49 protein-coding genes and 1 riboswitch (1 of these 50 running past the window's edge) are annotated in these 57,671 nt (G+C 69.7%); of the genes, 29 read left to right on the top strand and 20 right to left on the bottom strand.

Translation table 11 applies throughout. The features are described from left to right. The 4 genes from RIC31_RS09865 to map form a co-directional block, all read left to right on the top strand. Positions 1-1,622 carry the 3' portion of a methyl-accepting chemotaxis protein gene (locus RIC31_RS09865; RefSeq protein WP_350105937.1) on the top strand. The gene continues 517 nt to the left of window position 1, outside the view, so only the last 1,622 of its 2,139 coding nucleotides appear in the window; the start codon falls outside the window, past its left edge; its stop codon occupies positions 1,620-1,622. Positions 1,623-1,886: 264 nt separating this feature from the next. Beyond that, complete coding sequence (gene sfsA, locus RIC31_RS09860; RefSeq protein ID WP_350105934.1) at positions 1,887-2,597, top strand: DNA/RNA nuclease SfsA; 711 nt, start codon at positions 1,887-1,889, stop codon at positions 2,595-2,597. 10 nt (positions 2,598-2,607) lie between these two features. Further along, positions 2,608-3,912, top strand: a complete 1,305-nt coding sequence (locus RIC31_RS09855; RefSeq protein ID WP_350105932.1) for an NAD(P)/FAD-dependent oxidoreductase — start codon at positions 2,608-2,610, stop codon at positions 3,910-3,912. A gap of 259 nt (positions 3,913-4,171) precedes the next feature. Next, the gene (gene map / locus RIC31_RS09850) at positions 4,172-4,981 is read left to right on the top strand and encodes a type I methionyl aminopeptidase (RefSeq protein ID WP_350105929.1); all 810 of its coding nucleotides are present in this window, start codon (positions 4,172-4,174) and stop codon (positions 4,979-4,981) included. Between the two features lie 18 nt (positions 4,982-4,999). Here map and RIC31_RS09845 read toward each other — a convergent pair whose 3' ends face one another. From RIC31_RS09845 to RIC31_RS09830, 4 genes are all read right to left on the bottom strand, one after another. Next, positions 5,000-5,689: a cytochrome b/b6 domain-containing protein gene (locus RIC31_RS09845; RefSeq protein ID WP_350105926.1), complete on the bottom strand. Its 690-nt coding sequence runs from the start codon at positions 5,687-5,689 to the stop codon at positions 5,000-5,002. A 4-nt stretch (positions 5,690-5,693) separates the two neighbouring features. Further along, positions 5,694-6,440 carry a creatininase family protein gene (locus RIC31_RS09840; protein WP_350105923.1) on the bottom strand — a complete coding sequence of 249 codons (747 nt, stop codon included), beginning with the start codon at positions 6,438-6,440 and terminating at the stop codon, positions 5,694-5,696. Positions 6,441-6,627: 187 nt separating this feature from the next. Then, positions 6,628-7,908, bottom strand: coding sequence for an amidase (locus tag RIC31_RS09835; protein ID WP_350105920.1), 1,281 nt, complete (start codon positions 7,906-7,908; stop codon positions 6,628-6,630). A 1-nt stretch (position 7,909) separates the two neighbouring features. Further along, positions 7,910-8,302, bottom strand: coding sequence for a secondary thiamine-phosphate synthase enzyme YjbQ (locus RIC31_RS09830; RefSeq protein WP_502990116.1), 393 nt, complete (start codon positions 8,300-8,302; stop codon positions 7,910-7,912). A gap of 181 nt (positions 8,303-8,483) precedes the next feature. Between RIC31_RS09830 and RIC31_RS09825 the strand changes: the two genes are divergently transcribed. The 5 genes from RIC31_RS09825 (at position 8,484) to RIC31_RS09805 (ending at position 18,224) form a co-directional block, all read left to right on the top strand. Continuing rightward, positions 8,484-9,050, top strand: coding sequence for a response regulator (locus RIC31_RS09825; RefSeq protein ID WP_350105914.1), 567 nt, complete (start codon positions 8,484-8,486; stop codon positions 9,048-9,050). A gap of 6 nt (positions 9,051-9,056) precedes the next feature. Next, complete coding sequence (locus RIC31_RS09820; protein ID WP_350105911.1) at positions 9,057-11,540, top strand: hybrid sensor histidine kinase/response regulator; 2,484 nt, start codon at positions 9,057-9,059, stop codon at positions 11,538-11,540. Between the two features lie 194 nt (positions 11,541-11,734). Beyond that, complete coding sequence (locus RIC31_RS09815; RefSeq protein ID WP_350105908.1) at positions 11,735-12,754, top strand: TauD/TfdA dioxygenase family protein; 1,020 nt, start codon at positions 11,735-11,737, stop codon at positions 12,752-12,754. Between the two features lie 392 nt (positions 12,755-13,146). Further along, positions 13,147-17,457 (top strand): DUF4347 domain-containing protein, encoded by a 4,311-nt coding sequence (locus tag RIC31_RS09810; RefSeq protein WP_350105905.1) that lies wholly within the window; start codon positions 13,147-13,149, stop codon positions 17,455-17,457. Positions 17,458-17,555: 98 nt separating this feature from the next. Further along, complete coding sequence (locus tag RIC31_RS09805; RefSeq protein WP_350105902.1) at positions 17,556-18,224, top strand: TauD/TfdA family dioxygenase; 669 nt, start codon at positions 17,556-17,558, stop codon at positions 18,222-18,224. A 67-nt stretch (positions 18,225-18,291) separates the two neighbouring features. Here the strand turns inward: RIC31_RS09805 and ppk2 are convergent, their stop codons facing one another. The 5 genes from ppk2 to RIC31_RS09780 all read right to left on the bottom strand — a co-directional run bounded on the left by ppk2 (position 18,292) and on the right by RIC31_RS09780 (position 24,259). Beyond that, positions 18,292-19,224 carry a polyphosphate kinase 2 gene (gene ppk2 / locus RIC31_RS09800; RefSeq protein WP_350105898.1) on the bottom strand — a complete coding sequence of 311 codons (933 nt, stop codon included), beginning with the start codon at positions 19,222-19,224 and terminating at the stop codon, positions 18,292-18,294. 263 nt (positions 19,225-19,487) lie between these two features. Then, positions 19,488-21,185, bottom strand: a complete 1,698-nt coding sequence (locus tag RIC31_RS09795) for a thiamine pyrophosphate-requiring protein (protein WP_350105895.1) — start codon at positions 21,183-21,185, stop codon at positions 19,488-19,490. A gap of 157 nt (positions 21,186-21,342) precedes the next feature. Next, complete coding sequence (locus tag RIC31_RS09790; RefSeq protein WP_350105892.1) at positions 21,343-22,701, bottom strand: TRAP transporter large permease; 1,359 nt, start codon at positions 22,699-22,701, stop codon at positions 21,343-21,345. Beyond that, positions 22,698-23,219 (bottom strand): TRAP transporter small permease, encoded by a 522-nt coding sequence (locus RIC31_RS09785; RefSeq protein WP_350105889.1) that lies wholly within the window; start codon positions 23,217-23,219, stop codon positions 22,698-22,700. The genes RIC31_RS09790 and RIC31_RS09785 overlap by 4 nt, the downstream gene beginning before the upstream one ends. Further along, a complete protein-coding gene (locus tag RIC31_RS09780) occupies positions 23,216-24,259 on the bottom strand; it encodes a TRAP transporter substrate-binding protein (RefSeq protein ID WP_350105886.1) in 1,044 nt (347 codons plus the stop codon). The genes RIC31_RS09785 and RIC31_RS09780 overlap by 4 nt, the downstream gene beginning before the upstream one ends. Positions 24,260-24,550: 291 nt before the next feature. Between RIC31_RS09780 and RIC31_RS09775 the strand changes: the two genes are divergently transcribed. The 4 genes from RIC31_RS09775 (at position 24,551) to RIC31_RS09760 (ending at position 29,732) form a co-directional block, all read left to right on the top strand. Then, a complete protein-coding gene (locus RIC31_RS09775; RefSeq protein ID WP_350105883.1) occupies positions 24,551-25,396 on the top strand; it encodes a polysaccharide deacetylase family protein in 846 nt (281 codons plus the stop codon). Then, positions 25,393-26,076, top strand: a complete 684-nt coding sequence (locus RIC31_RS09770) for a DNA-3-methyladenine glycosylase family protein (RefSeq protein WP_350105880.1) — start codon at positions 25,393-25,395, stop codon at positions 26,074-26,076. Before RIC31_RS09775 ends, RIC31_RS09770 begins: the two co-directional genes overlap by 4 nt. 128 nt (positions 26,077-26,204) lie before the next feature. After that, positions 26,205-28,694 (top strand): sensor domain-containing protein, encoded by a 2,490-nt coding sequence (locus RIC31_RS09765; protein WP_350105877.1) that lies wholly within the window; start codon positions 26,205-26,207, stop codon positions 28,692-28,694. Between the two features lie 12 nt (positions 28,695-28,706). Continuing rightward, positions 28,707-29,732, top strand: coding sequence for a hypothetical protein (locus tag RIC31_RS09760; protein ID WP_350105874.1), 1,026 nt, complete (start codon positions 28,707-28,709; stop codon positions 29,730-29,732). Between the two features lie 80 nt (positions 29,733-29,812). Here RIC31_RS09760 and RIC31_RS09755 read toward each other — a convergent pair whose 3' ends face one another. The 3 genes from RIC31_RS09755 to RIC31_RS09745 all read right to left on the bottom strand — a co-directional run bounded on the left by RIC31_RS09755 (position 29,813) and on the right by RIC31_RS09745 (position 32,575). Beyond that, positions 29,813-30,865 carry a ketopantoate reductase family protein gene (locus RIC31_RS09755; protein ID WP_350105871.1) on the bottom strand — a complete coding sequence of 351 codons (1,053 nt, stop codon included), beginning with the start codon at positions 30,863-30,865 and terminating at the stop codon, positions 29,813-29,815. 17 nt (positions 30,866-30,882) lie between these two features. Then, entirely contained in the window at positions 30,883-31,737 is an 855-nt protein-coding gene (locus tag RIC31_RS09750) for a TauD/TfdA dioxygenase family protein (RefSeq protein WP_350105868.1), read from the bottom strand. A gap of 109 nt (positions 31,738-31,846) precedes the next feature. Beyond that, positions 31,847-32,575: an SOS response-associated peptidase gene (locus RIC31_RS09745; protein ID WP_350105865.1), complete on the bottom strand. Its 729-nt coding sequence runs from the start codon at positions 32,573-32,575 to the stop codon at positions 31,847-31,849. A gap of 107 nt (positions 32,576-32,682) precedes the next feature. Here RIC31_RS09745 and RIC31_RS09740 point away from each other — a divergent pair, with 107 nt between their 5' ends. From RIC31_RS09740 to RIC31_RS09725, 4 genes are all read left to right on the top strand, one after another. Beyond that, positions 32,683-35,016 carry a xanthine dehydrogenase family protein molybdopterin-binding subunit gene (locus tag RIC31_RS09740; RefSeq protein WP_350105862.1) on the top strand — a complete coding sequence of 778 codons (2,334 nt, stop codon included), beginning with the start codon at positions 32,683-32,685 and terminating at the stop codon, positions 35,014-35,016. 16 nt (positions 35,017-35,032) lie between these two features. Further along, positions 35,033-35,803, top strand: a complete 771-nt coding sequence (cysQ, locus tag RIC31_RS09735) for a 3'(2'),5'-bisphosphate nucleotidase CysQ (RefSeq protein ID WP_350105859.1) — start codon at positions 35,033-35,035, stop codon at positions 35,801-35,803. 3 nt (positions 35,804-35,806) lie between these two features. Then, positions 35,807-36,241, top strand: coding sequence for a hypothetical protein (locus tag RIC31_RS09730; protein ID WP_350105856.1), 435 nt, complete (start codon positions 35,807-35,809; stop codon positions 36,239-36,241). A 67-nt stretch (positions 36,242-36,308) separates the two neighbouring features. Further along, entirely contained in the window at positions 36,309-37,172 is an 864-nt protein-coding gene (locus RIC31_RS09725; protein ID WP_350105853.1) for an NAD-dependent epimerase/dehydratase family protein, read from the top strand. 8 nt (positions 37,173-37,180) lie between these two features. Here RIC31_RS09725 and RIC31_RS09720 read toward each other — a convergent pair whose 3' ends face one another. Both RIC31_RS09720 and RIC31_RS09715 read right to left on the bottom strand, forming a co-directional pair. Then, positions 37,181-37,759, bottom strand: coding sequence for a thiamine pyrophosphate-dependent enzyme (locus RIC31_RS09720; protein WP_350105850.1), 579 nt, complete (start codon positions 37,757-37,759; stop codon positions 37,181-37,183). 23 nt (positions 37,760-37,782) lie between these two features. Further along, the gene (locus RIC31_RS09715) at positions 37,783-38,307 is read right to left on the bottom strand and encodes a phosphonopyruvate decarboxylase (protein ID WP_350105847.1); all 525 of its coding nucleotides are present in this window, start codon (positions 38,305-38,307) and stop codon (positions 37,783-37,785) included. Between the two features lie 113 nt (positions 38,308-38,420). Further along, positions 38,421-38,514: riboswitch (TPP riboswitch) on the top strand. Positions 38,515-38,560: 46 nt separating this feature from the next. Between RIC31_RS09715 and thiM the strand changes: the two genes are divergently transcribed. Next, positions 38,561-39,412 (top strand): hydroxyethylthiazole kinase, encoded by an 852-nt coding sequence (gene thiM / locus RIC31_RS09710; RefSeq protein ID WP_350105844.1) that lies wholly within the window; start codon positions 38,561-38,563, stop codon positions 39,410-39,412. Next, a complete protein-coding gene (gene thiE / locus RIC31_RS09705; protein WP_350105841.1) occupies positions 39,409-40,038 on the top strand; it encodes a thiamine phosphate synthase in 630 nt (209 codons plus the stop codon). Before thiM ends, thiE begins: the two co-directional genes overlap by 4 nt. On the opposite strand, the gene parA is transcribed toward thiE, so the two are convergent. Then, positions 40,035-40,691 (bottom strand): ParA family partition ATPase, encoded by a 657-nt coding sequence (parA, locus tag RIC31_RS09700; RefSeq protein WP_350105838.1) that lies wholly within the window; start codon positions 40,689-40,691, stop codon positions 40,035-40,037. The two genes, thiE and parA, sit on opposite strands and share 4 nt — an antisense overlap. Before the next feature lie 129 nt (positions 40,692-40,820). On the opposite strand from parA, the gene RIC31_RS09695 reads away from it, so the two are divergent. The 6 genes from RIC31_RS09695 (at position 40,821) to goxB (ending at position 49,445) form a co-directional block, all read left to right on the top strand. After that, positions 40,821-41,792 carry an L-threonylcarbamoyladenylate synthase gene (locus RIC31_RS09695; protein WP_350105835.1) on the top strand — a complete coding sequence of 324 codons (972 nt, stop codon included), beginning with the start codon at positions 40,821-40,823 and terminating at the stop codon, positions 41,790-41,792. 112 nt (positions 41,793-41,904) lie between these two features. Then, positions 41,905-43,350, top strand: a complete 1,446-nt coding sequence (locus tag RIC31_RS09690; RefSeq protein WP_350105832.1) for an FAD-binding oxidoreductase — start codon at positions 41,905-41,907, stop codon at positions 43,348-43,350. Positions 43,351-43,456: 106 nt separating this feature from the next. Next, positions 43,457-44,251, top strand: a complete 795-nt coding sequence (locus tag RIC31_RS09685; protein ID WP_350105830.1) for a hypothetical protein — start codon at positions 43,457-43,459, stop codon at positions 44,249-44,251. Between the two features lie 153 nt (positions 44,252-44,404). Next, positions 44,405-46,198 (top strand): acyl-CoA dehydrogenase, encoded by a 1,794-nt coding sequence (locus RIC31_RS09680; RefSeq protein ID WP_350105828.1) that lies wholly within the window; start codon positions 44,405-44,407, stop codon positions 46,196-46,198. A 104-nt stretch (positions 46,199-46,302) separates the two neighbouring features. Then, positions 46,303-48,342 carry a CTQ-dependent glycine oxidase GoxA gene (goxA, locus tag RIC31_RS09675; protein ID WP_350105825.1) on the top strand — a complete coding sequence of 680 codons (2,040 nt, stop codon included), beginning with the start codon at positions 46,303-46,305 and terminating at the stop codon, positions 48,340-48,342. Further along, positions 48,339-49,445 carry a glycine oxidase maturase GoxB gene (gene goxB, locus RIC31_RS09670; RefSeq protein ID WP_350105822.1) on the top strand — a complete coding sequence of 369 codons (1,107 nt, stop codon included), beginning with the start codon at positions 48,339-48,341 and terminating at the stop codon, positions 49,443-49,445. Before goxA ends, goxB begins: the two co-directional genes overlap by 4 nt. 3 nt (positions 49,446-49,448) lie before the next feature. Here the strand turns inward: goxB and RIC31_RS09665 are convergent, their stop codons facing one another. After that, positions 49,449-50,051 (bottom strand): hypothetical protein, encoded by a 603-nt coding sequence (locus RIC31_RS09665; protein WP_350105819.1) that lies wholly within the window; start codon positions 50,049-50,051, stop codon positions 49,449-49,451. Between the two features lie 146 nt (positions 50,052-50,197). On the opposite strand from RIC31_RS09665, the gene RIC31_RS09660 reads away from it, so the two are divergent. Both RIC31_RS09660 and RIC31_RS09655 read left to right on the top strand, forming a co-directional pair. Further along, entirely contained in the window at positions 50,198-50,740 is a 543-nt protein-coding gene (locus RIC31_RS09660; protein ID WP_350105816.1) for a DUF924 family protein, read from the top strand. A gap of 16 nt (positions 50,741-50,756) precedes the next feature. Beyond that, positions 50,757-51,698 carry a 2-hydroxyacid dehydrogenase gene (locus tag RIC31_RS09655; RefSeq protein ID WP_350105814.1) on the top strand — a complete coding sequence of 314 codons (942 nt, stop codon included), beginning with the start codon at positions 50,757-50,759 and terminating at the stop codon, positions 51,696-51,698. A gap of 438 nt (positions 51,699-52,136) precedes the next feature. Here the strand turns inward: RIC31_RS09655 and RIC31_RS09650 are convergent, their stop codons facing one another. Then, positions 52,137-54,689 carry a sensor histidine kinase gene (locus tag RIC31_RS09650; RefSeq protein ID WP_350105811.1) on the bottom strand — a complete coding sequence of 851 codons (2,553 nt, stop codon included), beginning with the start codon at positions 54,687-54,689 and terminating at the stop codon, positions 52,137-52,139. Between the two features lie 40 nt (positions 54,690-54,729). Continuing rightward, positions 54,730-54,981, bottom strand: a complete 252-nt coding sequence (locus RIC31_RS09645; protein WP_350105808.1) for a hypothetical protein — start codon at positions 54,979-54,981, stop codon at positions 54,730-54,732. 508 nt (positions 54,982-55,489) lie between these two features. Here RIC31_RS09645 and RIC31_RS09640 point away from each other — a divergent pair. Beyond that, a complete protein-coding gene (locus RIC31_RS09640) occupies positions 55,490-56,194 on the top strand; it encodes a MarR family winged helix-turn-helix transcriptional regulator (protein ID WP_350105806.1) in 705 nt (234 codons plus the stop codon). 98 nt (positions 56,195-56,292) lie between these two features. Here RIC31_RS09640 and RIC31_RS09635 read toward each other — a convergent pair whose 3' ends face one another. Further along, positions 56,293-56,547: a helix-turn-helix domain-containing protein gene (locus RIC31_RS09635; protein WP_350105803.1), complete on the bottom strand. Its 255-nt coding sequence runs from the start codon at positions 56,545-56,547 to the stop codon at positions 56,293-56,295. 154 nt (positions 56,548-56,701) lie between these two features. On the opposite strand from RIC31_RS09635, the gene RIC31_RS09630 reads away from it, so the two are divergent. Further along, a complete protein-coding gene (locus tag RIC31_RS09630) occupies positions 56,702-56,953 on the top strand; it encodes a hypothetical protein (RefSeq protein WP_350105800.1) in 252 nt (83 codons plus the stop codon). A gap of 6 nt (positions 56,954-56,959) precedes the next feature. On the opposite strand, the gene RIC31_RS09625 is transcribed toward RIC31_RS09630, so the two are convergent. Beyond that, on the bottom strand, positions 56,960-57,472 hold the full coding sequence (locus tag RIC31_RS09625) for an acyl-CoA thioesterase (RefSeq protein WP_350105797.1): 513 nt from the start codon (positions 57,470-57,472) through the stop codon (positions 56,960-56,962). Positions 57,473-57,671 lie beyond the last annotated feature (199 nt).

Here is a 57,671-nt window from a genome sequence, read left to right as displayed (position 1 = left end):
CCGAAGCCGCCCGCGCCGCCCTGCAGCTGCCGCAGGGCGAGCACGACTTCCAGGACTTCCAGGGCTATGACGCCGGCGCGGACGACAAGGTTTCGGCGTTCTGGGCCCAGCCGGTGTACCGGCTGTCGACGATGGCCGACGGCCAGCCGCCGATCGCCGCGATCATCTTCCGGATGTCCGCCGACAAGATCGCCAAGGCCATCGGCGGCGAGGAAGCCGACGGGTCTCCGGCTGACAACACTCTGGTCGGCGCCGACGGCGTGATCCGCTCGAACCGCGTGGTCGGCGACGGCGCCAAGGCGCTCGAGTACTCCGTCGCACCGGAGCTGCAGGCGGCCTTCGCGGCCGGCGAGGCGGGGCAGATGACGGTCGAGGACCCCATGACGGGGACCCTGCTGGCGGCCTATGCGCCGCTGCAGATCGCCGGGCATCCCTATTTCGTGGTGGCAGCCCAGCCGGAGGAACAGGCGCTCGCCGCGGTCGACCGGATGCGCAACGCCATGATCCTGCTGTCGGTGGCCGTGGTAGTGGTGCTGGGGGGCCTGACGGTGCTGCTCGGCGGCCGCCTGACCGGCCCGATCCGCGACATGGCGACCGCCGTGCGCCGGCTGGCCGACAACGACCTCGACGTCGAGGTGCCGGGTCTCGGACGGTCGGACGAGATCGCCGACATCGCCAAGTCGGTGCAGGTCTTCAAGGAGAACTCCCAGCGCATGCGCCGGATGGAGGCCGAGCAGGCCGAGGCCGACCGTCGCGCCGAGGACGAGAAGAAGCGGGCGATGGACGAACTGGCCGCCCGCTTCGAGCAGTCGGTCGGCAACCTGGTGAAGACCCTGGTCGAGCATGTCGACGAGGTGCGCCGGCGCGCCGAGACCATGAGCCAGGCGACCGACGAGGCGCGGTCCGAGGCGACCGTGGTGGCCGGCTCGTCCGAGCAGTCCAGCACCAACGTTCAGGCGGTGTCGGCCGCCGCCGAGGAACTGGCCGCGACCGTCAACGAGATCAGCAGCCAGGTGTCGCGGGCCGCGGCGATGTCGCGCCAGGCCAGCGAGGAGGCCGAGCGCGGCGACGGCCGGGTGCAGGCGCTGGCCGCCACCGCCCAGCAGATCGGCGACGTGCTGACGCTGATCCAGAACATCGCCGAGCAGACCAACCTGCTGGCGCTCAACGCCACCATCGAAGCCGCCCGGGCGGGCGAGGCCGGCAAGGGCTTCGCGGTGGTGGCCTCGGAGGTGAAGAGCCTGGCCAGCCAGACCGCCAAGGCGACCGAGGACATCCGCACCCAGATCGAGGAGATCCAGGCGGCCAGCCGCGACGCGGTCGAGACCATCAAGGCGATCACCGAGGTGGTGCAGTCGCTGGAGCAGATGAACACCGCGGTCGCCTCGGCGGTCGAGGAGCAGGGCGCCACCACCCAGGAGATCGCCCGCAACACCCAGGAGGCCGCGTCCGGCGCCAGCCAGGTGTCGGAAGGCATCGCCAAGGTCTCGGCGGCGTCCGAGCGCACCGGCGAGGGTGCCGCCGAGGTGCTGCACATGTGCGGCGAGCTGGCGGCCTCGACCGACACCCTGGAGCGCGAGGTCTCCGAGTTCGTCGGGAGCATCCGGACCGGCACCGCCTGACCGGGACGCCGTCGGGGGCTTTCGGAACACACATCTCGGCGCGGTGTGTGGGTTCCGGAGCCGGGCGCTCGCGCGCCCCCTCCGGAATGACGGACGATGTATTGAGAACGTCAACCCGGAGAAGCCGCGCGAGCGGCTGGCTCCGGGACCCACGATGCGACGGGCGCCCGCGGCCCGTCGCAATTGCCCCGTAGTCTTCGGATGAACACCGTAGTCTCGCGGACCGGGTGGCGCGGGTCGCGGCCGGGCAGTACGGTGCCGCCCATGGACCTGCCCCGCCCGCTCCTCGAAGGCCGCCTGATCCGGCGCTACAAGCGCTTCCTCGCCGACATCGACCTGGGCGGCGAGGTAGTCACCGCGCACTGCCCGAACCCCGGCGCCATGACCGGACTGAACGCCCCGGGCCTGCGCGCCTGGGTGTCGCGGTCCGACGACCCCAAGCGCAAGCTGCCGCACACCCTGGAGCTGCTAGAAGCCGACGGCGGCCTGGTCGGCATCCATACCGGCAGGCCGAACGCCATCGTCGCCGAGGCGATCGCCGCCGGCGTCGTGCCGGAACTGGCCGGCTACCCGACCCTGCGCCGCGAGGTGCGCTACGGCACCAACAGCCGGGTCGACATGCTGCTCGACTGCCCGGCCCGCGGCCCCTGCTACGTCGAGGTCAAGAACGTGCACCTCAGGCGCATGGACGGGCCGAACCCGGGGGCCGCCGAGTTCCCGGACTCGGTCACGGCTCGCGGCGCCAAGCACCTGGAGGAGCTGGCGGCGATGGTCGCCGCCGGGCACCGCGCGGTGATGATGTTCTGCGTGCAGCGCATGGACTGCGACCGGCTGGTCGCGGCCGCCGATATCGACCGGCGCTACGCCGAGGGCCTGGCCCGGGCGGTGGCCGCCGGCGTCGAGGCGATCGCCTGGGACTGCGCGATCACGCCCGAGCGCATCACGCTGCGCTCCCCCCTGCCCGTCATCGTGTGAGGAGGAGAAGATGACCGAGAGCTGTGACGCCGTCGTCATCGGCGCCGGGGTGATCGGCGCCGCCGTCGGCCTGGAACTGGCGCGCGCCGGCCGCAAGGTGCTGAACGTCGACCGCCTGCCGGCCGCCGGCTACGGCTCGACCGGCAACTCCTGCGCCATCGTCCGGGTGCACTACTCGACCGTCGACGGCACCGCGCTGGCCTACGATTCCTATTTCGACTGGAAGCGCTGGGGCGACTACCTGGGCGCCGCCGACGAGCGCGGCTACGCCGAGTTCCGCGAATGCGGCTGCCTGGTGATGAAGACCGGGCAGAACGCCGACCTGGCGCGGATCGTCGACAACGTTTCGCGGCTCGGCATCCCGTTCGAAGAGTGGGACGCCGACCGCATCCGCGCCGCCCTGCCGATCTACGACCTGAAGCGCTACTGGCCGGCCAAGCGCCAGGACGACCCCGGCTTCGGCCAGCCGACCGGCGGTGCCCTGCAGGGCGGGGTGTTCTTCCCGACCGCCGGCTACGTCAACGACCCGCAGCTCGCCAGCCACAACCTGCAGCGCGCCGCCGAGGCGGCCGGCGGGCGCTTCCTGTTCAACCGGGCGGTGGTCGAGATCCCGGTGTCCGGCGGGCGCGTCCAGGGCGTGGTGCTGGACGACGGCACCCGCATCGCCGCCCCGGTGGTGGTCAACGTCGCCGGCCCGCATTCCAGCCGGATCAATGCCATGGCCGGCGCCGACCGCGACATGACCATCACCACCAAACCGGTCCGCCAGGAGGTCGTGCATGTCGACGCCCCGTCCGGCTTCGACGTCGCCCGCCAAGGCATCGTGGTGTCGGACAGCGACATCGCCTGCTACGTGCGCCCCGAGACCGGCAACCACATCCTGGTCGGCAGCGAGGACCCGGACTGCGACCCGCGCGAGGTCGTCGACCCCGACGGCTTCGACCGCGACCTGAGCGACCAGGCCGTGACCCAAGCCCTGCGGTTCGCCCAGCGCGTGCCGTCGCTGGCGGTGTCGCCGCGGCCCAAGGGCGTGGTCGACCTGTACGACGTGTCGGACGACTGGATCCCGGTCTACGACCGGTCCTGCGTCGACGGCTTCTACATGGCGGTCGGCAGCAGCGGGAACCAGTTCAAGAACGCGCCCGGCGCCGGCCGCCTGATGGCCCGGCTGATCGAACATGTCGAGGCCGGCGGCGACCACGACGCGGTGGCGATGCCGTTCCGCCTGGCCAACGTCGACCATACCGTCGACACCGCGACCTTCTCGCGCCGCCGCCGGATCAACCCGGACAGCTCGTTCTCGGTGCTGGGATAGCGACGGCCGCCCTGGGCGGCGGGTGGATCCCGGAGCCGCCCCGGATCAAGTCCGGGCCCCTCCGGGATGACGATAGGGTGTTGTGCACCCCCACCCATCCGTCATTCCGGAGAGGACGCGCGAGCGGCCGGCTCCGGAACCCACCCACACGCACGGCGTCGGCCACCCCCCGACCCGCGGGAATCCGCGCCCGAAACCTTGACCTGCGGAGCCCCCGTGCGCAGATTGGGGGATCGACTTTCCCGTTGGAGTGAAGTGAATGCGCGAAGCCCTGGCCGAGGCACGCCAGATCATCCGGCATCGCCCCGATGATTTCGAGGGTATGCGCAAGGCCGGGCGGCTCGCCGCCGAGATCCTCGACATGATCACCGACCATGTCGCGCCCGGCGTCACCACCGACGAGCTCGACCGGCTGTGCCACGACATGACCCTGGCCAACGGCGCGGTGCCGGCACCGCTCGGCTACAAGGGCTTCCCGAAGTCGATCTGCACCTCGATCAACCACGTGGTCTGCCACGGCATCCCGGGCGACCGGAAGCTGGCCGACGGCGAGATCCTGAACATCGACGTGACCGTGGTGCTCGACGGCTGGCACGGCGATTCCAGCCGCATGTACCTGGTCGGCGACAAGGTGCCGGTGAAGGCCAGGAAGCTGGTCGAGGTCACCTACGACAGCATGATGCTGGGGATCGAGGCGGTCCGGCCGGGCGTGCGCCTGGGCGCCATCGGTCACGCCATCCAGCAGTATGCCGAGGGCCATCGCTTCTCGGTGGTGCGCGACTTCTGCGGCCACGGCCTCGGGCGCAGCTTCCACGCCCCGCCGAGCGTCCTGCACTACGGCCACCCGGACGAGGGCCCGGTGCTGGAGCCGGGCATGTTCTTCACCATCGAGCCGATGATCAATGCCGGCAAATACGCCGTGAAGATCCTCGAGGACGGCTGGACCGCGGTCACCCGCGACCGGTCGCTGTCGGCGCAGTTCGAGCACTCGGTCGGGGTCACCGAGACCGGGGTGGAGATCTTCACCCTGTCGCCGCGCGGCTACACCAAGCCGCCCTACGGCGCCTGACCCGGCCGGCCCCGGGGCTCAGCCGACCAGGGTGATCGCCCAGGCCGCCACGGCGCAGCCGGCGAACAGCACCAGGGCGATCCAGGCCGGCGTCCGGGCGATATGCTCCGGCGCCTGCTCGGCCGGCAGCTTCTTCCAGCCGGTGATCATCGGCCGCACCAGGTCGGTCTTCAGCAGCAGCGCATAGGCCAGGACGGCGGTCACGTGGATCGCCGCGAGCGCCAGCACGACGTTGAAGAACTGATAGTGCCAGCCGGTCAGCCGGATCGCGGTCCCCTCGCTCACCAGCCCGTACAGCGGCCCCTCGTACAGGATCTCGTCGGTGCCGAAGAGCCCCATGCCGGCCTGCACCGCCAGCGCGGCCAGCAGCGCCAGCACCGACCAGCCGCCGAGCGGGTTGTGCCCGAGATGCAGCGGGTGGCGGCCGGCCAGGGTCTCGCGCAGGTAGCGCAAGGCACTCGCCGGGCCGCGCACGAAGTCGGCGAAGCGCGCGGTGCGGCCGCCGACGAAGCCCCAGAGCAGCCGGAACGCCAGCAGCGCCAGGATCGCCAGCCCGAAGCGCTCGTGCCAGTCCGTCGGCCCGTTCTCGCCGGTGTACCAGGACCCGGCGACCGCGGCGACCAGGGCCCAGTGGAACACCCGGGTCGGCCGATCCCAGACCCGCACCTTCACCGTGTCGCCGCCCACCCCGTCGCTACCGACCGCCATCGCCTCAGGTCTCCTTCATGAACGCCGCGTAGTCCTCGACCACCGACGCCGCCGAGGTGGCGACCAGCCGGCCGCCGGCCTCGGGCGTGGCCAGGAAGCTGTCGGCGCCGATCCGGCCGTCCGGGTGGATCGAGCGGTAGTCGTCGGCGTCCAGGAACGCCCGCGGCCGCGGCGGCGCCGGCTCCATCGGCACCGACTTGATGTGCTCGGGACAGGCGAACTGGGTGACCGCCACCTCGGACGCGGTGGCATGGCTGCCGTCGCGGTCGCCGTACAGCTCCTTGCAGAGTGCGGTGACCGGCGGGAAGCCGAACCAGTTGGCCAGCCTGCAGCGGATGTGCGGCCGACCCCAGCCGGGGTTCAGGCTGGTCTCGGCGTAGATCTCGCTGAACGCCGCCTGGGTGGTGGCGATGTTGCCGCCGTGGCCGTTCAGGAAATAGAAGCGCTCGAAGCCGTTGCGGGCCAGCGACAGCACGTAGTCGCGGATCACCAGGATCAGCGTGCTGGGGCGCAGCGCGACCGAGCCCGGGAACGCCAGGTGGTGCTGCGCCATGCCGACCGAGATGGTCGGGCCGATGATGCAGCCCAGGGTCTCGGCGGCCCGGCCGGCGATCACCTCCGGGCAGATGGCGTCGGTGCCGATCAGGCCGATCGGGCCGTGCTGCTCGGTCGAGCCGATCGGCACGATGATGCCCTTCTGCTCCTTCAGGTAGGCCTCGACCTCCATCCAGGTCATCGTCTGCAGGCGCATGCGGGTGTCTCCTTGGTTGGCAAAATCCGACTTGGTGGATGACGGCGGCGCAACCCGCTGGGTCCCGGCTCTCCGCGGCTCCGCCGCTACGGCCGGGATGACGACAAAGAAATATTGGACGTCATCCCGGAAAGGCGAGCGCAGCTCGGCTTGTCCGGGACCCACGGAGCGACGGGCATCGTCACTGTCACTCCACCGCCTTCATCGCCTTCTCCAGCCACGACGCCACCGCCAGCGCGCGGGCGTCCTCGCCGTAGCCGGTGACGATCTGCACCCCGACCGGCAGGCCGTGCGAGCCGCGGCCGGCCGGGATCGTCACGCAGGGCCAGCGCAGCAGGGTCCAGATCCGGTTGAACATCGGGTCGCCGGTGAATCCGATGCCTTCCGGCGCCTCGCCGGAGGCCGGCACGGTCAGGATCGCGTCGAGGCCGTCGAGCCGGGCCGCCGCCTCGTTGCGGAACTTGTCGGCTTTGCCCTGGGCGTCGTAGTAGGCGGCGTCGTCGATCGCCCGGCCGGCCGTCAGGGTCTCGCGGTAGAACTCGCTGAGCTGGTCGTAGGCATTGTCGTATTCCCAGGCGAGCGCCCGCGCGGCACCGGCGGTCATCACCGTGGCATGGACCTCGTCCATCGCCTCGTAGGCGGTCCAGTCGACCAGCGCCACCACCGAGGCCCGGGCGGTCTGGGCGGCGATCCGGACGCGTTCGAGCGCCGCCGCCGCGTCGTCGTCGATCCTGTCCGCGAACGGCACGTGGATGCCGAGCCGCGGCGGCGCGCCGTCGAAGCCGTCGAGCGGCGGCATGGTCTCGCCGCGCAGGGCGTAGTCGAAGAACGCGATGTCCTCGACCGAGCGGGCGAAGCAGCCGACGGTGTCGAGGTATTCGGCCAGCAGCTTCACGCCGCGCCGGTCATGGGTGCCGAAGGTCGGCTTGAAGCCGACGACGCCGCAATAGGCCGCCGGCCGGATCACCGAACCCGCCGTCTGGGTGCCGAAGGCCAGCGGCGCCATGCAGTCGGCGACCGCCGCCGCCGAGCCGCTCGACGAGCCGCCGGGGGTGTGGGCGAGGTTGTGCGGGTTGCGGGTCTTGCCGGGGGTCCGCCAGGCGAACTCGGTGGTGACGGTCTTGCCCAGGATCAGCCCGCCGGCGGCCTTGGTGCGGGTCACCACGGCGGCGTCCTCGGTCGGGCGGTTGCCGGCCCAGATCGGCGAGCCGTACTCGGCCGGCAGGTCGGCGGTGTCGATCAGGTCCTTGACCGCCACCGGCAGCCCGCGTAGCGGGCCGTCGGCGCGGGATGCCCGCGCCGCCACCCGAACCGCCTCGGGGTCGATATGGGCGAAGGCCCCGACCTCGGGCTCGCGCTCGGCGATCCGGGCCAGGCAGGCCTCGGCCAGCTGCTCGACGGTCAGCGTGCCGGCCTCGATGCGGCGTGCCGCCTCGACGGCGCTCAGGGTGTTCGGCGCTTGGCCCATCTCAGGCTCCGATCAGGTGGAGCACGACCTCGCGGCGATGCGGGGCCGTGCGGTGTTCGAGCAGGTAGACTCCCTGCCAGGTTCCGAGAACGGTACGCCCGCCGGCCACCGGGATCGACAGCGAAGTCTGGGTCACCGCGCTCCTGATATGCGCCGGCATGTCGTCCGGCCCCTCGGCGCCGTGCAGGTACAGCCGCGGATCGTCGGGCGCCAGCTTCGCCAGGAACGTCTCCAGGTCCCGGCGCACGTCCGGGTCGGCGTTCTCCTGGATCAGCAGCGACGCCGAGGTGTGGCGCAGGAACACCGTCAGCAGCCCGGCGGACATGCCGGACCCGTGCACGAAGCCCTCGATGTCGCGGGTGATCTCGGTGAAGCCTCGGCCCGGCGTACGCACGGTCAGCACGATCCGGACTTGGCGAAGAGCGGCAGTCGCATCGACCATGGCACCGAGGATAACCGTGGGACGAGCTCCGACAAGAGCGAGGTGAGACAGCCGGCCGCCGTGAGGATATCAAGCCGATCGCATGGCCGACTGTGGTAAACCCGTAGTTGATAACCTTTCGGCGATCACATAAGTGCAGCGATCTGCATCGGTTGATTACATCCATCGAGCGAGTGCGCGCCGGCCTGACGGATGCACGGGTCGTGGCCGAAGCACGCCGCTGGCCCTCGAGGACCGGCAACCGCCGGCCGAAGACAATCACCACCGGGAAGATGCCTTGATGCCTTGCCTCGCCATTGTCGAAGACGATCGGTATCTCGCCGAGATCCTGGGGGCCGCCACGAACCAGGCCGGCTGGCGGTGTGTTCAGTTCTGGAATGTCGCCGACGCTCTCGATCACGACAAGTTGAAAGATTTCGACCTCGCCCTGGTCGACGTGGTCACACCGCGCAAGGACGCTTTCGAATTCATCGCCGCGATGGTCGAGAGGAAGCTGCGCATTCCCATCGCCTTGACCAGCGTCCACTGGGAGTACCTGCGGCTCGCCGCGTCGCTTGCGCAGAGCCACAGAATCGATCTGCGCTGCGTCCTGCCGAAGCCAATAACCATTGACCGGTTTAAGAAAATTTTAAGCAACTTCACCCAAGATCAGCCACATCATCCAATCGCATCGCCGAACAGGATTCTCCTGGAGAAGTAACGTCATATGCTGAGCGGTCGAACGCCAAACATCATCATATTTTCGCTGATGATCTCGGGTATTCTTGCAACAAACTATTATGTATTTTTCCCACTGAAGAATCAGATCATTGACCGGGAACTCGTACACATCGACGCCACGGTCCGCAACATCGCACGCCTGACCCAGGGACGGCTGCAGATCGTGGAGTTGCTGCTCGACAATTCAGCTCGCGTATTGCTCGAATCCGACATCACGGCACGGCGCGCGCACGACACGCTGCGGACGTCCGCCGAAGCCGTTCCGCTGGTACGAGTCATCGGCATGTTCGCCACGGACGGAACCGTCAGATACTCGTCGCGCTCCGTCGTGCCGCCGGCCGTGAACCTCGCCGAGCGCGACTATATCGCACACTGGATCCGGGGCGGGGCCGGCGAACGGTATCTCTCCGGTCCGGTCCAGAATGCCGTCGACGGGCTCTGGCAGATCTCGATGTCGAAGCCGATGATCCGCGACGGGAAGCTTGCCGGCATCATCTCGGCAGTGATCAACGTCAACCTGCTCGGCGTCGCCAGCCATGTCAGTCCGGACAACGCCGACTACCTGACGTTGCTGGACAGCCGGTTCACGCTGATCGACCGGTTCCCGGCGCGTCCCGGCGACGTCGGAGGCAGCCTGGCCAACGCGGAACTGTTCCGCGCTGTCGCGGACTCGACCACAGGGGTGGTGAGCGGGACATTCGTCAATGTGTTCACGGGCGAAGCGCGCATCGCCGTTGCACATCGCTTCTTCGACGGCAATCTCGTGATCTCGTCGTCCCGGCCCCTCGCCTCGGTTCTGCACTACTGGAAGCAACTCGCCGTGGTGACCGCCGGCATCTCGGCCTTGCTGCTGGTCATGATCGTGGCTGTGGTGCTGGCGATCCGGCGGGACGCGCACTTGCGCCGGGCGCATGCCCGTCATCTGGAAGCGCTGAACGTGGAACTGAAGAGCCGGACCGACGACGCCGAGCGGCTGGCCCGCGTGAAGTCGGACTTCCTGGCGACGATGAGCCACGAGATCCGCACGCCGCTGACCGCGATCATGGGCATGCACGACCTGTGCAGGAATGCACAGGATATTGCCACCGTTCGGCGCCATCTGGGCGTTGCCGAAGGTGCCAGCCGGGTGCTGCTCGGGATCATCAACGACATCCTCGACTCCGAGCGGCTGGAATCCGGGCGCCTGACGCTCGAATCGATACCGTTCGGCCTCGCGGCGGTGGCCGAGCAAGCCCTGGCAACGATCCGCCCGCAGGCCGATGATAAGGGCCTGGCCCTGACCCTGGATCTCCCGCCGGAATCGGTGAAGCAGTTCGTTGGCGATCCGATGCGACTGTCACAGATCCTGATCAACCTGCTGGGCAATGCGGTGAAGTTCACCGACACCGGCAATGTCAATCTCGCGGTGCGGACCGTCGGCCAGGGCAGTGGCCGGCACATCGTGCATTTCGACGTGACCGATACCGGTCCCGGCATTCCAGCCGACAAGCAGAACCTGCTGTTTCAGCCGTTCGAGCAGATCGCCACGTGGCGGGCTCGCAGTTCCGGCGGGTCCGGGCTCGGTCTATCGATCTGCAAGCGGCTGGTGGATGCGATGAAAGGCCGGATCGGCGTCGACTCGAGCGAGGGGTCGGGTAGCCGCTTCTGGTTCGAGATCGAGCTGCCCGAACACGCTTCCGCCGACGTGTCCGAACTGGCGACGCCGGCAGTCGCCGATCGCTCCGATCCGACCGAGATCCTGGTCGTCGACGACAATGCCATCAACCGCGATCTGATCAACGAGATGCTGACTGCTTACGGTCATCATGTCGAAGTCGCCAGTAGTGGCCGCGCCGCCATCGAACTTGCGCGGAAGCGACAGTTCGACGTCATTCTCCTGGATATCCAGATGCCGGAGATGAATGGAATCGACGTCATCCGCCAATTGCGGCAGGACCGGCTCGTCGAAGGCACCAGCATCATAGCCCTGACCGCCAATGCCATGCGCGAGCAGGTAGAGGAATACGTGAGCGAAGGGTTCGACGGTTGCGCCGCCAAGCCGATCGTCTGGCCCGATCTTCTCGACATGATCGCATCCGCCCGGCGCCAGCGCCGAGCCCCGGAGACGATGCTCTCGTCGAATCCGATCGACTGGCGATGCGTCGAGTCGGTATCGGCGATCCTGGGCAATCGGAAGGCCCTGGAAATGCTAGTCGACGCGATCGAGCGCGCAACGGTTCTGAGTGAAGGGATCGCAGACGATCAGCCGGATGCGGCGCTCGCCGACTTGACGCATTCGATGCGGGGCTTCCTCGGCAATCTGGGTATCGTCGAAGTTCCCGACATCCTGCTCCGCTACGAGCAGGGGCTGGCCGGTCCCGACAGAGCGACTCTGAGGCGGAGGCTGATCGAGGCTCTCAACCGGGCACGCAGAGAGGTTGCCAGCCATCTCAAGACCAATGGCCGGATGAGAGACCGGATCGCTCTCTGACCGTTGCGCCCGACCTGCCCGGCGGTCCGCCCCCCAAGGCGGCACACGGACCACGAGGCGCCGGCGCGGTACGGAACCTTGTAGGGCTCACGTGCGCGGATCATCGCCTTCGATCGGGTCCCGTGCCGGATCGACAGGACACTCCAGTCGGCTACATCATCCTCCTAATCGGTCGTTCCCCGGGAGAGGCCCACATGCCAAAGACCAACCGGGCGGCTCGCATCCATCCGCTGTCGGGCACCGGTTTCGGCGCCCGGGCCGAGTTCCCCGCCGGAGCCGCCACCGAGCCCGCGATTGCCGCAATCGAGGCCGCCCCCGATCGCTTCCTCACGGCGTTCTACGCCGCCCACGGCCTGCTGGTGATGTCCGGCATGCACGCCGTCACCGCGCAACCGGAACTGCTGGTCCGGCTCAGCCGGGTGTTCGGGCCGGAGGTCGAGGACTACACCGAGACCACGACGGCGCGGAACAACATCCACCCGGACGTGCCGGAGATCCTGGTGGTCTCCAACGTGCCGCCGGCGACCCCGCGGGTGCCGGCCAGGCCGGAGCCGGAACTGACGGCGGATGGAAGGCTGCCGGTGCAGTTCCCGCACCGCCGCGGCTGGCACACCGACCAGAGCTACCGCCGGCCGCCGCCGGACATCTCGCTGTTCTACGCCGAGACCCCGGTGCCCAAGGGCCAGGGCCAGACCCTGTACGCCGACGGCATCGGCGCCTATGCGGCGCTGCCGGACGCGATGAAGGCGCGGATCGCCGGGCTCGACGCCATCCACGTGTCGCCCGGCCGCGGCCGCTCCGAGCAGGCTGCCCTGGCCGGCGGCCCGGCGCCGGCACTCGACCCGCGCGACACCCCGCAGCGCCAGCCGATCGTGCGCATCCACCCGGTGACCGGCGAGCCGGCCCTGTATCTCTGCGAGGCCGGCCAGCTCGACTGGTTCGAGGGGCCGGTCCACGGGATGGAGAAGGGCCCGCACGGCGACGGCGCCAAGCTGGTGTACGAGCTGATGTCGCACTACACCGACCCGCGCTTCGTGCATGTGCAGGACTGGTCGGCCGGCGACCTGATCGTCTACGACAACCGCTGCACCATCCATTCGGCGACCTGGTTCGACGCCGATGCCCACAGCCGGCGGATGTGGCGCACCACCGTGCGCGGCAACCCGGGGGCGATGTATGCCGGCGAGGCCCGGAGCTGGCTGGCGGCGTCCTGACGATCCTCGCCGGGATGGCGCCGTTCCTGTACCTCGTCTAAGTCGGCGGCGGCCACTACGCGATCTCGTCGAGGCCTGGGGTTCGCCATCGAACGGGCAGGTCAATATATGGAATTTTACGTAATAGATTTTTAATAGGTCCGAATCGAATATCACAGCGAAGTCGACGCCCCGCCTGATCGACCGACCGGGCAGACGCGCATCGACTGAGAATACCAGTTGCGGCTAGGCCCGGTCGGGGGACCCGGCGATGCCGGTTACCGACAACAACGCATTCCGTCACGCAGTCGGAGAAATCCATCTGCCGCCGCAACGCCGGTCGCTCTCGGCGTCGCGGAGCGGGCGTGGATTCGGGTCTCCGATCGGCTGACCCTAGGCGGGAACCTCGAATCATGACCGATACCGAATCGGAGTGCGTGCGCCTGCCCAACGCCCAGGCCGTGTCGGCCGTGGAGCTTCTGATCGTCGATCCGGCGGTCGCCGATGCCGACGTCCTGCTGGACGGCCGACGCGCCGGGGTCGAGGTACTTCGCCTCGCCCCTGGCGGGCGCGGGCTCGAACAGGTCGCCGCCCGGCTGGCCGGTTGCCGTGGTGTCGCCGCGTTGCACATCCTCAGCCATGGCGAGCCGGGTGCGCTGCACCTGGCCGGCGAGCGGGTCGACTCGGCCGCGCTGGCGCAGCGGCCGGGAACGCTGGCCGAAATCGCCTCCGCGCTCGTCGAGGGCGCTTCGGTCGTGCTGTACGGCTGCTCGGTGACGGCGGGACCGGCCGGACGCCGCTTCATCGAACGCCTGGAGGCCGACCTGGACGTCGCGGTGGCGGCGGCACCGGGTCCGGTCGGCGCTGCCGCGCTCGGCGGCGACTGGGCGCTGTACAGGCAGGGCGCGCCAGCCGAGCCGGTTTTCGCTCCGACGGCGCGGGCGGCCTATCCCGGGTTGCTGGCGTCGTTCACCGGCACGGCCGGCAACGACACCCTGGTCGGCACCGAAGGCGCCGACGACCTGTCGGGCCTCGAGGGCAACGACCAGATCTCCGGCCAGACCGGCAACGACACGCTCTACGGCGGCGACGGCAACGATTCGCTGGCCGGCTTCGACGGCGACGATCTCATGTATGGCGGGACCGGCGCCGACCTGCTCCTGGCCCTGAGCGGTGCCGATGTCCTCTACGGCGGCGCCGGAAACGACACGGGATCCGGCGGGGCCGGCAATGACTCGCTGTTCGGCGACGACGGCGACGACCTGATGCTCGGCCAGGACGGCAACGACTCCCTGTTCGGCGGCCTCGGGGCCGACCTCCTGCGTGGCGGCTCGCTCAACGACGTCCTGTCGGGCGGCGACGGCAACGACACGCTGTCCGGGGGCGTCGGCGACGATACCCTGTCGGGCGGCGATGGCGACGACCTGTTCTTCGGAGCCAACGGCAACGACGTGCTGGTCGGCGGCGCGGGCGCCGACGCCCTGTCCGGCGGCGCCGGCAACGACAGCCTGTCGGGCGGGGCGGGGGCCGACACCTTGCTGGGCGGCGCCGGCAACGACACCTTCGCCGGCACCGCCGCGAATCTCAACGGCGACACGATCTCGGACTTCGGCACCACCGAGACCATCGTGGTCCTCGGCTCCGACCTGTCGTCGCTCGACGGTACGGCCGCCAGCGGCACGCTCGACCTCGGCGGCGGCCAGTCTCTGACCCTGACCGGCATCTCCAGCGGCAGCCTCAGCGCCAGCTTCACCGGCGGCAACACCACGATCACGCTCTCCTCCGGGGTGAACAGCTTCACACTGACCACCGGGACCGACGCGCCCACGCTCACCTCCGGTGCCGACACCGTCACGGCGAACGCGGACAACGTGCTGAACGCCGGCGATTCCGTCGATGGCCTCGGCGGTACCGACATCCTGAACATCTCGGCGACGCAGACGGTGACGCTCGGCGCGACCACCTTGGCGAACGTCGAGACCATCAACATCACCGCCGGCGTCCAGAGCATCACCACCCACGACGGCACGGTGGCCAGCGGACAGACCTTGACCGTCAACGCCTCTGGCAGCGGCGCCGCGGTCACCTGGAACGGCGCCGCCGAGACCGACGGGAAGTTCTCGATCACCGGCGGCAGCGGGGCCGACTCCCTGGTCGGCGGATCGGGCGCCGACACGATCTCGGCCGGCGCCGGCAGCGATTCGGTCGGCGTCGGCTCCGTGACCTCCACCGGCACGTTCGACGGCGGGGCCGACACCGACACGCTGTCGCTGGCCAACGGAGCGAGCATCTCCGGTGCCACGGTCTCGAACTTCGAGAACCTGACCCTGGCCAGCGGCAGCACGACCACGATCGCCGCCGGCCAGCTGTCGCAGTTCAGCGGCACGATCACCGCTGCCGGCACCGAGACGATCAACGTCGCCGGCGACGGCAGTTTCGCGACCCTGGCCAATGTCGAGACCTTCTCGGTCGCCGACGACTCGACCAACGCCCGGACAGTCACGGTCTCAGGCGCCAGTACCAGCGTCAGCGCCACCTCGGCGACCGACGCGGTTACCTTCGACGTCGGCACGCTGGCCTATACCGGCACCGTCACCGGCGAGGGCACGGTCAACGACACGCTGTCGCTCGGCACCGGGGCCAACATCGCCGGCGCCACCATCACCGGCATCGAGAACCTGACGCTGGGTACCAACGCGTCGGTCACCATGACGGCGGCCCAGCTGAACGGCTTCTCCGGCACCACGACCGCGGCCGGTACCGAGACCGTGACCCTGACCACAACCGGCTCGATCGCCAGCGGCACGGTCACGGCCATCGAGACCATCGCGACCGCTGCCGATGCCGGCGCGCAGACCGTTACCCTGACCGCCGCCCAGGCGAGCGGCAAGACGCTCACGGCCGGCGACGCGGCCCAGGACGGGTTCGTGGTCACGGGCTCGGCGGGCGCGCAGACCGTCGCCGGCAGCGCCGGCGCGGACACGCTGAGCGGCGGCGCCGGGGCGGACACCATCACAGGGGCCGGCGGCGCCGACCTTCTGGACGGCGGCAGCGAAGCCGACGCGCTCAGCGGCGGTGCCGGGGCCGACACGATCTCCGGCGGCGGTGATGACGACACGATCTCCGGCGGCGGCGGGGACGACTCGCTGGTCGGCGGAAGCGGCGGCGACCAGCTGGCCGGCGGTACCGGAAACGACACCTTCAGCGGTACGTCGGCCGACCTGAACAACGACACGATCTCCGACTTCGCCGTCGGCGACACAATCGTCGTCACCGGCACCGATCTGTCGGCGCTGAACGGAACCGCTGCCAGCGCGACCATCGACCTGACCGGCGGCCGTTCCCTGACCCTGACCGGCGTCAGCTCGGCCACCGGCACCTTCAGCGCCAGCGTCGCCGGCGGCAACACCACCATCACGATCACCGCGCCGGTCAGCGGTGGCGGTGGCGGTGGCGGAGACAGCGGCGGCGGCGGCGGCGGTACGCTCGTCGTCAACGACACCACGTCGAGCAACACCACCGGTGGCGCGCGGACGATCACCAACAACGGAACCAGTGCGGGCAGTGCGGCGATCGTCGAGAACTCCGGCAACAACGGCAACATCGTCACCGCCACCCTGCCGCCGGCGGTCAGCATCAGCTCCGAGGGACCGGCCGCCGCGCAGTCCGGCACCGATGCGGTGACCACCCTGATCACCGCCATCCAGACCCGCGGCTCGACGGGCGAAACCGGCCTCGTCGGCAATGCCCAGACCTTCCTGACACGGCTCGCCTCGACGACCGCGCTGGACATCCGGACGATCATCCCGACCCAGGGCTCCGGGGTCACCACCGACGACCCGATCGTCATCACCGGCACCACCGGGGGCAGCCAGTCGGAGGCCTTCGTGATCGACATGCGGTCGATCAGCGGCAAGGTCCTGCAGCTCGACAACGTCGAGTTTGCGTCGATCATCGGCAACGCCACGGTGACCGGCGGATCCGGCGACAACTACGCGACCGGCGACGACAACGCGCAGTTCATCTCGCTCGGCGAGGGCAACGACACCCTGTACGGCGGCGACGGCGCCGACACCATCGGTTCGGGCGGCGGCAACGACAGCCTGTTCGGCGACGGCGGCGCCGACAGCGTGTTCGGCGGCACCGGCCTGGACAGTCTGTGGGGCGGCACCGAGAACGACCTCGTCTACGGCAACCAGCAGGACGACCTGCTGTACGGCAACCAGGGCACCGACACGCTGTATGGCGGCCAGGATGCCGACATCGTCTACGGCGGCCAGGACGCCGACCTGCTGTACGGCAACTTCGCCGACGACTTCCTGTACGGCAACCTGGGCGCCGACACCCTTTTCGGCGGCCAGGGCAACGACGCACTGTTCGGCGGCCAGGGCAACGACCTGCTGATCGGCGGCCTCGGCAGCGACACGCTGTACGGCAACCTGGGCAACGACACGATGTCCGGCGGCGGCGGCGCCGACCTGATCGTCGTGGAGAAGAGCAACGGGGTCGACGTGGTGGCCGACTTCGACGGCGCGGCCGGCGACCGGGTGCAGCTCACGGCCAACGCCAACGGCACGTCGATCGACACATTCGCCGAACTGCAGGCGGCGGCAACGACCGACGCCGGGGGCAACGTCGAGATCGCCCTTGGGGGCGGCAACACGCTGACCCTGAACGGTATCACCGCCAGCGAGTTGCAGTCGGGCTGGTTCACCTTCGGGTAGCGCGGCAGGTGGCAGGGGCGGCTGGCCGTCGTCCAGCCGCGGCACGAGTCCTTTTCCCTTCGACGGCATGCCGAGAAACGGTCGAGGAGACAGAAGGCATGGCGCAGTTCGCGATCGGCATGGGCGGAACGAGTTTCGACCAGGGTTATTCGGTCGCGGTCGACAGCAGCGGGAACAGCTACGTCACCGGGTATTTCGACGGGACCGTCGACTTCGACCCCGGGGCCGGCACCACCAACCTCACCGGCGCCGGCAGCGTGGACGTCTACATCGTCAAATACGACAGCAGCGGCGCCCTGGTCTGGGCCAAGAACGTCGGCGGGACGAACACCGACCAGAGCTACCGTCGGCCGCCGCCGGCCATCTCGCTGTTCTACGCCGAGCCCCCGTTGCCCAAGGGCCAGGGCCAGACCCTGTACGCCGACGGCATCGGCGCCTATGCGGCGCTGCCGGACGCGATGAAGGCGCGGATCGCCGGGCTCGACGCCATCCACGTGTCGCCCGGCCGCGGCCGCTCCGAGCAGGCGGCCCTGGCCGGCGGCCCGGCGCCGGCACTCGATCCGCGCGACACCCCGCAGCGCCAGCCGATCGTGCGCATCCACCCGGTGACCGGCGAGCCGGCCCTATATCTCCGCGAGATATCTCTGCGAGGCCGGCCAGCTCGACTGCTTCGACGGCCCGATCTACGGGATGGAGAAGGGCCCGCACGGCGACGGTGCGAAGCTGGTGTACGAGGGGCGATCTATGCGGGGGAGCGGAAGAGGTAGGTGGCGGCGTCCTGACGCCACGCGTCGCCGAGAACGGGCCGCCCCTCGGCCGATCCTGTCCACTCCCTCAGTTGACCGCCCGTCGCTTCTCCGGGTGCATCGACTTGCCGAGAATGTGCTGGTCGCGGCCGATGACATGCGCGGTCGAACCGACGATCAGCGGATCCGGGCCATGCACTACCGAGGCGTTCTTGTTCGGGTAGTCCAAACTGGCCAGGAAGTGCTGCATGGCATTCAACCGAGCCCGCTTCTTATCGTCCGACTTGATGATCGTCCACGGCGCGTCGGCGGTGTCCGTGTAGAAGAACATCGCCTCCTTGGCCTCGGTGTAGTCGTCCCACTTGTCGAGCGAGGCGAGGTCGATCGGCGACAGCTTCCACTGCTTCAACGGGTCGGTCTTGCGCGCCTCGAAACGCTTGCGCTGCTCCTCCCGGGTGACCGAGAACCAGTACTTGAAGAGCATGATCCCGGAGCGCACGAGCATCTGCTCCACCTGCGGGCACTGGCGCATGAACTCGAGATAGTCGTTCGGTGAGCAGAATCCCATCACCCGCTCGACACCGGCCCGGTTGTACCAGGACCGGTCGAAGAACACGATCTCACCGGCCGACGGCAGGTTCTGAACGTAGCGCTGAAAGTACCATTGCGTGCGCTCACGGTCGGACGGCTTCTCGAGCGCGACAATACCGGCGCCACGCGGGTTCAGATGCTCCATGAAGCGCTTGATGGTGCCGCCCTTGCCGGCCGCGTCCCGGCCCTCGAACAGGACGACGATGCGCTCGCCGGTATCCTTGATCCACTTCTGCGCCTTCAGGAGTTCGACCTGCAGCGCCGACATGTGGCTCTCGTAGTCCTTGGTCCGCAGGCGGCCGCGGTAGGGATACTCGCCACTCTCGAAAGCCTTCCGGATGGCATCGGGATCCCGGCGCCGCTGGGCGATCGACTGTTGCGACGCATGCGCATTCTCAGCCGTCGGGGCCGCGACGGTGCCCAGAGCCATTTCGGGCTCCGCCGATGCAGACGTTGGCGCCGCCTCGTCACCGCCATTCGCGACGCCCTTGCTCACCTTCGTATGGCCGGCGCGCCGAGCCGCACCGCCCTGCCGGTTATTCCTCTTGACCGCGTCCACCATCCCCCCCTTTCGACCAACCGCACGGCTTTGTCACAAAACCGTCACATTCAAGCGGACGCAAGCGACGGTCACCTTGATGTGCATCAAGGTCGGGCCATTCGGAACCCGCGCGCGGTTGCCCGTGGAACCGCTCAGTCCGGCAGCACCTTCACGTCCAGCAGCGCCTGCCGCTTCTCCTCCCGCACCACCCGGAGCGCCGCCTCGATGGCGCCGTGCAGCTCGGCCGGGTCGGTCACCGTCCGGCTCCACGCCCGGCTGGCCGACGCGGTCATCGCGAAGTCCGGCGACGGCTTCAGGGCGGTCAGCGGCATGTCGTTGGCGCGCGCCGCATGGCCCTGCGGGTACAGGCCGGCGACCGAGCCGCGCACCGCCCCCCACTCCTCGTTGTTGACGATCACCACCAGAACCGGCAGCGCCAGAGCCTCGGCGATCTGGTGGCAGACCGTCGGGTTGGCGAACATGTAGGAGCCGTCGCCGAGCGTGGCCACGCAGATCCGGTCGGGCTCGGCCAGCTGCGCGCCCATGGCGCAGGGGAAGCTCCAGCCGAGGCCGCCGGAGTGCGGCTCCTGGAACCACGAGCGGTGGTCGGTCCGCTTCAGCACGCCGAGCTGGGTGCCGAGCTCGGAGAACACGCTGGCCTTCAGCCCGTCCAGCGCCTCGCCCAGGCACAAACTGACATAGCCCTTGGTGATGCCGCGCGCGGTGTCCGCGGCCTTCGCCCGGATCGCGGTCCGGGTCGCCTCGGACGCACCGGCCAGCCGGGCCCGGCGCGCCGCCACCGCCGCCTCGTCGCGCGCCAGCCCGCGCATTGCGGCGATCAGCGCCGGCACGGTCAGCCGGTTCTCGCCGGCGATCGACAGATGCGAGGGGAAGTTGCGCACCGGGAACCGGCTGAACACCGGGTCCGGGCCGATGTTGATGACCTTGGCCCCATCCGCCAGCGGATGCCGGTCCGGCCACCAGGGCGCCAGGCTGTCCAGCACGACCACCACGTCGGCCTCGGCGAGCCACGGCCCCGGGTCGGCCCCGACATGGCAGGGATGCTCGGTCGAGATCGCCAGGTGGGTGGCCCACCACGAGCACACCGCGATGCCCCAGTCCTCGGCCCAGTCGGCGAAGGCCGTAAAGCTGTCGGCGTCGCCGGACCCGCGCTGGGCGATCACCAGCGGGCTGCGGGCGCCGGCCAGCCACTCGGCGGCGGTTCGGATCGCCTCGGGGTTCGGGGCGCCGACCACCGGGGCGATCGCCGGCGGCCCGTCCAGCCCGTCGCGCGGGCACGGCTCGCACAGGGTCTCGCGCGGCAGCGACAGGTAGACCGGGCCCTTCGGGGTAGAGCTGGCGATGGCGTGCGCCCGGTCCAGCAGGCCGGCGACCTGCTCGGGGAACCGCAGTTCGTAGTCCCATTTGCAGGACTCGCGCACCAGGGCAGTCTGGTCGCGCATCTCCTGGCCCCAGGCGATCGGCACGGTACGGGCGCCGAAGCGGCCGGACTCGGTGACCGGGGTGCGGCCCGACATCAGCAGGATCGGCACGTGCTCGCAGGCCGCGTTGATGGCGCCGATCACGCCGTTCGACAGCCCGACATTGGTGTGCAGCATCACCGCCTGGGCGCGGCAGGTCATCAGGTAGTAGCCGTGCGCCATGCCCATGGCCGCGTGCTCGTGCGGGATCACCAGCGCCTTCGGCAGGGCGATGCCGTTGGAGCGCGCCTCGGCCAGGCCCTCGATGATCGGCGGGAAGTCGGTGCCTGAGTTGGCGAATACATAGTCGACGCCGAGCGCCTTCAGCCGCGTGAACACGGCGCCGCCGGCGGTGATGGTCTCGGTCATGCGGTCACCTCATCTCGAACGGCGAAGCGGCGGGTGGGTTCCGGACGGCCGCTGCGCGTCTCCGGAATGACGAACAAACCTTCAACCGTCATCCCGGAGGGGCCGCGCGAGCGGCCGGCTCCGGGACCCACGACGCGACGAACGCCGGCCACCGCCGCTACCCCCGCAGCACCGCCGGCAGCCACAGCGTGATCGCCGGGAACGCCAGCAGCACGATCACCCGCAGGATCTCGACCGCGAAGAACGGCATCACGCCCTTGAAGGTCTCGCGCATCGGGGTGTCGGTCGCCAGGGCCGAGATCACGAACACGTTCATGCCGACCGGCGGCGTGATCAAGCCGAGTTCGACCACCACCAGCGCCAGGATACCGAACCAGACCTTCAGGTCCTCGGTGCTCATCCCGAAACCGGCACCCTCGGCGCCCTGATACAGGCCACCGTTCATCTCCATCATCACCGGCCAGAAGAACGGGATCACCAGCAGGATCATCGACAGGCTGTCCATCAGGCAGCCCAGCACGATCAGGCCGACCAGCAGCAGGACCAGCACGGTCATCGGCGCCAGGCCGGACAGCACCGCCCATTCCGCCATCGCCTGCGGCACCTCGGCCCGCGACATGAAGATCTTCAGCAGTTCGGCGCCCAGCAGGATCAGGTAGATCATGCCGGCGGTCTTGGCTGTCTCCAGCAAGGCGCCGCGCAGGGCCGCCAGGCCCAGGCCGCGGCGCAACGTGCCGTACAGCCAGACCAGGAACACCCCGACCGCCGCCGCCGGGGTCGGGTTGTAGAACCCGGCATACATGCCGCCGATGACCACCAGGAAGATGAGCAGGACCGGGATCACCCCGACCGTCGCCGCCACGAACTCGTCACGGCCGCCGATGCCGCCGCGCGGGCCGGCCTCCGGGCGCAGCCAGACGTAGACCGCGATGGTCAGCAGGAACAGCGCCACCGCCATCAGCCCGGGCAGCAGCGCCGCCATGAACATGGTGACGATGTTGGCCTCGACGATGATCGCGTAGATGATCAGCACCACCGAGGGCGGGATCAGGATCCCCAGCACCCCGCCGGCGGCGAGCGTGCCGGTCGCCAGCGAGCCGGCGTAGTTGTAGCGCTTCAACTCCGGCAGGGCGACCTTGCCCATGGTCGAGGCGGTCGCCAGCGACGAGCCGCAGACCGCCCCGAAGATCGCGCAGGCGGCGATCGCCGCCATCGCGGTGCCGCCGCGCAGCCAGCCCAGCCAGGCATTGGCGGCCCGGAACATGTCCTGGCTGAGGCCGGCCCGGGTGGCGAGCGCGCCCATCAGCACGAACATCGGTACCACCGACAGGTCGAAGATCGAGAACTGTCCGTAGGCCAGCGTCTTGAGCTGGCTCATGAAGATCTGCGGGCCGTTCAGCAGGGTGATGCCGACGCCGCCGACGATGATCATGGCGTAGGCGATCGGCATGCGGATCGCGATCAGCAGAACCAGCACCACCAGTCCGGCGATGCCGCTGGTCAGGGCGTCCATCATGCGGTCACGCCTTCATCCATCTCGCGGCTGCCGTCGATCAGCGTGACCACCGCCGCGACCGCCAGCAGGACGAGCGAGACCAGGATCGGGATGAACGCGATCCAGTGCGGAAACTGCAGGATCGCCGTCGTGTAGCCGTAGGCCTTCTGGTCGAGCATGCCGAGATACATCTGCCGCAGCAGCAGCAGGCTGAAGGCGAGAGCCACCACCGAGGCCAGCAGCGAGAACCCGGCGATCCACCGCGGCGAGGCGCCGGCCGTGAAGATGTCGGCGGTGACGTTGGCCCCTGTCAGCTGGCAATAGGGCAGGAAGGCGAAGGCGGCTACCGCGACCCCGACCTCGGTCATCTCGAAGTCGCCCGGGAACGGCTTCCACAGGATGCCGCCGGCCACCGACAGCACGTTCACCAGCACCACCGCCACCAGCGAGACGCCGCCGAGCAGGGCCCATGCGGTAATGACGATGCGGGCGAGGCCGATCGGCCCCGCCCGCACGCCCCGATCGAAACCGGTCGTCATTTGCCGCTGTGTGCGGCGATCCTGGCGCGCGCCTTGGCGACCAGCGCGGCCCCGTCGATGCCCTTGCTCGACACCTCGTCGATCCAGCGCTGCACGACCGGCTCCAGCGCGGTCTTGAAGGCGTCGGTCTCGTCCTTGGTCAGCGTGATGTGCTTGTTGCCCGACGCGACGGCAAACTCGATCCCGCCGTCGTCCGAGGCCCGCCAGATGTCGCCGACCTGGCCCCACCAATCCGGCCCGGAGGCCTGCCTGAACGCCGCCTTGATGTCGTTGGGCAGGCTGTCCCAGCGGGCCTGGTTCATCGACACCTGGAAGGTGGTGGTGCCGAAGCGGGCCTTGTCGTGGCCCTCGATCTGGTACTCGGTCTGCTCCTGGATCTTCAGCGGCCGGATGATCTCCCACGGGATCAGCGCCCCGTCGACCACGCCCTTCTGCAGTGCCTGCGGCAGTTCCGGCACCGGCATCGCGGTCGGCGACGCCCCCAGCGCCTCGATGATCCACGCCCCGGTCCGGGTCGGGATGCGCAGCTTGGTGCCCTTCAGGTCCTCCGGCTTGCGGACCAGCTTGTCGCGCATCTGGAAGGCCTGGCCGGCATGGACGTGCAGGAACATGACCTCGACGCCCTTGTACTCCTGCTTGAGGTCGCTCTCGAACAGGTCGTGCATGGCGAGGTTGGCGGCCTTCGGGTCGTTCACGTAGACGAACGGCAGTTCGAAGGCCTCGGTGCGCGGGAACAGGCCCGGGGTGTAGCCGTTGACCGTCCAGATGATGTCGACCACGCCGTCGCGCGCCTGCTGGATCAGCTCCGGCGGGCGGCCGCCGAGGGTCATGGCCGGGAAGATCTCGATCTTCACCTTGCCGCCGGAATTGGCCTCGACCGCCTTGGCCCAGGGCTCCAGCATCTTGGTCTGCGCGGGCGCCTTTGCCGGCAGCAGGTGATGGAGCTTGAAGGTGTACTCCTGGGCGGACGCCGCGGAGCCCATGGTGAAGGCCATGGCGAGGCCGAGCGTCGCGACCCTGAGGCACTGCACTGCTTTCATGTCTTCCTCCCTTGTCCGGTCTTTTCTTGTCGCTCGGCGGCGAATCCGGGGAAGTCGCAGCTGACGCCGGGCCGAAGCCCGATCCGTACCGGCTCAGTCATCTGGCGCTGTCCTCCCACCGAGCTCCCCCCGGATCGGTCCGATCGCGCCGCTGAACGGCGGATGGACGACTTGTATACACCACGATAGCGCCTTCCGACCCCGCCGCCGAGCCCCGTCCGCGAAGCCCGGTCGCGTCACCTTGTCCGTGCGCGCGCCAGCCGCTAGCGTGCCGCCCGGAGGAACCGTGCCATGGCCCGCCACGTCGTCTGCCTGACCTACGACTTCGATGCCCTGTCGCTGCCGATCGCCAAGGGGCAGGTCAGCCCGACGGCGCTGTCGCGCGGCGAATTCGGGCTGATCGGCGTCGAGCGCATCCACCTGATGCTGGCGGACCGCCACATCCCGGCGACCTTCTTCGTCCCCGGCCACACCATCGAGAGCTTTCCGGGCGCGGTCGCGCCGCTGGTCGAGGCCGGGCACGAGATCGCCCATCACGGCTGGACCCACCGGCGGCCGAACGACCTGAGCCTGGAGGACGAGACCGAGGAGCTGCTGCGCGGCATCGCGGCGGTCGAGAAGATCGCCGGCAGGCGGCCGGTCGGCTACCGCTCGCCGTCCTGGGACCTGTCGCCACATACCCTGCCGCTGCTGATCGAGCACGGCTTCGAGTACGACTCCAGCATGATGGGTCACGACTACCGGCCGTACCGGCCGCGGCTCGGTGACACCGCCCCGTTGCTGGCGCCGGCGAGCTTCGGGCGCGAGACCCCGCTGGTCGAGATGCCGGTCAGCTGGAGCCTCGACGACTATCCGCATTTCGAGTGGTCGGTGATGTCCGGCGGCGCCCTCAACCCGGGGCTCGCACACTGGCGCAGCGTGGTCGACAACTGGATCGCCGACTTCGACTACATGCGCGAGACCACCGACTGGGGGGTGATCACCTATACATTCCATCCCTTCGTCTCGGGCCGCGGCCACCGCATGAAGGCGATGGCCGCCCTGATCGACCACCTGACCGGGGCCGGCGCGGTGTTCCTGACCATGGCGGACGCCGCGCGCGAGGCCGCCGAGGTGATCGGCCCGCCCAGGCCATGACCGATACCGAGGCGCGTCGCCGGGCCGCCCTGGCCGCCGGGCTGGAGCGGCTGATCGCCGCGCATCCGGCGCTGGCGGCGGTGCTGGCCGAGGTCGGGCCGCCGGAACCGCGGATCCTGGAGCCGGACTTCGCAGCACTGCTGCGCATCGTGGTCGGCCAGCAGGTGTCGACCGCCTCCGCGGCGGCGATCTGGCAGCGGCTGTCGGCGGCGGGCGGCGACGACGTCTCGGTGTTCCGGTCGTTCGACGACGCCGCCCTCGGCGCGATCGGTTTCTCGCGCGCCAAGATGCGCTATGGCCGGGCGCTTGCGGACGCGGTCGCGAGCGGCGCCCTGGATCCGGCCGGACTGGCGCGCCTGCCCGGCGAGGAGGCGGCTGCCCGGCTGGTCGCGCTGCCCGGCATCGGCCGCTGGACCGCCGACATCTTCCGGATGTTCGCGCTCGGCGACCCGGACGTGTTCCCGGTCGGCGACCTGGCCCTGCGCGAAGCCGTTCGGATGACCCTCGACCTGGAAGTCCGGCCCGACCTGCCGCAGGCCGAGGCCCTGACCGCCGCCTGGCGCCCGGAACGCAGCGCCGCCGCCCTGCTGCTCTGGCGGCTGTATCGGCACCGGCGCGGCATCGCCGTGCTCGGCGCCGACCGGCCCGGCGCGACGGTAGCGGCTGATACCGGGCTCTGATAACCTACAATTCGAGACGTGTTGTACAAACGACCGGTATACGGGGACGTGCTGAATTCGAGGTCCGATGGCATGCGGTACCGCCGTCCGTCGCGGGGCGGCGAGGACACCGCTATGCGGAGAGCCGGATGAGCACCGCGACGGCAATGCCCGGGCCGCCGACGGTCGACGTGGCGATGCAGTCGGCGATCGATGCGATCGACGACAGCTTCCTGGTACTGGACGCCGATGACCGGCTCGTTGCGTTCAACGCCGCGGCGCTGCGCGCCTTTCCGCATCTGGCCGACGATCTCGTGCCGGGTGTCGGATTCGAGGAGTTGATGCGCCGGGACGCGGCGGTGCTGCACGCCCTCGGGTTGCTCGACGATCCCGATGAGTCGGTCGCCGACCGGATGCAGCGCCACGCGCTGCCGAGCTGCCGATTCGAGTCGCGCCAGCCGGACGGACGGTGGTTCCGGTCCGAGGACCGTCTGATGCCGAACGGCGGCCGGGTGGTGATCACCCGGGACATCACCGACGAGAAGCGGCATGCCGAGGAGGCGGCCCGCTACACCAAGCTGCTGCGGGGCACGCTCGAGAACATCAGCCAGGGCCTGTGCGCGTTCGACGCCGACTACCGGCTGATGACCTGGAACGCCCGGTTCTTCGAGCTGCTCGACCTGCCGCACACCTTCGCGCAGGTCGGTACGCCGATGGTCGACATCATCCGCTTCCTGGCCAAGCGCGGCGACCTCGGTCCCGGCGACATCGGCGAACTGACCGCCGAGATGACCGCGATGGCGTCCGAGACCAAGGGCACCATCTACGAGCGCGAGGACAGCCGCGGCCGCACCCTGGAGGTCCGCCTGCGGCCGCTCAGCGGCGGCGGCATAGTCGCCACCTACAGCGACGTCACCGAGCGCCACAAAGCCGAGACCGCGCTGCGCGAGAGCGAGGAGCGCTATGCCCTGGCCGCCGCCGGCGCCAGCGACGGGTTGTGGGACTGGAACCTCGGCACCAACCGGATCTTCTTCTCGGACCGCTGGAAGGAGATGCTCGGCTACGCGACCGAGGAGATCGGTGACGGCGCCGAGGAATGGTTCAGCCGTATCCATCCCGAGGACGTTCAGCGCGTCACCGCCCAGATCGACGCGCATCTGAGCGGTGCCGCCACGAACTTCGAGAGCGAGCACAGGGTCCGGCACTTCGACGACAGCTATCGCTGGATGCTGGTGCGCGGCCTGGCGGTGCGCGACGGCGACGGCAACGCGTACCGGATCGCGGGGTCGATGACCGACATCACCGAGCGCAAGCGCTCGGAGGAACAGGCGATCCACGACGCCCTGCACGACAGCCTGACCAGCCTCGCCAACCGCACCCTGTTCCTGGAGCGCGTGCGCCAGGCCCTGGCGCGCCAGCGCCGGACCCCGTCGGCGCAGTTCGCGGTGATCTATCTCGACCTCGACCGCTTCAAGGTGGTCAATGAAAGCCTCGGCCACGTCCACGGCGACGACCTGATCATCGCCGCCGCCCGCCGCCTGGAACAGAACCTGAAATTCGGCGACACCGTCGCCCGCCTCGGCGGCGACGAGTTCGCGGTGATGCTCGAAGACGTCCGCGACAAGGAAGAGGCGACCGGCCTCTCGGACATGCTGCAGAAGGCGCTGTCGACGCCGTTCATGCTCGGCGGCAAGGAGGTGTTCACCACCGCCTCCATGGGCATCGCCCACTCCGCCGAGAACTACGTGCGGCCGGAGGACATCCTGCGCGACGCCGAGCTGGCGATGTACCGCGCCAAGGAACTCGGCAAGGCCTGCTCGGTCGCCTTCGACCCGGCCATGCGCGGCACCACGGTGACCCCGCTCGATGTGGAGACCGACCTGCGGCGGGCCCTCGAGCGCCACGAGATGGTCCTGAACTTCCAGCCGATCGTGTCGCTGTCGGACGGCAAGATCCGTGGCTTCGAGGCGCTGGCGCGCTGGCGCCACGCCGAGCGCGGCGACATCCCGCCGTCGGAGTTCATCCCGCTCGCCGAGGAGACCGGCATGATCGTCGAGCTCGGCCAGTGGGTGCTGCGCAACGCCTGCGCCCAGATGGTCGAGTGGAACCAGGCGTTCCCGGAGATCGGCCCGTTCGAGATCAGCGTCAACCTGTCGGGACGCCAGTTCACCCAGCTCGACCTGGTGCGGATGGTGACCGACAGCCTGGAGGGCACCGGCCTGCAGGCCAACTGCCTGAAGCTGGAGATCACCGAGAGCGCCCTGATGGAGAACGCCCAGCGCTCCGCCCAGATGCTGCGGCATCTCAAGGAACTCGACATCAAGGTCTGCGTCGACGACTTCGGCACCGGCTACAGCTCGCTCAGCTACCTCCATACCTTCCCGATCGACACCCTGAAGATCGACAAGTCGTTCGTGCAGGACATGGGCCGCAACCGACACAATCTGGAGATCGTCCGGACCATCGCCCTGCTGGCGCAGAACCTGCGACTCGACGTAATCGCCGAGGGCGTGGAGACACCGGAACAGCTCGCGCAGCTCCGTGCGATAGGCTGTGGCTACGCTCAGGGCTTCCTGTTCTCGCGCCCCTTGACGGCGGACAACGTCCGGCGCCTTCTGGCTGAGAACCGGGTCTGGTAGGAGCCCCGCGGCATGAGGCGATTCGAAGTCTACTTCCTTCAGAAGAAGGTCGATGGAGCATGGGATACCCTGGAACGGGCACAGTCGGTGTCGGTCCTGGTGGCGTCCCTGGTGCGCGAGTTCGACAGCCGCGAGGACGCCGAAGTGCGTATCCTGGCCGGCTCCTTCGACGAGAGCGCACAGGACTGGGAATTCACGCAGATCTTCTTCGTCGACCGTAGCGCCGTCGAACTCGCGCTGACCGAGCGTGACGGTGACGAGACCGACGGTGACGAGCCCGAGGGGTTCGCCGGGCATGAGAGCGACGACGAGCCGGCATACGTCGGCGACGGGCCCGACGACCCCGAAGCGGTGCCGGGCGGCCGGGAGTTCGCGGACGCCATCCGGCGCGCCAGCGACGATGGCGAGGATGTCGACACCGACGGCTGGAAGCCGGGCCGTCGGGCCGCCTACGACGACCTGCCGGACGGCGAGCCGCCGATCGGTCCGCCGCCGCGCTTCGACGTGCCCCGGCGCCGCAGCGGCCAGGCGTTCTTCGTCATCGGGACCATCGTCATCGCGCTGATCCTCACCGGGGCGGCGGTGCTGGCGCTTGGCATCGCGCTCGACGCGCCGCAGGTGAAGCCGGTGCTGTCGATGTTCCGCAACCTGACCGCCGGCGTCGGTGTCGGCGGCGACGAGATGGTGGTCGCCAAGGGCCGCGGCAACGCGGTGATGCCGGAGACCACCGGCCAGGTCATCACCTTCCAGGGCGTCGCGGCGGCCCTGCGCGGCCGCTGGTCGCCGGGGCACTGCGACGAGACCTACATCGAGTTCGACGAGGAAGGCCTGGTGGTCGGCGCCCGCGGGCGGCCGGAATCCCTCAAGGTACCGGTCGTCGAGACCCTGGAGGACGACTACACGTGGTACGTCCGGCGCTCGCCGGACCTGGTGGAGCACTTCCAGAAGCTCGGCAAGAACGATATCCAGCTGGTCGGTGACACCACCCGGGCCGGATTCTCGGCGCGCACCTCCGACATCCTGACACGCTGCCCATGATCCTCACCTGCCGGTGAGGCGCTCCGGCCGGGTGGCCAGGGCGATCGCCAGCAGGGTGAGCGCGGCCGGCGGCGTCGCCGTCAGATCCCGGCCACCCGCTCCAGGCCCGGCGGAACCTCGCCACGCTCGACCGCCTGGACCGCTGCGGTCAGCCCGGCATTGGCCGGTGCGGCGATGCCGATCTCGGCACCCCGGGCGGCGATGTAGCCGTTGATGAACTCGATCTCGGTGCGCCGTCCCTTGGCGATGTCCTGGCCCATCGACGGCCGCCCGGTCTCGCTGCGGCCCTCGCAGGCGGCGACCATCTCGGCCTCGATCCGCTCGCGCACCGCGGTGTCGCCGTCGGTGGCGGCGATCCAGTCGTCGGCACTGAATTTGTTGATGGTCTCCAACTCGTAGCCGAGCGCCCGGCCGATCCGCGCCGCCTCGCCGGCCAGCCGGATCGACAGCCAGCGGGTCACCGGCTCGCGGGCCATGCCGTTGTTGCCGAGCCCGGTAGCCGCCGACACCCCGTTGGCCTGGGCGTTGGCGCACAGTTTCGACCAGCGCTCGCCCCACAGGTTCGACGTGGTCTTGGCACTGTCGATGTCGGCCAGCATGGCCGCGATCAGCTCGATCCGCGGCGTGATCCGGCCGTGCACCTCGCCGACCCGGAACACGGTGTGCCGGTTGCCGCCGAGCGGAACGCTGCGCCGGACCTGCGCCGGCCCGGTCAACTCCACGGCGATCTTTGCGGCGATGCAGCCGACCACCCGGCCCCAGCCGACGACCCGGGCGATGGTCTCCTCGTTGATGCAGTTCTGCAGCGAGACCACGGTGGCGTCCGGCGCCAGGTAGCCGCGGATCATCGCGGTCGCCCAGTCGGTGTCGTAGGACTTGGTGCACACGAACGCGATGTCGACCGGTCCGGTCTTGGCCAGGCTCTGCACGTCGGTGAGGTGCATCGCCTTCACGCGCGTGGTGAAGCACTCGCCCTCGGTCATCCCCGACAGGCTGAGGCCGTCGCGGTTCATCGCCTCGACATGCTCCGGCCAGGGGTCGATCAGGGTCACGTCCTCGCCGGCCCGAGCGAAGTAGCCGCCGACATAGGCGCCGACGGCGCCGGCCCCGACGATTGCGATGCGTCTCGACATACTCTTTGCTCTCCGTGTCAGTGCGGCCGGTCGCCGCCGCCGATGGTCAGGCGGTGCATCACCCGGCGCTCGCCGGGGTAGTCGTTGAGCGCCCGGTGCTGGGTGCAGCGGTTGTCCCAGACCACCAGGGTGCCGGGCCGGTAGCCGACCCGGCAGGTGAAGTCGGGCGTTTCGGCGTGGCTCTTCAGGAAGCCGACCAGCGCCGCGCTCTCGGCGTCGGTCATGCCGGCGATCCGGTACAGGTGGCTGCCGCTGACGTAGAGCGCCTTGCGACCGGTCTCCGGATGGGTGCGCACCAGCGGGTGCTCGGCCTCCATCTCGCCGGCCCGCTCGACGTTGGCGGCCTGGAACCGGGTCGAGTCCATCAGCGCCTTGCGGCCGCCGCGCCGGCCCTTGAGGTCGCCGCTGTACACGCCCCTCAGCCCGCCGACCACGCCCTTCATGGTCTCGCTGAGCGTCTCGTAGGCCCGGTACAGGTCGGCCAGCAGGGTGTCGCCGCCGCGCGACGGGGTCTCGTGCGCATACAGCATCGTGGCGACCGGCGGCCGCTCCTCGAACGACATGTCGGTGTGCCAGGCACCGCCGAAGTTCTTCTCCTCGTCCGGCTCCTTGCGGATCTCGAACACCTCCGGATGGTCGTCCAGGCCCTTGACGAAGGGATAGGGGACCAGCGGCCCGAAGCGCCGGGCGAAGGCCTTGTTCTGCTCGATGGACAGGTCCTGGTCATGGAACACCAGCACCTGGTTCTCCAGGAACGCCTGGTGGATCTCGGCGAGCTGCTCGTTGCCGAGCGGCCGGGCGAGGTCGATCCCGGCGACTTCGGCGCCCATGGTGCCGCCGATCGGCGTGACCTCGATGGTCCGGTAGGCCATGGCGGGAACCTCCGCAGTTGTCGTCGGGCCGCTTCGTCCCGCGCCGCCATGTCAGCATGGCCGGGCGGCCCGATCCACCTCGACCGTCAGCCGATCGACGAACCCCCGGTCACAGCAGCGAGCCCTGGGCCGGGGCGGCCGGCCGCGGCGGCGGCGGCGCTGCTAGCGGCTCGGCCAGCGACGGGTCGTCGTTGCGCACGTTGCCGACCTTCGGGTCGACCCGGTAGGCCTCGATCGCCGCCGGGTCGCAGGGCCGCATCAGCGGGGCCGCCTGCTTCGGTTCGGCCGACAGCCAGGCCTCGAACTGGGAATCCTCGAAAAGCATCACCGGCATGCGGTGGTGGATGTCGCGGATCGCCTCATTGGCCTCGGTGGTGACGATCGAGAAGGTCTCGAGCGCGCTGCCCTCGCCGGTGCCCTCCCACAGCTCCCAAAGCCCGGCGAAGGCGAAGGGCGCCCGGTCGCGCCGCACGATCCGCCAGGGCTGCTTGCGCCCGGCCTCGGTGGTCCACTCGTAGAAGCCGTCGGCCGGCACCAGGCAGCGGCGGTACCGGAAGGCGCCGCGGAACGCCGGCTTCTCGTTCACGGTCTCGGCCCGGGCGTTGATCATCCGGGCGCCGATGCCGATGTCCTTGGCCCAGGACGGCACCAGTCCCCAGCGCATGATGTGCAGCTCGCGCGCGGCGGCCCGGCCGGCGTCGCGGTCGCCCCTGCGAATCACCGGAACCTCCTGGGTCGGCGCGACGTTCCACCGGGGCATGAGGTTCAACAGCGTATCGACGCCGAACAGTCTCCTGATCGCTTCCGGATCGGTGGTGATGCTGTACCGGCCGCACATGCAAGGCTCCCGCAACTCGAACGCGCCACTCGCCGGTTCGCAGCTTGGCGCTACCATCACCCACCGCTACCATCGCGCAAATTCCCACGCTAGCAGGTGAGGCTGACATGGCGAAATTCGGCATCGGTCAGGGCATGAAGCGCAAGGAGGACCAGCGCTTCCTCACCGGCCAGGGCCAGTACACCGACGATCTCGCCGTCCCCGGCATGGCCCGCGCCGTGCTGGTCCGGGCACCGATCGCGCATGCCCGGATCACCGGGGTCGGAACCGCCGACGCCAAGGCGGCGCCGGGCGTCCTGGCGGTGCTGACCGGCGAGGACGTCGCCGCCGACGGGCTGGGCGACCTGCCCTGTGCCGCCCTGGTCCCGGGACGTGACGGCAAGCCGGCGATTGGCCCGGCCTACCCGCTGCTGGTGCGCGACCGGGTGCGCCATGTCGGCGACGCGGTCGCCCTGGTGGTGGCCGAGACCCTCGAGCAGGCGCGCGACGCCGCCGAGCTGGTGGAGGTCGACTACGACGCGCTGCCGGCGGTCAACGGCATCGACGCGGCCTCGGCGCCCGGTGCGCCGCTGGTCTGGGACGCCGCGCCGGGCAACCTGTGCGTGGACTGGGAGACCGGCGACGCGGCCGCCGTCGAGGCGGCCTTCGAGGCCGCCGCCAGGGTCGCCGAGCTGACCCTGGTCAACAACCGGATCGTGGTGAACTCGATCGAGCCGCGCGGCGTGCTCGCCGAATTCGACGCCGGCACCGGCGGCTACACCCTGCACGTCTCGACCCAGGGCCCGCACGGGGTGCGCGACGTGCTGTGCGGGATCCTGAAGGTCGAGCCCTCGAGCATGCGGGTGGTGTCGCCGGACGTCGGCGGCGGCTTCGGCATGAAGATCTTCCCGTACCGCGAGCACGCGCTGGCGGCCTGGGCGGCCCGCAGGGTCGGCCGGCCGGTCAAGTGGATCGGCGAGCGCACCGAGTCCTTCGTGTCCGACACCCAGGGCCGCGACCACCGCTCGACCGCGCGGATGGCACTAGACGCCGACGGCCGGTTCCTGGCGCTGTCGGTCGACACCAGGGCCGATCTCGGCGCCTATCTCTCGCTGTACGGCCCGGCGATCCCGACGGTGGCGGGCTCGGGCATGCTGGCCGGGCTGTATACCACCCCGGCGATCCACGTCCGGGTGCGCGGCTACTTCACCAACACCCTGCCGGTCGACGCCTACCGCGGCGCCGGCCGGCCCGAGGCCGCCTATCTGGTGGAGCGGCTGGTCGACGAATGCGCCAGGGTGACCGGCCTCGACCGCGCCGAGATCCGGCGCCGCAACTTCGCGCCGCCCAGCGCCATGCCGTTCACGACGGCACTCGGCGAGACCTACGATTCCGGCGACTTCGCCGCGCATCTCGACAAGGCGCTGGCCGAGGCCGGCTGGTCCACCGTCGAGGCCCGCAAGGCCGGCAGCCGAAAGGCGGGCCTGCTGCGCGGCATCGGCATCTCAACCTATGTCGAGGCCTGCGGCGGCGGCGGGCCGGAATGGGCCGACATGCGGGTCAACCCGGACGGCACCGTGACCGTGCCGATCGGCACCCGCTCGACCGGCCAGGGCCACGAGACCGCCTACTCGCAGCTGGTGACCCAGGCCCTCGGCATCGACAACGAGCTGGTCACGGTGATCCAGGGCGACACCGCGGCGATCGAGAACGGTGCCGGCACCGACGGTTCGCGCTCGCTGCCGGCCGGCGGCTCGGCGCTGCAGGCCGCCATCGACGTGGTGATCGAGAAGGGCAGGCGGATCGCCGCCCACGCCCTGGAAGCGGCCGAGGCCGACATCGAGCTGGCCGACGGCCGGTTCACCGTCGCCGGCACCGACCGCGCAATCTCGCTGGCCGACGTCGCCCGGCGCGCCGACGACCCGTCGCAGCTGCCCGAGGGCATGGAACCGGGCCTGTCGGCGAGCGAATCCTACAGTCCGAGGGCTTCCACCTACCCGAACGGCACCCATGTCTGCGAGGTGGAGATCGACCCGGACACCGGGATCGTGCGGGTCGACCGCTACACCGTGGTGGACGATTTCGGCGAGGTGGTGAACCCGATGTTGCTGCAGGGCCAGGTCCACGGCGGGGTCGCCCAGGGCATCGGCCAGGCGCTGTACGAGCGCGTGGTCTACGACGACGATGCCCAGCTGGTCAGCGGCTCGCTGATGGACTACTGCCTGCCGCGGGCCGACGACCTGCCGATGGTCGGCTTCGCCATGAGCCCGACGCGCTGCACCACCAACCCGCTCGGGGTAAAGGGCTGCGGCGAAGCCGGCGCGATCGGCGCGCCACCGGCGGTGATCAACGCGGTGCTCGACGCGCTGGCGCCGGTCGGCGTCACCGGCATCGACATGCCCGCGACCCCGGAACGGGTCTGGGCGGCCATCCGGGCGGCCAATCCGGCCGCCGCGGCCTGACGACTGGGAGAACAGGGTGACCGAACTCGACAAGCCGGCGGTCCTGGACCGCATCGCCGTCCTCGCCCGCGACGCCGGCCGGATCATCCTGCCCTACTACGACGGCGACCCGGTGGTCGGCAGCAAGTACGACGGCAGCCCGGTCACCGCCGCCGACCAGGCCGCCGAGGCGCTGATCGTCCCGGTCCTGCGCGCCCTCACCCCGGACATCCCGGTGGTCGCCGAGGAAGCCGTGGCCGCCGGCCAGATCCCGGACGTCTCGGGCGGCCGGTTCTGGCTGGTCGACCCGCTGGACGGCACCAAGGAGTTCATCCAGAAGCGCGGCGACTTCACGGTCAACATCGGCCTGGTAGAGAACGGCGCGCCGGTGCTTGGGGTCGTGCACACCCCGGTCGACGGCATGCTGTGGGCCGGATCGGTGGGCGACGGCGCCTGGGAGGAGGATGCCGACGGCAACCGGCGCGCGATCAGCGTTCGCAAGGCCGACCCGGCGGCGCTGACCGTGGTCGCCAGCAAGAGCCACCGCAACCCGGAGCTGGAGGCCTACATCGCGACCCTGCCGGTCAGGGAGTCGGTGTCGCGCGGCTCGGCCCTGAAGTTCTGCCTGGTGGCGCGCGGCGAGGCCGACGTCTACCCACGCACCGGGCCGACCATGGAATGGGACACCGCGGCCGGCCACGCCCTGCTGCTGGCCGCCGGCGGGACCCTGACCGCCTTCGACGGCACGCCGTTCCTTTACAGCAAGCCGGATTTCCGCAACGGCTTCTTCATCGCCCGCGGCGGCTGAGCGATGGCTGCGCCGCCCCGACACGCCGCCTGCCGGGTGTCCCGGGCCCTGGCGGCGCTGTGCCTGATGGCGGTGGCGGCGGCCTGCCAGTCGGTTCCGGAGACCGTCCGGGAAATGCCGGTACGGGCTGCGCCCCGGCACCCGATCCAGACGTCGGAACCCTGGGTCGCCACGCCGGTGGCGCGTTCCGAGAGCGGCGATGCCAGCCCGGTCACGCCGGGGCCGAATTCCCGGACCAGCCGGACCCCCGACATGGCGCCGCGGCGCGAGCCGGCCGACCGCGTCGAAACGCCCTCCCCGATGGACCAGCTCGACGACATCCGTCGGGATCTGCAGCAGCAACGCGAGCGCGACCGCCAGAAGACCGACCCGCCGAAAGGCACCATCAAGCGTCCCGGAACGATCAAGCCGCCGGGCACCATCGACGTTCCGCGCTGACAGCCCCTTCACAAGGATCCATCTCTCTATTATAACAAGATACTTCTTGCTATAAATGGAGGCCGGGATGCGCACGCTCGTCCTAGGAGGAACCGGTTCGATCGGCAGCGCGGTGGTGCGTGGTCTGGTGGCTGCAGGCCACGAGGTCTGCGCCCTCGCCCGCAGTCCTGACTCCGCCGAGCAGGTGCTGGACATCGGCGCCGAGCCGGTCGCGGGCGATCTCGCCTCGCCCGCGCTGTGGGTCGGCGCGCTGGCGCCCGAGCTGGACGCGGTGGTGCACGCCGCCTGCTCGTTCGACGCCGACATGGACGCCCTGGACACCGGCCTGCTCGACGCCCTGCTGCCTGCCCTCGCCGCCACCGGCCGCCGGCCGGCCCTGCTGTACACCGGTGGCTGCTGGCTGTGGGGCCCGTCACCGGACCGGGCGATCGACGAGGCGACCCCCTTCGACCCGCTGCCGGCCTTCGCCTGGATGGTGCCGAACCTGCAACGCGTGCTGGCGGCGCCCGGCATCCGCGGCGCCGTCGTGCACCCGGCGATGGTCCATGCCGAGAGCTCCGGGCCGCTGGCCGCCATGGCCGGGCAGGCGCGCGCCGGCCGGCCGGTTTCGGTCGTGGGCTCGGAGACCGTGCTGTGGCCGCTGGTCCACGCCGACGACCTGGCCGACCTGTATCTGCGGGTGCTGGCGGACGACGGCTTCACCGGCCAGGTGATCGGCGTCGCCGACGAAGGCGTCCCGGTCGGCGACCTGGCGCGCCGGGCCGGCGGCGGCGAGGCGCCGGAGGTGGTAACGGAGGACCGGATCGCGGCCGAGCGCGGCGACTGGGCCCGCGGCTACGCCCGCAGCCAGCGCATGAGCGGCCGTTTCGCCCGCGAACGGCTGGGCTGGCGGCCGCACCGATCGCTCGCGGTGGCGGCGCCGGCCGCCTGACACCCCCGTCAGGCCAGCGACGCCTTCATCCGCAGGCGGGTGGCGGCGGCGTCCATGTCGCGTCTGAAGGCCGGCGGCTCGGTCGGCGCGACCCGCAGCAGCACGAAGCTGCAATGCGCCGGCTCGCGCAGCACCGCCCGGCCGTGGTCGATCTGCGCCTCGCCGTCGACCGTGGCGGTCGCCTTGAACCCGGCGCCGCGCGCCATCGCCTCCAGGTCGGTGCCGCGGGCGGTGTGGGTGAGCTGGCCGCCGGTCTCCAGATAGTGGCCGTTGTCGACGCACAGCACCGAGAGATTGGGCGGATCCATGACCGCGATGGTGGCCAAGGTGCCGACCCCCATCAGCAGTTCGCCGTCGCCGGTGACGACCATCACCCGGCGGTCCGGGCGGGCCAGCGCCAGGCCCAGCCCGACCGACAGCGCCGCACCCATGGCGCCGCCGAGGGCGTACAGGCTGGCGCCGTCGCCGGTCAGGTGGCTGATGTCGCGGGAGGTCCCGCCCAGCCCGGTGACGAACAGGAAGTCCCGGTGGTCGCCGACGATCTGCGGAACGGCGGTGCGGCGGTCGAGAAGGTATCCGGTGTCCATGGCGGGTGCTCCGGGCACGGGGTTCAGAACGCCTTGGCGCCGAGCAGGCGCTGGGTCAGCAGGACCGCGGTCGGGCGATTGCCCTGGAAGGCCTGGGTGATCGCCGCGGCCACGACGCCGGCGACATCCTCGGCACGGTCGACGCGGACGGTATCCACGCCCATCGCCTGCAGGACCGGCTCGACCGCGCGGCCGGCCGGGTACTGCCACGGATTGCCCTCGCCGAAGTCGCCGCGCATGCTGACCAGGGCCAGGAACGGGAACCGCCCGAGGGCGATCAGCGACAGCAGGTTCGCGCAGTTGCCGACCCCGCTGCTCTGGATCAGCAGCACGCCGCGCCGGCCGCCCAGGTCGGCCCCGGCCAGCAGGCCGACCCCCTCCTCCTCGGTGGTCAGCGAGACGGCGTGGACCTCGTTGTCGGCGATCGCCCGCTCGATCAGGCGCTTGTGCCCGGCGTCCGGGACATAGGCGAACTGGGTGATGCCGCCGGCCTTGAGAAGCTCATACACCTGATCCTGCCAGGGGGACGGCGGGTGGCCTGCTGTCATCGGGCGGCGCTCCAGCGTGGAAGGCGGAAGTCCCGCCGATCCTAGCACCGGCCGCCGCCGGCCGTCCGCGCCCCGTCGAGCCTGGACATCGCCGCGACGCCTCCCCATCTGCGAGGAACGACACGGGGTGCCCGTCGTTCGGGCTGAGATCACACCCGCAACACCTGATCCGGGTCATGCCGGCGGAGGGAGTCGTGGCCGCGCCCCGCGATGCGCCGCCGTCGGCTTGCTTCCGGACAACGAGGAGAGACCGATGGCCGATGCGCCGACGACATGCCAGGGCGAGGCCGCCACGCCGCGCGATCACCCGCGCGGGGCCTGGGCGACCCTGAGCGCCGTGCGCGCCCGGGGATCTCTGGTGCACAGCGTCACCAACCTGGTCGTGACCAACCTGACCGCCAACATGCTGCTGGCGCTCGGTGCCTCGCCGGCCATGGTCGAGAACGTCGAGGAGGCCGGCGAACTGGCGGCCGTGGCGGACGCCCTGGTCGTCAACCTCGGCTCGATGTCGGCGGCCCGGACCGAGGCCATGCGGGCCGCCGTCCAAGCGGCCGACCGCAACCGCACCCCGTGGGTGATGGACCCGGTGGCGGTCGGTGCGCTCTCCTATCGCACGGCGGTCGCCCGCGAGTTGCTGGCACACCGGCCGGCAGCGATCCGCGGCAACGCCTCGGAGATCGCCAGCCTCGCCGGCGGCGACGGTGGCGGCAAGGGGGTGGACAGCACGCTGGGCAGCGACGAGGTCCTGGGCCTGGCCCGCCGGCTGGCGCTCGACACCGGGGCGGTGGTGGCGGTGACCGGTGCGGTCGACCACGTGACCGACGGCGACCGCGAACTGGCGGTCGAGAACGGCCACCCGCTGCTGACCCGGGTGACCGGCATGGGATGCTCGGCGACCGCCGTGATCGCCGCCTGCCTGGCGGTCGGCGAGACCACCGGCGCGGACCGGCTGACCGCGACCGCCCACGGCCTCGCACTGTTCGGCTTCGCGGCCGAGCGCGCGGCCCGTGGAGCCGCCGGCCCGGCCTCGTTCCAGGTCGCCCTGATCGACGCCCTGTACGGCCTGACCGAGGCCCAGGTGCTCGCCGGGGTGCGCATCCGATGAGCCACCCGCCCTACGACCTGACGCTCTACCTGGTCACCGACCCGGTGCTGATCGGCGACCGGCCGCTCGAGGCGGTCGTCGCGGCGGCGGTCGAGGGCGGCGTCACCATGGTCCAGCTGCGCGACAAGACGGCGGAGTCCCGGGCCTTGATCGAGACCGCCGAACGGCTGATCGAGATACTGCGGCCGCAGGGTGTGCCGCTGCTGGTCAACGACCGGGTCGACGTGGCGCTGGCGGCCGGCGCCGACGGGGTGCACGTCGGACAGTCCGACATGCCGGCGGCGACCGTCCGCCGGCTGCTCGGCGACGACGCGATAATCGGGGTCTCGGTCACGAGAGAGTCCCAGATGGCCGGCATCGACCCGGGGATCGTGAACTATCTCGGCGTGGGACCGCTGTTCGCGACCTCGACCAAGGGCGACGCCGCCGCCCCGCTGTCCGACGACGCGATCCGGCGCATCCTCGCGCGGACCCGGCTGCGGACGGTCGGGATCGGCGGCATCGACGCCGCCAACGCGCATCGCCCGAAGGCGCTCGGACTGGGCGGCATCGCGGTGGTGTCGGCGATCTGCGCGGCCGCCGATCCGGAAGCCGCGGCCCGCGCCCTGCGCGAGGCCTTCGGCTAACCGGCGGCCTTCAGCACCTCGGCCGCCAGCGCCTTGACCTCGGCGGCGGCCGACCCGCTGCGCTGGTACTCGGTCACCCCGAGGCCCTCCAGCAAGGCGGCGGCCAGCGCCACCCGATTGCCGATCCGGGCCTTCGCGACCTTGGCCCCGAGTTCATTCAGCTTGCCGGTCATCGCGTCGGTCAGCCGGGCGCGCGGCGGCACCCGGTTCAGCACCAGCAGCGCCGCGGTGTTTTCCGCCGCCGCCAGGTCGAGGGTCGCCTTGGTCGCCCAGAAGTCCATCGGACTCGGCTGCAGCGGCACCACCACCACGTCGGCCGAGCGCACCGCGATCTTCGCCTCGGTCTCGGCGTGCGGCGGCGAGTCGATGATCACCACGTCGTGGGTCTTCGCCAGCTTCTCGACCTCGTTGGCGGTCCGCCAGCCGGTGATCCGGTGCACCGACAGCCCGCCCCTGCCCTTGCCGGCGCCGGGCGCCGGCACCCCCATCTCCTCGCGCATCTCCCACCAGGAGCTGAGCGAGGCCTGCGGGTCGATGTCGACCACCGCCACCGACTTGCCGGCCTCGGCCCAGGCGACGGCGAGATGCGCTGCGATCGTGGTCTTGCCGGCGCCGCCCTTCTGCTGTGCGACGGTGACGATACGGGCGGTCATGGAGCCCCTCCTGCGGACTGCGGGCGATTCCGCAGTGTAGCGGTTTCCCCTCCATGCTGCACCTGCGAAGAAACCGGGCGGCATGCCGGGACTTGACGGGCCGCCGGGATTGCGCGACCCAGCGCGGCCATGCCCGTCCCGAGCACGCCCGAGACCGCCCCGATCCGCCCAGTCGACGACCCGCAGGCCCGGGCCGAGGCGGCCCGCCTGCTGCGCGCCGGCCGTCTGGTGGCGTTCCCGACCGAGACGGTCTACGGGCTCGGCGCCGACGCCACCGACGAGAACGCGGTCGCCCGGATCTTCGCCGCCAAGGACCGGCCGCGCTTCAACCCGCTGATCAGTCATGTTCCCGACGCCATGTCGGCCTTCGCGCTGGGCGAGGCGACGCCGGCCGCCGAGCGGCTTGCCGCCGCGCACTGGCCGGGGCCGCTGACCATGGTGCTGCGGCGCCGGCCGGGCTGCCCGATCGCCTGGCTGACCAGCGCCGGGCTGGAGACCGTGGCCCTGCGGGTGCCGGGCAGTGCGGCGGCCCGCGCCCTGCTGGCCGAGGCCGGCCGGCCGATCGCCGCCCCCAGCGCCAACCGCTCCGGCCGGGTCAGCCCGACCACGGCGGCCCATGTCGCCGAGGAACTCGGCGACCGGGTGGCGCTGATCCTGGACGGCGGCCCCTGCCCGGTCGGGCTGGAAAGCACGGTGGTCGATCTCTCGGGCGCTCGGCCACGGCTACTGCGCCCCGGCGCCGTCACCCGCGAGCAGCTCGAGGCGGTCCTCGGCCCGGTCGAGCTGGCGGTGGCGGGGGACGCGATCGCCGCCCCCGGCATGCTGGCCAGCCACTACGCGCCGCAGGCCGCGGTCCGCCTGAACGCGACCGACAGGCGGCCCGGCGAGGCGTTCCTGGACTTCGGCGCGACACGCGGCGACGCCGACCTCGACCTCAGCCGGTCCGGCGACCCGGTCGAGGCCGCCGCCCGCCTGTTCGCGAGCCTGCGGGACCTCGACCGGCCCCGCATCGCCGCCATCGCCGTGGCCCCGGTCCCGGAGGCCGGCCTCGGTGCCGCGATCAACGACCGCCTGCGCCGGGCGGCGGCGCCACGCGGGTGAGCCGCCATAAGGCCAAGCGCCGCGCCCCGGATCGCGCATGCGGCGGTGCTGCTTGTGCCGTCCGGGCCATCGCCTAATATCCCGGCCGAGTTCGACCGATCAGGAGATCCCGATGGCCGCCCCCGCCGCCGTCGCCGCAGACCGCGTCCTGGACGCGGCGCTCGACCGCATCAGGACCATCGTCGGGCCGAAGGGCTGGACCGACGACGCCGACGCGATGCGGCCGCATCTCGAGGACTGGCGCGGCCTGTTCAAGGGCAAGGCCCGGATGCTGGTCAGGCCGGCCAGCACCGAGGAGGTGGCCGGCGTGGTCGCCGCCTGCAACGAGGCCGGCATCCCGATCACACCCCAGGGCGGCAATACCTCGCTGTGCGGCGCCTCGACCCCGGACGACGCCGGCGACGGCATCGTGCTGTCGCTCGCCCGCATGAACCGGGTGCGCGGGCTCGACGCCGCCAACCACACGATCACGGTCGAGGCCGGCTGCATCCTGGCCGACGTACAGGCCAGGGCCGCCGACGCCGACCGCTACTTCCCGCTGTCGCTGGCGGCCGAGGGCAGCTGCATGATCGGCGGCAACCTCTCGACCAATGCCGGCGGCACCAACGTGCTGAAATACGGCAACGCCCGCGAGCTTGTCCTGGGCCTGGAGGTGGTGCTGCCGGACGGCCGGATCTGGAACGGCCTGCGCGGCCTGCGCAAGGACAACACCGGCTACGACCTCAAGCAGCTGTTCCTGGGAGCGGAAGGCACGCTCGGCATCATCACGGCGGCGGTACTGAAGCTGTTCCCGAAGCCGACCGACGTGCGCAGCGCGTTCTGCGCGGTGCCCGACATCGCCTCGGCGGTCACCCTGCTGGGCCGGGCCCGGGCCGAGAGCGGCGACGCGGTCGAGACCTTCGAGTTCATGCCGCGGCTGGTCATCGACCTGGTGCTGAAGCACATGCCCGACACCGAGGACCCGCTGCAGGAGCGCTACGAGCAGTACGTCCTGCTGGAACTGGTCTCGACCGCCAGCGGCGAGAGCGACCTGGGCGCCAAGCTGGAGGCGATCCTGGAATCCGCCTTCGAGGACGGCCTGGTGCTGGACGCGGCGATCTCGCAGTCCGAGGCCCAGCGCCAGGAGTTCTGGAAGCTGCGCGAGAACGCCTCGGAGGCGCAGAAGATCGAGGGTGCCTCGATCAAGCACGACGTCTCGGTGCCGGTCTCGCGGATCGCCGAGTTCTACGACGCCGCCTGGGAGCGGGTGCAGAAGGTCGACGGCGACGTCCGGCTGGTCGGCTTCGGCCATGTCGGCGACGGCAACCTGCACTACAACCTGCAGGCCCCCGAGGGTGGCGACGGCAAGGCGTTCATGGCCAAGTGGGAGCGCTTCAACCGGGCGGTCCACGACACCGTGGTCGAGATGGGCGGCTCGATCAGCGCCGAGCACGGCATCGGCCGGCTCAAGCGCGAGGAACTGGCGCACTACAAGGATCCGGTCTCGCTGGACCTGATGCGGACCGTCAAGGCCGCGCTCGACCCCAAGGGCATCCTGAATCCGGGCAAGGTGATCTGACCGTAGGTATATTCCCCTATCGCGCCGGGAGATTTCCGGGCAATGTCGGGACAAGGATCGCCACGGCCGGCGTATATGGGGCTGCAGCTCCCGCACCAGTGAGACCATGCCCAACGACCTGTCGCCGCGTCCGGCCCCGATCCCGTTCGACGACGCCCTGATCGAGATGGAGCGGCGGATCGCCGTCGCCCGCGTCCACACCCGGCCGTTCCCGCACATCGTCGTGGACGACGTTCTCCCGCAGGCGGTCCGCGAGGGACTCGACCGCTACTGGCCGGGCTTCGATCGGTTCACGCTGTCGAACCACAATCACCGCGGCGAACTCCGTGTCGTGAAGGCCGCCATCGGCACCGAGGGCCACGAACTCAGGCTCTGGTCGTCGGTGCAACGACTGGCACTCCACGCCAACCGGGCGGTCAGGAGGCGGCTGGAACGCCATTTCCACGACAAGTATCGGCCGCTCCTGGGGTCGGACTGGCGGCGCCGGCTCGGGCCGATCTCCTATCTCGACAACGACTCGATGCTGGCCCACTACACCGGCCCGCTCCATATGGCACCGCACATCGACAACGCCCGCGTCGCCATCAACTGCTTCGTGTACCTGGACGACCCCCAGATGCCGACGCCGGAACCGCGGCGGGGCACGACCCTCTACCGATCTCTCGGTTTCTCCTGGCCGACGAACGTCCCGCTGCCCGAACCCCTGCAGACCAGGTTCCTGCGCGAGGACCGGGAGATCGGCTGGCAGGAGAACCGCCTTCTGGCCTACGTCAACGGCCCCTGGTCGTTCCACGGGGTCTCGCGCCACGACCTCGGGGAGAGCCGGCGCCGGCTGCTGATGTTCGGGTCGCTGCTGGACAAGGCGACCACGGAACGGGTGCTCGACCCGTTGTTCCGGTAAACGGAAGGGCGCGCTCCTCCCCCGGGTCGTTGCCGCCCCGCCGGATCGGACCCTCGGACCGGCCCGGGGGCGATTGCCGCGCCGCCTTCCGCAGGATAGAACCCGACCGAGGTTCACCGTGCCAGAGAGCCGGGTCTTTCGAGGGAGGTCGTCATGGGCGCCTACGCCGCTCCGTTGCGCGACATGCGCTTCGTCATCGAGGACGTGGTCGGGCTCGACCGCGTCGCCGGCCTTCCCGGACTGGAGGGGACCGACGGCGGGCTGATCGAGCAGATCCTGGCCGAGGCGGGCAAGCTTGCCGGCGGCGTGATCGGTCCCCTGAACGAGATCGGCGACCGCCAGGGCGCGCGTCTGGAGAACGGGGTGGTGCGGACCCCCGACGGCTTCGCCGACGCCTACCGGCAGTTCGTCGAGGGCGGCTGGAACGGCGCGCCGTTCGAGGAGGAATGGGGCGGCATGGGCCTGCCATGGCTGGTCGCCACGGCGCTGCAGGAGATGTGGCAGGGCGCCAACCTGGCCTTCGGCCTGTGCCCGCTGCTGACCCAGGCGGCGATCGACGCCCTGCGCGAGGTCGGCACCGAGGAGCAGAAGCGGCTCTACCTGCCGAAGCTGGTCAGCGGCGAGTGGACCGGCACCATGAACCTGACCGAGCCGCAGGCCGGCACCGACCTGGGCGCGATCCGCACCAAGGCCGAGAAGCTGCCGGACGGCAGCTACCGGCTGCGCGGCCAGAAGATCTTCATCACCTACGGCGACCACGACTACACCGACAACATCATCCACCTGGTGCTGGCGCGCTCGCCGGACGACATCGCCGGGACCAAGGGCCTGTCGTTGTACATCGTGCCGAAGTTCCTGGTGAACCCGGACGGCTCGCTCGGTGCGCGCAACGACGCCAAGCCGCTGTCGCTCGAGCACAAGCTCGGCATCCACGCCAGCCCGACCTGCGTCATGGCCTATGGCGAGGACGATGGTGCTGTCGCCTACCTGGTGGGCGAGGAGAACCGCGGCATCGAGTACATGTTCATCATGATGAACAACGCCCGCCTGGCGGTCGGCCTGCAGGGCCTGGCGATCGCCGAACGGGCCTACCAGCAAGCCGCCGACTACGCCCGCAACCGGGTCCAGGGCCGGGCCATCCAGGGCTCGCCGGGACCGGTGTCGATCATCCGGCACCCCGACATCCGCCGCATGCTGCTGACCATGAAGGCGCAGATCGAGGCGATGCGGGGCCTGGTCTACGACGTGGCCGCGGCCATCGACGTCGCCGACCGGCACCCGGACGCCGGAGAGCGCAAGCGGGCGCAGGCCCGTGTCGACCTGCTGATCCCGGTGGCCAAGGCCTGGTGCACCGACGCCGCCGTCGAGATCTGCTCGACCGCCGTCCAGGTGCATGGCGGCATGGGCTTCATCGAGGAGACCGGCGCCGCCCAGCACTATCGCGACGCCCGCATCACGCCGATCTACGAGGGCGCCAACGGCGTCCAGGCGCTCGACCTGGTCGGCCGCAAGGTCGCCCGCGACGGCGGCGAGGCGATGCGGGCCTTCCTGGCCGACGTCGACGCCACCCTGGCCGCCCTAGGCGACGGCGGCCCGGCCCTGGCAAGCCTGCGCGACCGGCTGTCCGCCGGCCGCGACGCCCTCGGCCGGGCGACCGACTGGGTGGTCGCCACCATGCCGAACGACCCCGCCGCCGCGGCCTCGCCGTCGGCGCTGTTCCTGGAGCTGTTCGGGCTGGTCGCCGGCGGCTGGCTGATGGCCCGTTCGGCACTGGCGGCCGGCACCACGCTCGCGGCCGGCGCCGACGGCGATGCCCGCTGGATGGAGGCCAAGCTGGTGACCGCCCGGCACTATGCCGACCACCTGCTGTCCCAGGCGCCGGGCCTGCTGAGCGCGATCGAGGCCGGCGGCGATACGGTCATGGCTCTGGCCGACGACCAGTTCTGATGAGGAATTTTTACTACCTTCAGTAGATTCATCGGACGATCTGCGTTCCCATTCCCTGTACCGACGGCTATCCTCTTCGGACAGTCACGCAGGGGAACGAATCCATGCCGAAAGCGTCGAACCGAGGATCGGGACTGAAGCGTCGAGACTTCCTGGCTGGCGCCTCGGCACTGACCCTCACATTTCCGCTCGTCCCCAAGTCGGCGGTCGCGGCCACCGGCAGGGAGACGGCGCCCGCCGGCGCCGCGGTCGCCCGGCTCGGCATCTATCCGGCGATCGGCATCTGCCGGGTCGGCGGCAGCGCCAAGTGGTTCCTGGCCCCCGAGGTGCCCGGGTTGCCGCCGCAGCCGGAGGGCGGCTTCAAGGACGGCGAACAGGCCATCAAGAAGCAGGTCCAGCGGTTCCGCATCTACGCCTTCGACGACCAGGACCGGGTGATCGGCGAGGTCACCGCCGCCGATGCGAAGATCGAGTGGCGGGTGCACGTCGCCAACACCAAGGCGGCCTGGTATGGCTTCAACAACCCGCTCGACAACGGCGCCCTGGCCCCCGGCCTGCCCGGCCAGCGCCGCAACCAGTATTTCGTCACCGACGAAGAGCGCCTGAAGATGCTGGCGATCGACGGCGGCGAGACCAGGATCCACGGCGCCGGCACCAACCCGAACGGGGACGACCCGCGCTATGCCATGGGCGGCCGGTTCTGGGACCAGATCGACGTCGGGCTCGGCCATCTCCGGACCGACGACGCCGGCCGGCTGCTGGTGTTCCCGCCGGACGGCAAGTCGGCGAGCCCGACCAACGCGCCGATCACCAGCTTCGCCGACAACAACGGCTGGCACGACGACTGGTGCGACGGGCCGGTCGAGGCCGCCGTGACGCTCGGCGACGGCACCGTCAGGATCGCCGACCATGCCTGGGTGGCCTCGGTCGGGCCGAACTTCGCGCCCGAGATTCCGCCGATCTCGACCCTGTACGACGTGATCGCCGACCTGAACGTCGCCGAGGGCTGGACCGCGGCGCCGTCGGTGCCGATCTCGTTCCGCCGCGACATCTATCCCACCTTCCGCCGGCTGGCCCTGATGGAGTGGGTCGCCGCCGAGGGCAACCTGCGGCAGGGCTGGCTGAACGTCGGCGACTTCGCCGACCCGGCCTATATCGCCAGGCTGCGGGACCCCAGCCCGGCCAACCGGGCATTCCGGCAGTCGGTGTTCGAGAAGTTCCGCGACCCGGAAAACAGCGCGCCCGATGCCTACAAGACCGAGCGCCTCAAGATGCCCTACATGCTCGGCGACGGCGTGAACTACGACGGCAGCCCGCTGCAGTGGTTCCGCTTCCCGAAACTGCAGTACCGGCACCTGCAGCTCTGGGCCGACGGATCGTTCACCGACGACTACCAGGATCCCGTCGCCGACGCGGTGACCGGCGTCGACGACCTGGACCTCGCCCTGCGGCCGGACGCACTGACCGAAGCCGCGCTGGAACCGTGCTCGGGCGGCGCCTTCCACCCGGGCGTCGAGCTCACCTACTACCTGCGCCTGAAGGAGATGTATGCCCGCAACCGGGACCGGGCCGCCGAGCCGTTCCGGATCGCCCTCGCCAAGCGCCCGTCCCTGCTGCAGGACATCGGCTTCCTGCTGACGCCCGAGACCGCCTTCAACGGCAACCCGGATCTCGGCACCCCGCCGCCGATCGGGCCGCAGGGGCCGGGCGACCTGACCCGCTGGATGGGCCTGCCGTGGCAGTGCGACGCCTTCAGCTGCCAGCAGGTGCTCATGCAGTCGGACTTCCCGACCGCGGTGTGGTGGCCGGCCCTGCTGCCGATCGACGTGCTGCCGGAGGCCTACTACGAGAACATGATGCGCAGCGACCTGTCGGACGACGAGCGCCTGAAGTTCTTCGAGAGCCGGGTCGCCTGGTCGCGCGGCGTCGCCGGCATCGGCTACCACGCCAACGCCAGCTACTGGGACGGGATTACCAACATGATCGCCCTGTGGGAGCGCATGGGCTTCGTGGTCAGGCGCCCGGGACCCGGCGGCGACGGCAAGCTGGCGGCAATCCCCGGCGAGGTGTTCGTCGAGGTCGGGCGCGGCAACATGGAAGGCCGCTTCCAATGGAAACCGTCGATGGGTGACCTGCCGAATTGACCGTCCCGGCGACGGCCGACGTCGCGGTCGTCGGCGGCGGCATCGCCGGCGCGGCGGCCTGTATCGCCCTGCACGGGCGCGGCCAGAGGGTGCTGTGGATAGCGCCGGACCGTGCAGCGGAGACGCCGGTGGGGGAATCCCTCGCCCCGGCCGCCGGCACGGTCCTGGCGCAACTCGGCGTGGCCCATCTGCTCGACGGCGACGGCCATCGGCCGGCCAATGCCACCTTCTCGGCCTGGGGTACCGACGCCCTGGTCGAGCGCAATGCCGCCGTCCACCTGGCGGGCCCCGGCCGGGTGCTGGACCGGGCGCGCTTCGAGGCCGGGCTGAGGGAACTGGCGCTCGCCCATGCAGAGCATCGGTCGAGCGCCCTGGCCGACGCCCGGACCGTGTCCGGGATCTGGCGCCTGGCACTTGCCGACGGCTCGCAGGCCGCCGCGCGGTTCCTGGTCGACGCCAGCGGCCGCGCCGCCACGCTCGGACGGCGGGTGGCCGGGCACCGCCGCGACGACCGGCTGGTGGCCGCCTGTGCCTTCCTGCCGCACCGGGACCCCGGCGTCCAGCCGACCCCCGCGACCCTGATCGAAGCGGTCGGCGACGGCTGGTGGTATGCCGCCCTGCTGCCGGACGGCCGGCTGTCGCTGGCGTGCTTCTCCGATCCCGATCTGCTGCCGCGCGGCCTGTCGCGCGATCCCGGCGCCTGGCAGACGCTGATCGGCGGCACCGCATACATCGCCCGCTGGATCGGCGACGCCGGGTTCGGCGTCGAGGCCCCACCGCGCCTGTACAGCGCCGGGACCACCTGGCTGGATCCGGTGGCCGGAAGCGTCGACGGCGCCGGCTGGGCGGCGATCGGCGACGCCGCCGCCGCCTTCGACCCACTGTCCTCGCACGGCATGACCACGGCGTTGTGGACGGCCGAGCGGATCGGCGAGGCGGTCCCGGCATGGCTGGCCGGCGACCGGCAGCCGCTGGACGGCTACACCCGCGCCGTCGCCGACGGCGTCACGGCGTTCCGGACCCAGCGCGCGGCACTCTACGCCGGCGAACGCCGGTTCGCGGGGCGGCCGTTCTGGCGGCGGCGCGCCGCCGCCGCGTCGTAGGGCTCAGAGGATGCCGTCGAGCGGATTGAGCCGGAAATGCGGCCGCGGCGCGAGTTCGAACGACCCCATCGAGCCGCTCCGGTTCTGACCGGCCGAGCCCGGGAACATCTCCTTCATGCCCTGGCGGATCATGTCGCGCAGGACCGGGTCGCCCAGGCCCGACAGCTTCGGCCCCGACACCTTGGCGCCGGCGATCGGCTCGTCCTGGTCGCAGAACGCCATGAACAGGTTGGTGCGGTCGGCATAGCGCGCCGCCAGCACCGCCGTCTGATAGGCGGAGCGGCAGACCTCCCCGGTCGAGGTCGCCTGCTCGGCATCGAAGCGGGCGACGATCCGGTAGTTGTTCTTGGTCGCCGCCGCCCGGCTGGCGGTATAGGTCACGTCGGACCCCATCACCGCGCCGTCGGCATATTCCGCCAACCGTGCCGCCACGTCGGTCGGGGTGAGCTGGAACGGCGCGTTCACCGAGACCACCAGCACAGGCGAGTTGTAGCCGGCGAAAGCCAGAAACCGGTGCCGCGGCCCGGCCTGGACACCGGTCGCGGTATCCTGGGCGGTGACGCAACCGGTCAGCAGGAGCAGGGCGAGGCAGGCCATACGGCGCATCGGGCGTCTCCGTTTCGACGTCGGCCACAGATGTGGGTTCGGTTCGCGGTCGGCAAGGTGGCCATATGCCGCGCCGGCGTTTGCCGATGGCGGTCGATCGGCTATCGTCGCCGCCGGATCGCGCGAACGGCATGGGAATCGACGGCATGGCAACCCTGGAGGACGTCCTCGGTTTCTGGTTCCGGGAAGCCGATCCGAAGCAGTGGTTCATCAAGGACGACGGCTTCGACGCCACGCTGCGCAGCCGCTTCGGCGCCCTGCACGCCGAGGCCGCGGCCGGCGGCCTGGCCGACTGGGAGGCGACCGCCGACGGCCGGATGGCCCTGATCCTGGTGCTCGACCAGATGTCGCGGAACCTGTTCCGCGGCGACCCCCGGGCGTTCGCCCAGGATGCCCGCGCCCGGGCCGTCGCGCGCCGGGCGATCGCGGCCGGCGACCACGTGTTCGCCCCGCCCGAGCGCTGCCAGTTCCTGTTCCTGCCGTTCGAGCACAGCGAGGACGTCGCCGACCAGCTCTGGTCCGACGCGCTGTTCCGCGCGCTCGGCGACGCCAACCTGATCGACTACGCCGAACGCCATCGCGTGATCGTCGAGCAGTTCGGCCGTTTCCCGCACCGCAACGCCGCCCTCGGCCGCACCGGCACGCCCGAGGAGCTGGCCTTTCTCGAGCAACCGAACTCGTCGTTCTGACCCGGAGGATCCCCTCGTGACCGACAAGCCCGTGATCGTCGTCCTGTCGCCCTGGTACACGGTGGCGATGGACGAACTGGACCAGCACTTCACCGTCCACAGGCTGTGGGAGGTCGAGGACAAGGCCGGCCTGCTCGCCTCGGTCCGCGACACCTGCGTCGGCATCGCCGGCAGCAAGGTGTGCGACGCCGCCACCATGGACGCCCTGCCGAACGCCAAGGTGATCGCCCATCACGGGGTCGGCTACGACGGGGTCGACGTGGCCGCCGCCACCGCCCGCGGCATCAAGGTGTCGAACACCCCGGACGTGCTGAGCGACGAGGTCGCCGACTTCGCGATCGCGCTGACCCTGGCGACCTGCCGGCGCATCCCGCAGGCCGACCGCTACGTGCGCGAGGGCCGCTGGGAGCGCGAGGGCGACATGAAGTTCACCGACCGCATGTTCGGCCGCAAGGTCGGTATCCTCGGGCTCGGGCGGATCGGCATCGAGATCGCCCACCGCTTCGCCGCCTTCAAGATGGACATCGCCTACCACACCCGGGGCAGGAAGGACGTGCCGTACCGCCACTACGGCTCGCTGCTGGAGATGGCGCGCGACGTCGAGATCCTCGTGGCCATCGTGCCGGGCGGTGCGGCGACCAGGCACCTGGTGAACCGCGAGGTGCTGGACGCGCTCGGCCCGAACGGGGTGTTCGTCAACGTGGCGCGCGGCAGCGTGGCCGACGAGGACGCGCTGATCGCCGCGCTGCAGGATGGCCGGCTCGGCGCCGCCGGCCTGGACGTGTTCGCCGACGAGCCGCGGGTGCCGCAGGCGCTGAAGGACCTGACCGAGAACGTCGTCCTGCAGCCGCACCAGGCCAGCGCCACTCACGACACCCGCCTGGCGATGGGCCGGCTGGTGATGGACAACCTGCTCGCGGGCATCGCCGGCAAGCCACTGGTGACACCGGTAAACTGACGGAAAGCCGGTCGACGGAAGAGCGCCGGCCGGCAATTGACGGCCGCGCCGGCGCTCCGGAGGTCGAGGGGTGGGGGATGACCTCCGCCGTCGAGAGGCGACCGCTACAGGGAGCGACCTGACCATCGTCAGGAAGCGGTCGGCCTCGTCCGACACGGTCTCGCTGTCGTGGGAGAACCGGGACGAGTCCCTGCCACTCGTGCACCGTCTTTCCGGACACGCCCGATCCGGAAACACGTTCACAGTCTGGCCCGCCAGTGCTTGTGCGCCTGCGAGAGCCCTATACTTCCAAGAAGCACTGACGGCCTTGTTTCTGGTTTTCGAGTATTTTACGGATCATATTGTCCAGAAAACCGCACAATTGTAGCACAAGCCCTCAAGTGACAGAAAAATAACGCTATCGTTTTGAGTTTTACTTCATAGAGGCCGCGCGAGCGATCATCGCGAGCCGTCCGGTGGCCATGACGGAGCCTGCCGGCGCTCGGACCCGACCACCGACGGTTCCGACCGCCCGCTCGGAATGCCGATCATCGCCTCGGTTCCACCGCCGGGCCGGCGTCCCAGATGCAGGGTTCCGTGTTGCCGGAGCACGAGCTTCTGCGTGATCGCCAGCCCGAGGCCGGTGCCTTCGGCCGAGGCCAGGCTCGGGTCGGTCAGACGCAGGAACGGCTCACCGATCCGGTCGACCAGGGCCTTGGGAAAGCCCGGGCCCTGGTCGGCAACGACAATCCGCACCATCTCGGGGCCGTCGACGGCCCCGATCTCGACCGTCGAACCGGATGGCGCGTACTTCACCGCGTTCGAGAGCAGATTCAGAAGGCACTGGCGCAACGCGCGCGGGTCGCAGCGCACCAGGACCACCTCGCTTACGGCCCGCTCGATCACGACGCCCTTGGCCTCCGCGAGCGGGCCGATGACATCGATCGCCTCGCCGACGATCCCGCCGGCGTCGTGAACGGCGATCGCCAGCGCCACGGAATCCGCCTCGACGCGCGACAGGTCGAGGATGTCGCTGATGATTTCGAGCAGGTGGCTACCGCTCTGGTGGATGTGATCGAGATACTCGGCCGTCTTTGCCGTCCCCAGCTTTCCGGGGCCGAAGTGGCGGATCATCTCGGTGAACCCGAGGATCGCGTTGAGCGGCGTGCGGAACTCATGGCTCATCCCGGCCAGGAACCGGCTCTTCGCCAGATTGGCAGCCTCGGCGGACCGGAGCTGATCCCTCAGCTGCTCCGACAGCGCCTTCAGATCGTCCTGCACCGCAACGATGTCGGACATGTCGTGCGCCACGACCGCGACGGCCGGACCGTCGGTCGATTGGTAGCGGGCGAGCGACACCAGTGCCGGGAATACCGAGCCGTCGCGGCGCTTCGCCTCTATGATGCGTTGGCCGCTCATCGGCCCTGGGCGCGACAGCGGATCGTCGATGAAGCCGGCGGCCAGCGAGCGATGATGCACGCGGATGCTCTCCGGCAACAGCAGCTCGAGCGATTGCCCCACGATCTCCATGTGCGTCCACCCGAACAGCCTGGTGGCGGCCGCGTTGAAGCGGCTGATGCGCTGCTCCCTGTCGACCGTGAGCATGGCATCCGGGGCGGCGGCCAGGACCGCGCCGAGTTCGTCGCGGGCGTTGGCGACCGCCCGGCGCGACCGGATCTGCTCGGAGACGTCTTCCTGAACGCCGATGAAATGCGTCACCCGGCCGGCGGCGTTCCTGATCGGCGCCACCCGCAGGGCGTTCCAGAACTCCACCCCGTCCTTGCGCCGGTTGCGCAACGTGACCGCGCAGGTCCCTTTTTCGGCGATCGCCTGTCGAATCGTCCGCAGCTCCGGCTGATCCGGCAGTCCGTCGCTCAGCAGACTGCAGTTCCGGCCCGCGACCTCATCGAGCCGGTATCCGGTGATCGTCGTGAAGGCCTGGTTCACGAAGACGATCGGCACCCCGTCGGTCGCCTCGGTGATGGTGATCCCGCAGACGGCGGAGTCCACCGCCGCACTCTTCAGCCACAGCTCGGCCTGCAGCGCGAGTTCGGCGGTCCGGTCGACGTTGACACCCACCACCACCTCGGGCGTCCCGTCCGTGTCGGTCGCAAAGTCCGCGTGGATGCCGAGATGCTTGATCCTGCCGTCCACCGTCCGGGCCCGGTACAGGTCGGAGAACGGCGTGCGCGTCCGTATGGCGTTGCGGAAGGCGGCATCGAACCGCGGCCGATCCGCTGAATCGACGATGTCGCGGAAGGCGTCGTAGGTCCCCCCGAACTCGCCCGGCGCCAGCCCGATCAACTCGTGCTGGACCTTGTCCCATTCGACCCGGTTCCGACGCAGGTCATAGCGCCACACGCCGATGCCCGCCGCCCGCCGCGCCACCTCGGAGCCGTCGAGGAAGCGCGCAAGCCGGTGCCCTCGCTCGGCTGTCTCCAGCAGCCGGCTCAGGGCCAGCCCGAGCAGGGTGACACCGAGCAGCGTGCCCAGCAGCACAGAGGCCCACGACCCCGCCAGGTTCGCGCCTCCCGAGTACAACGACTGACCGACATAGAAGCTCGGCAGGACCACCAGAGTCGCGACGACGGACAGTACGGGAAACCAGAATACCTGCACCGGCGGGAGCGTCCGCCGCCGTGCCAGCCGTCCGAAGCTTCCGCCGGCAACCGCGTACAGACCCATGGCGGCGACCTCGCCGAGAACGCCCGGACCCGCGGCGGCGTGGCGCGCAACGCCGGCGATCGCGGCCGCGACGCCAGCGGCGACCGGCCCCCCGAAGACCCCCGCAAGGACGAGCGGTCCGGCCCCGGTATGGAAGGCGGAGTCGGCAAGCCCCTGTGCCGGTGCGGACATCACGAGCCCGGCGACCGCGCCCAGGACAAGGCCCAGCACGGCCGACCGACGCCGCGAAGTCCTCGGCAGGCGGAACTGCTGCAGGATCAGAAACACGACGACCGCCCCGAGCGACAGCAGGCCCAGATTCTGCAGCAGCGGCAGTAGGTCGATCATGCGCGGCGCCCCCGTGACACGGGTTTACGGCGGCCCGCCGTCAGGACGTGCCCAGAATTGTCAGGGGTGGCCGAGCCGGGCCGGTACCCGCGCCATGCGGCCCGCAGAACCGCATCCCGGCCTGAACGACTCCACGGGATGTCCGTTTACGGAAGACTTCGAACGACAGACCGACGAGTCGGTTCATCGGATCCGAGAAACCCGGCGCTCCGGCGACGATGCTGCCATCGACTGAAACTCCGACGGCATTCCATTCGCGATTCCCTGGTGCAACCATGGTGATCTCCACCATATGCTGCTCGGCCCACACTCCGAGTTCGGTCAAAATTGTACATACCTCGGTGAAAAACTCACCAGGAATTTTCCAATCATTTTGATAACTAAACCCCGTACCCACCAGACAGGAAAATTTTTACTTACGGTTACTGAAATTTTATTCAATCGACGGAACGAGTTCCGCTGCGCGCCCCTGAAATATTCTGAACACCGTGACGACCGCGCCCGGCAGGCAGTCGCCGGCGGCAACGGGACGAACCCACGCCGCCGGGCGGCGATGCCGTCCACAACCCCGCCTTCCGGGCATCCGCTTGAAATCAGCACACGCGCAACCAAAATCCTAAAGGATTGCCCATAGCTCCGACCATCGCCCGGCACGGTCTCGACGGTCGTTGAAGCGCGCGGGAATGCCTCCACTGGTTTCGGCGCGCATCCTTTCAAAATGAAATAATTCAATCTGGTCTTCCTGGAAAACACTCGGTTCTATTGGTTATGTAAAAATCCCAATCGAATTAGAGACATACATGGGACGACACGATCTATCAGAGACCCCGAACAGTTATGTGACGGCGGTCGCTCTCGACAAAGACCTACTTAGTGAATTATCCGTTGGGCTGGAACCGTTCAAGATCCAAATTCATAGATTTAACTCTTTGATCGATGCTCAGAGCAATTGGCTTTCAGCAAATTCCAATGGACACGTTGTACTTATAAATCAAAAATCAATAGACCATGAAACACCCCCGATTCTTACTCGCATTTTCAACAACGAGCGCGTCAAGGTTATTTTATTTGGAGAAAATCCAAGCTCCGATCAGTTGATTTCAGCAATTAGAAATAAAGTTTTCGACTATTTCATACATCCTGCTTCGATACCGGATGCGGTGAATTCTATTATTTCTGCAATATCTGCCATTCAGAACTCAAAAAACATGCAACTTCAGTTGTCTGAACTAGAATCAAAATCTCTTCATCTTATTTTGAACAGATACGATTCTTTACTTTATTTGATAAATGAATGCAGCGCGCGAAATATTCCAGCAACCGCAAGTAATTTGACAACGATGGTTCCGTTTTCTCTTCCGACAGTGCATCGCATTGGCACCGCCCTGAACAATGACAAGATGATTGAAATTCACCGATCGCCGACCGACAAGCGGGTCCGGCTATACAAGGTTTCAGAACACGGAAAGCACTATCTCAACCGAGTCCTGAAGAACAAGATCTAAAAATAGGGCAAATACGATTACTCATCTTGAATAGCGGCCCATCCGACGACCGGGCTGCCGGTCGGGGTCGGCCCGCAGTGTCTCCCGACGTAAACGGCTCACTCACCGGACCGCTCTCTTGCCGGCCCGCTGTAGTCCGGAATCCCCGACGCCAGTGCGCTGCAGGCCAGGCGGATATATTTCGGGATCGTGACGGCTTCGCCGTCGCGCTCGCCTTTCTCGTAATATTGGACGACGCGGCGTTTCAGGCCGAGCGCCTCGGCGGCCTCTTTCTGCGACAGCTTGAGAGACTTGCGCCAGCGCCTGAAGTCGCCCGGCTTCATCTCGAGCTCGGGATCCGCGCTCTTCTTCACGATCCGATCCTCCCAGCCGCGAAGCATATAGAGCGCCCGGCTGCCCGGCGCCAAGCGAAAAGCGCACCAGGTGCGTCTAACGCTCTTGCGCAAGGCGCACAGCGTGCGCATATGATGTCGGTGCGCCGCAGAATGCGGGCGAGAGGAGGTCAGTTTGGCAAGACATCTCTATGTGTATGGCGGTCACGGCTACGAGGGCGAGCTCGAGCTGTTCCGGCGCGCCCATGTCGCGGCCGGCGACGCCGAGACAGCCGATCTGCCGGGGCTGCGCCCACGCTTCCTGTATCGCGTGTGCGACGGGAACTCGGCCGACACCCCGCTGATCACAGACGACGACATCGCCGTCCGCCGCTATCTCGCCAGCCATCCCGGGGCCGAGGTCGCGATCGTTCCGATGACCCGGTAGAACGGCTCACGGCTGGTGGGACGCCAGCAGCGCGCGGATGTCCGCCGGGATCGCCACCGCCCTGCGGCCGACCGGATCGAAGCACACGCCGATGGTGGTCGAGGTCACCCGGCACTCCCCGTCGACGAAGATACCCTGCCGGATGGTGCAGGAGGTCGTGCCGAGCCTGGCCACCCGGGTCCCGGTCCGCACGATGCCCGGAAACAGGATCTCGCGGGCGAAGTCGATCTCCAGGCGCCGGACCACCCACCACACGCTGCCCTCCGGCCCGCCGTCGCCGCCGGACGCCCGGAACAGGCCGACCCGGCCGTTCTCCAGGAACTCGCCGATGGCGTTGTTGTTCACATGCGACAGCGGATCGAGATCGGCATAGCGCAGCCGCTCCTCGGTCCAGAATGCGAAACTCCCCGGGTCGGCCGGGTCGAACTCGGCGACGGGCCTGGCGGCGCGCTCGGGGGCGGCGCGCTCGGGGGCAGCGCGCTCGGGGGCAGCGCGCTCGGGGGATGGGGCGTCGGTCATGCGGGCGGATCCTGTTCGACTGGCTGAAGGGACGACGGCTGCCGGGCCAAAATCGCGTCTAGGTTCTGTACCCATAAAGGGGATTCCCGTTATGGGCTGATTGTGATTCAAGCTTCCAAACTGCGGGAGCTTGATGATGAAGCGTCGTCACGATCTGACGGATCTGGAGTGGCGTGTCATCGCGCCGCTGCTTCCGAAC

This window comes from Thalassobaculum sp., from assembly GCF_040219615.1.
Classification (GTDB): Bacteria; Pseudomonadota; Alphaproteobacteria; order Thalassobaculales; family Thalassobaculaceae; genus Thalassobaculum_A.
Note: the sequence above shows the minus strand (reverse complement) of the source record. Positions and strands in the feature narration are given on the sequence as shown.

Coding starts and splice junctions, on each gene's coding strand:
- RIC31_RS09820 (WP_350105911.1), top strand. CDS start 9,057: ATGCTGAGCGGTCGAACGCCAAACATCATCATATTTTCGCTGATGATC.
- sfsA (WP_350105934.1), top strand. CDS start 1,887: ATGGACCTGCCCCGCCCGCTCCTCGAAGGCCGCCTGATCCGGCGCTAC.
- RIC31_RS09730 (WP_350105856.1), top strand. CDS start 35,807: ATGGCTGCGCCGCCCCGACACGCCGCCTGCCGGGTGTCCCGGGCCCTG.
- RIC31_RS09835 (WP_350105920.1), bottom strand. CDS start 7,908: ATGGGCCAAGCGCCGAACACCCTGAGCGCCGTCGAGGCGGCACGCCGC.
- RIC31_RS09795 (WP_350105895.1), bottom strand. CDS start 21,185: ATGACCGAGACCATCACCGCCGGCGGCGCCGTGTTCACGCGGCTGAAG.
- RIC31_RS09665 (WP_350105819.1), bottom strand. CDS start 50,051: ATGCGCCGTATGGCCTGCCTCGCCCTGCTCCTGCTGACCGGTTGCGTC.
- RIC31_RS09750 (WP_350105868.1), bottom strand. CDS start 31,737: ATGGCCTACCGGACCATCGAGGTCACGCCGATCGGCGGCACCATGGGC.
- RIC31_RS09805 (WP_350105902.1), top strand. CDS start 17,556: ATGGCGCAGTTCGCGATCGGCATGGGCGGAACGAGTTTCGACCAGGGT.
- parA (WP_350105838.1), bottom strand. CDS start 40,691: ATGACCGCCCGTATCGTCACCGTCGCACAGCAGAAGGGCGGCGCCGGC.
- RIC31_RS09740 (WP_350105862.1), top strand. CDS start 32,683: ATGGCGAAATTCGGCATCGGTCAGGGCATGAAGCGCAAGGAGGACCAG.
- RIC31_RS09745 (WP_350105865.1), bottom strand. CDS start 32,575: ATGTGCGGCCGGTACAGCATCACCACCGATCCGGAAGCGATCAGGAGA.
- RIC31_RS09720 (WP_350105850.1), bottom strand. CDS start 37,759: ATGGACACCGGATACCTTCTCGACCGCCGCACCGCCGTTCCGCAGATC.
- RIC31_RS09840 (WP_350105923.1), bottom strand. CDS start 6,440: ATGCGCCTGCAGACGATGACCTGGATGGAGGTCGAGGCCTACCTGAAG.
- RIC31_RS09625 (WP_350105797.1), bottom strand. CDS start 57,472: ATGACCGACGCCCCATCCCCCGAGCGCGCTGCCCCCGAGCGCGCTGCC.
- RIC31_RS09775 (WP_350105883.1), top strand. CDS start 24,551: ATGGCCCGCCACGTCGTCTGCCTGACCTACGACTTCGATGCCCTGTCG.
- ppk2 (WP_350105898.1), bottom strand. CDS start 19,224: ATGGCTCTGGGCACCGTCGCGGCCCCGACGGCTGAGAATGCGCATGCG.
- RIC31_RS09680 (WP_350105828.1), top strand. CDS start 44,405: ATGGGCGCCTACGCCGCTCCGTTGCGCGACATGCGCTTCGTCATCGAG.
- RIC31_RS09695 (WP_350105835.1), top strand. CDS start 40,821: ATGCCCGTCCCGAGCACGCCCGAGACCGCCCCGATCCGCCCAGTCGAC.
- RIC31_RS09785 (WP_350105889.1), bottom strand. CDS start 23,219: ATGACGACCGGTTTCGATCGGGGCGTGCGGGCGGGGCCGATCGGCCTC.
- RIC31_RS09780 (WP_350105886.1), bottom strand. CDS start 24,259: ATGAAAGCAGTGCAGTGCCTCAGGGTCGCGACGCTCGGCCTCGCCATG.
- RIC31_RS09755 (WP_350105871.1), bottom strand. CDS start 30,865: ATGTCGAGACGCATCGCAATCGTCGGGGCCGGCGCCGTCGGCGCCTAT.
- thiM (WP_350105844.1), top strand. CDS start 38,561: ATGGCCGATGCGCCGACGACATGCCAGGGCGAGGCCGCCACGCCGCGC.
- RIC31_RS09765 (WP_350105877.1), top strand. CDS start 26,205: ATGAGCACCGCGACGGCAATGCCCGGGCCGCCGACGGTCGACGTGGCG.
- RIC31_RS09790 (WP_350105892.1), bottom strand. CDS start 22,701: ATGATGGACGCCCTGACCAGCGGCATCGCCGGACTGGTGGTGCTGGTT.
- RIC31_RS09845 (WP_350105926.1), bottom strand. CDS start 5,689: ATGGCGGTCGGTAGCGACGGGGTGGGCGGCGACACGGTGAAGGTGCGG.
- RIC31_RS09690 (WP_350105832.1), top strand. CDS start 41,905: ATGGCCGCCCCCGCCGCCGTCGCCGCAGACCGCGTCCTGGACGCGGCG.
- RIC31_RS09640 (WP_350105806.1), top strand. CDS start 55,490: ATGGGACGACACGATCTATCAGAGACCCCGAACAGTTATGTGACGGCG.
- RIC31_RS09815 (WP_350105908.1), top strand. CDS start 11,735: ATGCCAAAGACCAACCGGGCGGCTCGCATCCATCCGCTGTCGGGCACC.
- RIC31_RS09715 (WP_350105847.1), bottom strand. CDS start 38,307: ATGACAGCAGGCCACCCGCCGTCCCCCTGGCAGGATCAGGTGTATGAG.
- RIC31_RS09685 (WP_350105830.1), top strand. CDS start 43,457: ATGCCCAACGACCTGTCGCCGCGTCCGGCCCCGATCCCGTTCGACGAC.
- RIC31_RS09650 (WP_350105811.1), bottom strand. CDS start 54,689: ATGATCGACCTACTGCCGCTGCTGCAGAATCTGGGCCTGCTGTCGCTC.
- RIC31_RS09725 (WP_350105853.1), top strand. CDS start 36,309: ATGCGCACGCTCGTCCTAGGAGGAACCGGTTCGATCGGCAGCGCGGTG.
- RIC31_RS09855 (WP_350105932.1), top strand. CDS start 2,608: ATGACCGAGAGCTGTGACGCCGTCGTCATCGGCGCCGGGGTGATCGGC.
- RIC31_RS09645 (WP_350105808.1), bottom strand. CDS start 54,981: ATGGTGGAGATCACCATGGTTGCACCAGGGAATCGCGAATGGAATGCC.
- goxA (WP_350105825.1), top strand. CDS start 46,303: ATGCCGAAAGCGTCGAACCGAGGATCGGGACTGAAGCGTCGAGACTTC.
- RIC31_RS09660 (WP_350105816.1), top strand. CDS start 50,198: ATGGCAACCCTGGAGGACGTCCTCGGTTTCTGGTTCCGGGAAGCCGAT.
- map (WP_350105929.1), top strand. CDS start 4,172: ATGCGCGAAGCCCTGGCCGAGGCACGCCAGATCATCCGGCATCGCCCC.
- thiE (WP_350105841.1), top strand. CDS start 39,409: ATGAGCCACCCGCCCTACGACCTGACGCTCTACCTGGTCACCGACCCG.
- RIC31_RS09760 (WP_350105874.1), top strand. CDS start 28,707: ATGAGGCGATTCGAAGTCTACTTCCTTCAGAAGAAGGTCGATGGAGCA.
- RIC31_RS09770 (WP_350105880.1), top strand. CDS start 25,393: ATGACCGATACCGAGGCGCGTCGCCGGGCCGCCCTGGCCGCCGGGCTG.
- RIC31_RS09810 (WP_350105905.1), top strand. CDS start 13,147: ATGACCGATACCGAATCGGAGTGCGTGCGCCTGCCCAACGCCCAGGCC.